The organism is Microbulbifer mixtoriginis (SeqCode) (assembly GCF_052468275.1).
On record NZ_CP174341.1, the window covers coordinates 295,514 to 353,184 of the forward strand.

Consider the following 57,671-nt stretch of genomic DNA (forward strand, 5'->3'; position numbering starts at 1 on the left):
ACCTGCATCGGCAACATTATCCGCGGCAGCAAAGACGGCGAAGAGAAGATCTACTACGTCTACAACACCTGCGATCACCAGGATTGCTACAAAGAGGTACAGTCCCAGGCCATCTCCTACACCACTGGAGTACCGGCAATGATCGGCGCCAAGATGATGCTGGAAGGTAAGTGGATGAAGCCCGGCGTGTGGAACATGGAGCAGATGGACCCGGACCCCTTTATGGACGACCTGAACAAGTACGGCCTGCCCTGGCAGGAAACCTGGCTGGATAAGCCCTTCCAGTAATTCCGCACTTTTCCATACCCCTCGGGATGGGCCCTGGCGCCCATCCCGCGTAGCAGGATAAAGAAGCTCCCTATGGATCTCACTCCCCGCCTAGACTACTTCGGACACTTTGACCCCTACCGCGTACCCTCTCCCTGTTTCGTGGTCGATGAAATCGCCTTGCGCGACAACCTGGCACTACTGGCCGATGTACAGAAACGCAGTGGCGCCAAAGTATTGGCCGCATTGAAAGCGTTCTCCATGTTCAGCACCGGTCCAATTGTTGCTGAATACCTATCGGGCACCTGTGCCAGTGGCCTGTTTGAGGCGAAACTCGGCTTTGAAGAGTACGGCGGGCGCGACCAGGGCAAGGAAGTCCATGTTTTCAGTGCCGGCTATAAAGAAGATGAACTACGCGAAATTCTGCAGTTCGCCCACCACGTGATCTTCAACTCCTTTTCCCAGTGGAAACGCTACCGGGAACTGTGCCTGGATATGCAGAAGCAGCGCCCGGAACTGCGCTTTGGCCTGCGTATTAACCCAGAGCACTCCGAAGGCCACACCGACCTCTACGACCCCTGTGCGCCCTGCTCACGGCTCGGTATCGTGCGTTCACTGTTTGACGAGGAGTCGCTGGAGGGCATTAGCGGCCTGCACTTCCACACCTTGTGCGAACAGGACTTTAAACCGCTGGAGCGCACCATCGCTGCCGTGGAAGAGAAATTTGGCGACCTGATCCCGCAGATGGAGTGGATCAATTTTGGCGGTGGCCACCATATCACCCGCCGCGATTACCAGGTCGACGAGCTGATTGCCGCCGTGTGCAATTTTTCTGAAAAATATGATGTGCAGGTCTACCTGGAGCCCGGTGAGGCCATTTCCCTGTTCGCTGGTATCCTGGTGACAGAAGTGGTGGATACCGCCTGGAATGGTCAGAACCAGGCCATACTCGACGCCTCCGCCACCTGCCATATGCCGGATGTTCTGGAAATGCCCTACCGCCCGGGAATCACCGGTGCCGCGCGCCCCGGCGAGCTGCCCCACACCTACCGCCTGGGCGGGCAGAGCTGTCTGGCCGGGGACAGCATTGGCGAATACAGCTTCCACAACCCCCTCAAGGTAGGTGAGCGCTTGGTATTCGAGGAGATGGCCTACTACACCATGGTGAAAACCAATACCTTCAATGGCATCCCCCTGCCCTCCATCGCCCTGTGGAACTCAGAGACCGACGACCTGAAAATCATCAAGAGCTTCGGTTACGACGACTTTAAAGAGCGCCTCTCCTGATAGCCCCAACAAGATAGTGATGCGGCGGGCAGTACAATCCCCCGCCGCCGGAGGACACATAGATGCAGCCAGAAAACGATTACCCCATCTTCCTGGGCTCTGAAATTGAGCAACCCAAGCCCGAGGACGCCTTCTTTCATATCATCCCCATCCCCTATGAGGAGACTGTTTCCTACGGTGGCGGCACTGGCAAGGGCCCGGCCTCCATCCTCGAGGCCTCCTGGCAGCTGGAAACTTTCGACAACTTCTCCTCACCCTGCGAGCTAGGTATCTACACCCGCCCGCCGGTTGAAATGGGTGGTGCCGCAGAACAGGTAATGGACAATATCGCCGCAGCCACCAAAGAGGTGCTGGCACTGGGTAAGATGCCCGTGGGCATCGGCGGCGAACACTCGGTGACCTGGGGCATTATCAAAGGCCTGCTGGATGCCGGTGAAACCGACTTCGGTGTGGTTCAGATCGACGCCCATGCCGACCTGCGCGACCGCTATGAAGGCCACAAGCACAGTCACGCCAGTGTGATGCGCCTGGTGGTAGAGGCCGGTGTGCCCCTGTTCCAGCTGGGGATTCGCGCCTACTGCGAAGAAGAGATGCAAGCGCGCAAGGATTACAACGTCGGCTATCTGGACGCCCATCAGCTAGTGCCCAACAACGTGCAGGAATTCCAGCTGCCGGAAAACTTCCCCAAGAAAGTCTTCTTTACTCTGGATGTGGATGGCATGGACCCTTCGGTGTTTCCCTCTACCGGCACTCCAGTACCCGGCGGTCTGGGCTGGTACCAGACCCTCAACCTGTTCGAATCCGTGGCGCGTCAACGCAAGATTATCGGTTTTGACGTACTGGAATTCGCGCCGATTGACGGCTTCCACGCCTATGATTTCGCCGCTGCCCAGCTGATGTACAAACTGATGGGGATTATTCAGCGCAACCGCTGAGGCAGCCTCGCTTTCCAGCACTTTGACAATTCTTAACCAATTAACCTGTCATTGCTGTCAGATTAAGGGTTAGTATGTCGATGTGAGTAATCACTTCGCTGGAGAGACCGTGAATAAGCTGAATATCGTTCTTGGCGCCAGTGCCTTCATTGCACTGGCGGCTTTTGCCTTTAGTCCATCTGCTGACGCCCGTGGCTACGATCGCTGGGGGGAGCACCGCCATCATCATCGCCACGGTCACTACCATGGCGGCAGCCGCATTTCCATTGGCTTTGTCGCCCCGATACTACCCACCAATCATGTACGGGTTGCCGTTGGCGGGCGTCCCTATTACTACCACGGCGGACACTTCTACCGTCATGGCCCAAGGGGTTACGTCGTCGTGAATGCGCCGCTGGGCGCTTCGGTGGTAACACTGCCAAGCCGAGCCGTGCCGGTACAAGTGGGCGGCGTCACTTACTACCAGTATGCCGATGCCTATTACCAGTGGGTACCGGCTACCCGCACTTATGTGGTAGTAGCGCCTCCAGCACCGGTCGCGGTCGTTCCAGCTCCGGCACCAGTGGTTACAGTTCCGGCCCCTGTCGCTGCGGCGCCTGCACAAGCTCCAACCGCGGCACCGGCGACAGTCCCCGCAACCCCGGATCCTGGCCCAGAAGGTTTCCAGCCCGGTCAGGTCTTAGAGACGCTGCCTAAAGGCTACGCGGCTGAAGTGATCAATGGCATCCAGTACTATCGCTATGGCGGCAACTACTTTATGCCGACTCAACGCGATGGCCAGGAAGTCTATGTGGTGGTCAAGCTGTAAGCGCCGCCGCTCTTTCCAGCCCGTGAAAGCGGGCGAACTGACCCAAGGCCCGGTGAAAGCTCGCCTCCAGCGAGACACCGGGCTTTTCCAACCAATGCAGAGTCTCGATACGCAGTGCTCCCGCATCCCGATCGGCCTTCAAGTCCACCAACCCCGCAAAACGGTCTCCGTATAAAATCGGCAAACAGAAGTAGCCATAGCGACGCTTGGCTGCAGGGACATAGCACTCCAGCTGGTAGTCAAATTCAAACAGCCGGCTCAGGCGCTTGCGCTGTAGTATCAGTGGATCGAAAGGCGATAACAGCCGCACCTTGCGCGCTGGCCGCGCCGGACTCTGCTCCAGCTGCTCTGTCAGCATCAACTCTTTGCCATGAGAAGTCAGCTCACCAGTGGTGAGCATATTTTCGATGGCCCGTTGAATCAGGGGCTTGTCTTCACGACGTAGATAGGCGACTTCCTCAGGGCGGCCAATGCCCTGGCAGCCGAGAAAAGTGCGTACCAGGTGACTGCCGTATTCCAGTTCGGTAGCAGCGCTGATCGACGTATTTGCCGGCAATACCCGCTCTGGGAGATCAAAGACCTTTTGAAAACCCACTCGGTGGCTGACCATCAGCTCACCCTCGTGAAATAGCTGCTCCAGCGCTTTCTTTTCATCGGACCACTCCCACCAACCGCTTTTGGTGCGTACGAAATCACTGGCCCGCAATGGTCCCTCAGCGCCTACCCGATCCAGCACATAGCGGCACAGTTTGGCATTCTTCTCATACCAGTGGCGCTGCCCAGCGCGGATACGATCCATACGCACCCGAGCATAGGGGTAGTGCTCCATCGACATATAGGCGGCGGCGTGGGACCAGTATTCAAAAATTTCGCGGCGCTGTTCTGCTTCGGCTAAGTCTGGCTCACGGTAACGGGGCAGACGGTTGTACAGCTGGTGGTGGTGCGCACGGGTAATGCGCTGGATGGCATCCAGTTGCAGCGCGCCGAGATGCGCTATTAAGGCGGGGAGCCCCTCCTTCCAGGGGCTGTGGATAAACTGACGCTCCAGCACCAGTGCGCGGACCTGTTGCTCTGACAGCATGGTGTCACCCTCCTTGTATTTGCTGAGCAGCAGTTACCAGTCAGGTTTCAGAGACTGGCACCTAGCGATCTACTCGCCCTGATAATATTCCGGTGCCAGGTTATCGAAGCGCGTATATTTACCGATAAATGCCGCGCGACAGGTGCCTATCTCACCGTTACGCTGTTTGCCGATAATCAGCTCTGCCAGCCCCTTGTCCGGGCTGTCCTCGTTGTAGTACTCATCGCGATAGATAAACAAAATCACGTCGGCATCCTGCTCGATCGCCCCGGATTCCCGCAGGTCCGAGTTCATCGGCCGCTTGTTGGGGCGCTGCTCCACACCGCGGTTGAGCTGCGAGAGGGCGACTACCGGGCAGTCGTACTCTTTCGCCAATGCCTTGAGAGAGCGCGAGATTTCGGAAATTTCCTGGGTGCGGCCCTCAGTAGAGCCCTTCACCTGCATCAGCTGTAAGTAGTCCACCATAATCATTGCCGGCAGGCTCTTGGCCTCGGCATCCTCACGACTCATACGCGGATTTTCGCGCATCAACTTATTGGTGTGATCGCGCACGGTGCGCTTGGTGCGCGCGCGCACCTCACTGGGGCTGAGCGCAGGCGTATCGTCGATATACAGGGCTTTGCCCTTCATTTTTTGTACGGCGCTGGAGAGTTTGGGCCAATCCTCTTCCTGCAGCTTGCCGTTGCGGATACGGCCCTGGTCGATACGACCGATTGAAGACAACATCCGCATTACCAGGCTGTCAGACGGCATTTCCATACTGAAGACCAGGGTCGGGCGCTCCTGGCTGAGCATGGCACTCTCAATAAAATTCAGTGCCAGCGCGGTCTTGCCCATGGAAGGACGCGCGGCGAGGATTACCAGCTCGCCCGGCTGCCAGCCGGAGGTGCGCTGATCCAATTCTGTCAGGCCGGTACTGAGGCCGGTGATATCGCCTTCAGTTTTAAACAGCTCATCGATGCGCTCGACGGTTTTCTTCAGCAGGCTATCCACACCGACGAAACCGCCCTCTTTGGCGCGTCCCTCGGCAATTTCCGCCACACGGCGCTCAGCCATCTGCAGCAGATCGGCGGAGGCCAGGCCACCGGGATTGAAACTGGTACGGCTGATTTCGCCGGCGGCGGCAATCAGCTGGCGCAACATGGAGCGCTCGCGCACTATCTTGGCATAGGCGACAATATTCGCCGCGGAGGGAGTGTTCTCGGCCAGTTCCGCCAGATAGGCCGGACCGCCCACCTCGCCGAGGAGGTCGCGACTGGCGAGGCCTTCGGCGAGAGTAACGATATCCAGCGGCTGCTCACCATTGCTCAGCTCACCCATTACCGCGAAGATCTTGCGGTGACTGGCGGTAAAGAAGTCCTCTTCACTCAGCTGCTCGGCAACCGCATCGATGCGGCCCGGATCCAACATCAGGCCCCCCAGCACCGATTGCTCCGCCTCTACCGAGTGTGGCAGCGGTGAACTCTCTTCACTGTGGATTTCTTCTTCGGGGGTAGCGTATTCGTCGATCATGGGACTTTACTGGATACCAGAAACAAAACAGGCGCTGACCCGGTAGGGTGCAGCGCCCGATTGTAGCGCGGCTGGCGCCTGTGGCACCAACTGCTTGTCGGCAAAACCTTACTCGGCTTCGATAACGACTTTAACTACAGCAGTCACGTCGGAGTGCAGCTGTACGTCTACTTCGTACTCGCCCACTTCGCGCAGAGCGCCTTCCGGCAGCTTCACTTCAGCCTTGGCTACTTCAACACCGCCAGCAGTAATTGCGTCTGCGATATCGCGAGTGCCGATAGAGCCGAACAGTTTGCCTTCGTCGCCAGCGTTGGCAGCGATGGTTACAGCCAGGTCGGCCAGCTTGGTAGCGCGGCTCTCAGCTTCTGCCATTTTGGCAGCTGCAGCGGCTTCCAGTTCAGCGCGCTTGGCTTCGAACTCAGCAACATTGGCTGCGGTAGCCGGAATTGCCTTACCAGTCGGCAGCAGGAAGTTGCGGCCGAAACCGGCTTTAACTTCAACGCGATCACCCACGTTGCCCAGTTTGCCTACTTTATCGAGCAGAATAACTTCCATCTCGGTTTCCTCAATTTCTGTATTGTGCAGAGCGCGCCTACTTTGCGGAGCGCCCGCGAATATCTATCCAGCTATCTACCAGAGCCAAACCACACAGGAATCCAGCCAGGGGCAAGCCACCAATCACCAGCATCACGTACATCGCCACCAGGGGACCAATCCCCCAACCGCGACTGGCGACCAGCCAGTGAATCAGGGCGATACCTGCAACCACCATGGGGAAGGCGATCACCGCGCCCCAGAAGGCGTAACCTGGGGTCACCAGGCTCACCACCCACAGCAGCATACTCAGTGCCGCCAGCCATACCGGCATACGCAACTGGTGAAACTCCTGGCGGAAACCGCCGGGGTTGTACAGCAGCGCCTGCCAGTAGCGCCCCAGAACCAAAGCCAGTGTGGCGCTCATCGCCGATATCAGGCTCAGATATCCAGTAATCTGCAACTCGCCTGAGAACACCTGCTTCAGTTCTTCCATCGGAACCGTATTGGGCTGCTCTGCCGCTCTTTCGAGCGCTTGCATAAAGCCCTGGAGCAAACCGCCGCTGAAGGCAGAAGTGAGCAAAATACCCACCGCCGAGGCCGCTGTTACAGTGAACAGTGCGGCGACCCATGAACGGCTACTGCGCAGTGCCACGGCGCCGCAGAACACTGCGGCAAAGTGGCCGGCGGAAATACCGGTCACCAGTGGTGGTACATGACCGCTCATGCCCATAACAACGATCGGCAACAGTGCCCAGGCCAAAACCATCAGGCCTTCACTGCTGCCGCGGCGCAAACTCACTAGAGCGAGGATTGCCGGGCTTATCAGCGGTATCCCCACCATAGTGAGGATCACCGCCCGCACGCGCCCGCGCATAATAAACTCAGCTACGGCGCGCATAGTTAGATAGCTTCTCTATTAATGAGTCTAAGCAAACTGCGGCTTAGGCTTCGTGGCTGTCCGTGTACGGCAGCAGGGCCAGGTAACGCGCGCGCTTGACCGCAGAGGCCAGCTGACGCTGATACTTGGCTTTGGTACCGGTGATACGGCTTGGAACAATCTTGCCAGTCTCAGAGATGTAGGCTTTCAGGGTATCGAGATCTTTGTAGTCGATACGCTTAACACCTTCGGCGGTGAAACGGCAGAACTTGCGACGACGGAAAAAACGTGCCATCTGATAATCCCCTTACTCTTCGCTTTCAGCGTTATCGGAAGAAGCTTCTGCGGCGTCAGAAGAGGACTGCTCTTCTTCTGCGCGCTCGCGACGCTCGGTGCGCTCTGCACGGGCAGCTTTGCGCTCACGGCTTTCTTTTTCCGCTTTCATGATCGGGCTCTCGTCGGTGATCGCCTCGTCTTCACGGATTACCAGATTACGGATAACCGCATCGTTGTAACGGAAGTTGGTGGTCAGCTCTTCCAGAGCTTCTTCGGTGCACTCAACATTCATCAGAATGTAGTGGGCTTTGTGGATCTTGTTGATCGGGTAAGCCAGACGGCGACGGCCCCAGTCTTCCAGACGGTGTACTTCACCGCCAGTGTCCTTGATGGCAGCGGTATAACGCTCCACCATGCCGGGTACCTGCTCGCTCTGGTCCGGGTGAACCAGGAATACAATTTCGTAATGACGCATTTTAGCTCCTTACGGGTTAATCAGCCTTCCGGACAGTCCGGTAAGGCAAGGAGTACAACGGGCACGGATAGACCGAGCCCATTGCGGGCGGCGTATTCTAGGCAGTTGCGGGATTGCTTGCAAGTTGATCAATTATTTGTGGGCTGTGTCTTCTCCAGCTCGGGGACAAGTGAACTAATTATTCCAACTGCTCACTCAGAGACCACCCGTTCAAACGTGGGCCTTAGCCCAACGAAACCCTGTCTTTGTGTAGATTCAGCCACTGAACTGCGCGTTCTGGTCATGGGTTTGTGACGGCGAGCTGGCATATAGTGCCTCCCTCTGTAGGGAGAAGTACCATGCCCCAAGAAACGCACAACCTTAGTTTTGGCGCCTTCCAGGTGCCCGTCACCACCGTTCGCAACGGCGAAGGCCCACTAGTCCTGGTGGTTCCCGCCATGGGCGTTCCCGCCAATCGCTACCATCTTTTGTTGAAGGAATTACAGCGACTCGGCTACAGCACCGCCATCACCGAACTGCCGGGAACCGGCGAAAGCCTGCCGAGACCCAACCGCAATGCCGACTACGGCTACGATGACCTGGTATTTGCCTTTATCCCGCAACTACTGGCACTGCTGGAAGAGTCCTTCCCCGCAGGCCCGGCCCTGATTCTCGGCCACAGTATCGGCGGCCAAACTAGCACTCTCGCGGCCCGTGCCGGCCTGACCGGCAATGCCAGGGTTGTCACCATCGCCTCCGGCCATGTAGACCACCGCAGCTGGAGCGGACTGCACAGGTACGCCATTTTACTTTTTGCCTCAATAGTGAGTGTCACCTCGAGTCTGCTCGGCTATTTCCCCGGCGCACGTATGGGTTTTGGCTGGCGTGAAGCGCGCAAACTGATGAAAGACTGGGCCCGCTCTATTTTCAGTGGACGCTTTGCTCCAGAAAAACGCCTTGGAAAACACAAGCCCAGCAACCAACCCACTCTTCATATCGCCCTGGCCGGCGATCCCTTTGCACCAGTAAAGGCTGCGCGCAAACTGGCTGCTATCGTAGATGGCGAGACCCGTGAGATGGCCGCCACCTATCCGAAAGGCAACCCCCACCTAAGCTGGATCAAAAATCCACGTCCGATTATCGCCGAGGTGGACAGCTGGTTGACTCAACACCAAGCAGGCTCTTACTGAGGAAATACAGGTCTTGGCGCCATCCAAAGTGTGGCGCCGAGGCAGCTGAACTCTTCAGGTATTCAACCCCCAGTTTTTCTACTCCTGCTTATTTTCCAGCACAGCAATACCCCCTCACAGTAACACCTTCCCTATTCACTTCCGTTTTTGGCCAGAAGTTAGAAAAGGCTCGAAGTAATTTTCTACCCCAGTTACTCGATCAATAAGTCGTCGCAAGGGGAAATTTAATGGCCACTAATTACTTCGAACAATTCAACGCTTTGCATGAAGGCAGCCAACTCTTAGTCCTTCCAAATATCTGGGATGCCGCTAGCGCACAGCTCTGCCAAGCAGCCGGCGCTCCCGCCTTAGCTACCAGTAGCGCCGCTGTGGCCTGGTCACTGGGTTATGCCGATGGCAGCAGCATGCCAATATCGGAACACCTGAGCGCCGTTAAGCGCATTTTGAGGGTTTCCCGCGTCCCGATATCCATTGATATTGAGGATGGCTACAGCTCTGATCCCGGGCAAGTAGCGGAGTTAGTTGCAACCTTGTGTGATCTTGGCGTAGCTGGCATCAATATCGAAGATGGCAGGGAAAGCCCACAACTGCTGCGTGAAAAAATCCTGGCTATTCGCTCCACGTTAAAGGCGCGACCCTTTTTTATTAATGCACGGACCGATATTTACCTGAACAGTACGGAGAACAGCCAGGATTCACTGAAACAGGTGATGCAAAGGTTGTCCGATTACCGGGAGGCCGGTGCCAACGGAGGATTTATTCCTGGTTTAACCTCCCTGGCGGACGCACAAAAGCTAACACAAGAAATCAGTATGCCACTCAATTTAATGCTGCTAGCCGGTATGGAAGAGCCCGCCCATTTCTGGCGAGCGGGTATTCGTAGGCTAAGCTGGGGACCTGCTTTATTTCAATCGAGTTATGCGCTTTATAGCAACATGGCCAATAAGTTATTCCAAGGAAAACATCCAAAACAAATCTTTGAACACAGTCTGGACTATAACTATCTAAATAACCTGGGCTCCAATATCCAATAAAAAAGATCAATAATCTCGAAAAGGAATAACTTAAACGTCTCAATACCCATTATAAATTTACAGATGCGCTTGGGGGAGCCATCCTTGCCCCCAAGCGATTTAATAGTTCAGCTATCAAAAACTATAACCGACCCCTAAACTATATTCACTTTTGTCGTAAGTATAGAATTCCCGATTCTCCTCATTTTCAATATATTGGTACTTCCCATTAACATGGAGATTAGGGGTAATACGAAGCTTTGCTCCTAACCAGGATCTCATTCGATCAGATTCTCTAAAATAGAGATCCACATCACCTTGGCTATCGGTAATACGATTGCTTTCGTTATAGAGGCTACTGCGATACTCCACCCCTGTGGAGATATTCCATCTTGGTGAAGGTATCCAAACCAGGGTGCCTCCAAGAGTATGACGAGCCGGTGAGTAGCTATAATAATCCCCCTCTGCTTTCTCCTGCCCTTCACGATCGTTGTAATCGAATCGATAAAACAACTTCGCCTCGGTCGAAAATAATGAACGCTGCCAACTCAAGTCAAAGTACTGGCGCCAGCCATCCAAATAAGCATAATCATCGCCACCAAAGTAGTAACCTGGACTATAGGAAAAAACAATTCTGGAGCGCCCCCAATTCCCTGAAACTTTACCCAACAGCCGTGCTTGCTGTGTGACAGGCTCCCCCCCCAAGGTCACCATTTCGACGGCAAATCCCATCTCTGCAGTCCAACCAAACAGGCGGCGATCATGGAATAATCCCGCCCTGGCGCTGGCTAGATCGAGATTGTCATACTCCTTGTATTTGCGCCCAAATCCGTAACCTTGCACCCGCCAGCCACTCCCAGCAGTTCCCTTGAGGCGGTATTGCCCCCAGGCAAACAACTCGGCGTAATTGTCATCCCCAATCGAGGCCTCTTCCAGTAGTTCATTTTGCAACGCATAGGCGTTGTCATCATTGCCCACCGTCAGGCTGACAGTGGCCAGCCAGGGTTTCTCACGTTCGCCACGGTGATCCTCTGCCAATAAGCGCAGACGGCGCGCAGCCATGCCTCGCAGCTTTTCTGTAGCCGCCCCTGCTCGCACAATACGGTAATGTTTAAGTGCGACCAATTCTCGATCACTTCGCTCTGCGGCAATGGCCAAGTTATAACGGGCCAAATCCTTCCAGCGGGCATTATTCAGGAGGCCGAGAAAATATATCGTGGCCTCCGAATAACGCTCTAGTTTCATCAAGGTAACGCCAATGTTATACCTGAGCTTTGCAGAGTTATTGCCAGACTCACGCTCAATTTCAAAGTACTTAAGCGCCCTACGGTATTTTCCCTGCTTGAAAGCCTCCGTAGCCTCACTGAAGAACTCTGCAGCTATTGATACTGGTGATATCAACACCAACAGCGTAATTAGCACTATTCCGATTCGCCCATTTCGCACTGTGGATTACCTCTAAACATTCCCTGTCATCAATTTTGCAGTGCCAATTAATTAGGCATCTGGCCCATCGGGTAAATTGTCCTGAGCCTGCTCAAACATTCCATCAAGCTCCATAGAAATCTGGTCGCGAATATCCGCCGGTAGACTAGAAAGAATATCCTGCATCACTTGCTCGATAACGCCTTGTATATCTGCACCGTTCATCGCACTCTTAACGGCCTCTTCGATACTTTCCCTGGCTACTTCAGCGGTGCGCAGAGCTTCCTCCCTGGCCGCTTCTGCTGAGAGACGCGCATTGGCAATCAACTCCTGGTGGCGTGTGAGGGCCTCACGCATCCTTGCTTCAATTTCCTCACTATGTTCAGCGCCCTGCCCAGTAGCCGCGACTGCTTCCATTACCGCCGCAATGGTTTCCTCAGCCACCTCCTGCATATCCGGCGGAAGCTCTATGTTGTTCACCACATCTTGCGCATCCTGCCCCTCCTCAACCACAGTGAGAGTGACATCCAGGTCTTCTGGTGCCTCCTGCGCCAATAAAGGGCCGCTATACATAACTGCTGCTGCGACACCCGCCGCCAATAATCCCTGTTTCCACATCGCTTGGTTACCTCTAGGTTGTGACAAAAATTGCTATCGAACCCTACATTGCGGCGGCTTCACAAGTGCGTTAATCGTTGACGCAGTCGCTTGCTCACCCCACCGTATTCCACTTCGATCAATATCTCCCCCGTGCTATTTTCACCGAGGATTTTCACCGGCAACGACAGGCGATTACTTCCTGCAGCAATATCCGTTTGCCATTGCAACACCTGACTGCTCGCATAACCATCAAGTTGCATATTTTCCGGTAAGACGACCCTGATTAGTGCCCCCGGCATCCGGCGACTGCTGTGCAGTAAAAGGTGCACTGGCCGCCTGATAGTGCCTTCGACATCTTGTTGCGTATCACCAGCCCCAACATCCATCGGGGTATCTTTTAAGAATGTCAGTATCACTCCCAATGTCACGACCACGAAGAAACCCGCAGCTACAGCCAACTGTCCCACTCGCCGGTATTCGTCAAAAAATAATTTTGATAAAGAAGGCGATTGACTGCTTTCCTGCCCAGTGAAGACAGACTTTAAGATACGCTCTTCCAAGTCATCGCCAGGGTTCTCAACCGGCAGGGCGCGGAGCTGGTGACGTAACAACATCTCACTGGAAAAATCTTCAGAGTCATATTTCAGCATTGGCTTTTCCTCTGATTACTAACACGGATGACCCTCGCTAATAGTTCCCTCACTGAGCAATTTTTTTAATTTTTTATGGGCGCGATGTAGGCGTGATTTCACCGTGCCCACACTTATGCCCAAAATATCTGCCACCTCTAGTAGGGAGTACCCCTCTACATCGTGCAGCAATACCGTATCGCGCCAATCGACCTCTAGTTTCGATAGCGCCTGCAGTAAAATGCGCTGCATTTCCACCTGAGAAGAAAGTCCCTTCTCTGGCGTGCCGCTTGCCACCGTCTCCCAATCAACCTCTTCATCAATGGGGGAGCTTCGGCGTCGGCGGTAGAGATCCACATAGCGGTGATAGAGCACCTTGATTAACCAGGGACCTAAGCGCTGAATTTTTTCCAGTGCTACAGATCGCGTCAGCAGGCTTGCCAAAACATCCTGTACCAGGTCCTCAGCCTCCTCGCGATTCCCTGTCCAGCGAAAGGCCATACGATAAAGTTGGCGAATATGTGGATGTATCAACTCAGCAAAACGAGCATTACGCGATCGTCGTCGCAGTAATTTTTGGGGCCAGGCGTACAAACCGCTACTCCCGGATATCAAAGGAAAGTTACCCGCAAATTTTTCACCCGCGGCATGAAATAGAAAGCTGCACAGTAAAATTGCTGTGTGACAGTGGAAAAAATCTAGCAGTGAATAGTGGAAATAGAGGGGAAAAAGAGGTTTGCGTGTGAAGCGTTACGCCGGGATGCTGCAAGTCCCGGCATCAGTAATCACCAGGACTTACAGATCAAAAAAAAAGAATAAATCAGGCGCTGCGCTGGCGCACCGCTTCAAATAGACAAACACCGGTGGCAACAGACACATTCAGGCTGCTGACTTCACCGGCCATCGGAATTTTAATTAAATGATCACAGTGCTCCCGGGTTAATCGGCGCAGGCCACTGCCTTCGGCACCCATCACTAAAGCCATAGGACCCGTCAACTGAGACTGGTAGACATCCTGAGTAGCCTCTCCTGCCGCACCAAAAATCCACACTCCAGCCTGCTGCAACTGCTGTAGGGTACGCGCGAGGTTGGTCACCGTAACAAAGGGTAAAACCTCAGCCGCACCACAGGCCACCTTGCGGGCTGTCGGGGTCAAACCTGCGGATTTATCCTTGGGCGCAATCACCGCATGTACCCCGGCAGCCTCCGCTGAGCGCAAGCAGGCACCCAAATTATGGGGGTCGGTCACGCCATCCAGGACCAAGAGAAATGGCGCCTCACTTTTCTGGTCCAGCTTTTCGAGCATGCCAAACAGAAATTTCTCATCCAGAACCTGAGTTTTACTCGCACAAAGAGCGATTACCCCCTGGTGATTAGCGCCCTCTTCCACCTTGTCATCCAGAGTGCGACGGTCGACAAAACGCAGTGCGATATCATTTTTTTCCGCCTGCTGAATAATTTTTTGCAGGCGCTGGTCTTTGCGCCCACGCAATAGCATCAGCTCCTGCACATTTTGTGGAGAACCCTTTAACAAAGCCTGCACCGCGTGCAGGCCATATACCAATTCTTGGCTCAACTTATGCCTCAATCACTTTTTCTTTTTACTGGTAGAAGAAGCTTTCTTCTTCTTTTTAACTTTGCCGCTACGCGTTTTGGCCTTTTCTGCTTTCTGTGCAGCCTTGCGCGCAGCTACCGCTGGGCGTTTACCGCCTTTGCGTGTGGGAGTGCGCTTGCTTCCGCGACGCTTTGCCGGCGCCTCAGTTTTTTGCTTGTCGGCATCCTCGCTTGATTTTTTCTTGCTCGTACTGGGCTTATCCTCCGTCAGCTCTGCCACAGGGACCGCTTCTTTGGAGCCGACCTTACGTTTGCGAATAGGCGCTACTTCCGCTGAGGTTTCTGCGCGCTTTCCCCAGGGGCTGGCATGTAATTTACGGCTGCTGTCTTTTTTCTGCTTGCTGCGCCGCTCCCGCTCCAATTGATGCTCTACAGCCATTTCCATCGCGCGGGCACTGACCTTAGTCGTTTCTTTCTTAGCACGGGAGGCCTTTTGACGCGGCACCAATTCCTCGAGAATAAAGTCTACTTTGCGCTCTTCAAGATCGACCCGCGCCACCTGAACGCTAACTGAGTCACCTAGATGGTAGCGTTTGCCACTGCGTTCGCCGATTAAACGCTGGTGCGCCTGCTCAAAGCGGTAATAATCTTTTGGCAGCGCGGTCACGTGGATCAACCCCTCAACAAAAAGATCATTAAGCTCGACAAATAAGCCGAACCCCGTTACCGCACTAATTACGCCGGAATAAACTTCACCCACATGATCCTGCAAATATTCGCACTTGAGCCAGCTAACCACATCGCGGGTAGCATCGTCTGCACGGCGTTCAGTCATGGAACACTGTTCGCCGAGCTGTAACATCGCCGGCATATCGTAGGGCAGTATCTGCTGTCGATCGATGGGCCTGGCACCCGGCACGCTGTATACCTTCTGCACCACTGCGGCTTCATTGGCACTACCATTGCGAATTAGCCAGCGCAGGGCACGGTGCAACAGCAAATCGGGATAGCGGCGAATGGGTGAGGTGAAATGGGCATAGGCGCGATAATCCAAGCCAAAGTGGCCGCGATTTTCCGGTTGATAGACCGCCTGATTCATGGAACGCAGTAACATCACTTGAATTATATGGGCATCCGCACGGCCCTCGACCTGCTCCAGTAACGCCTGAAAATCCGCAGGCTGTGGCTCCGAGCCACCGGGCAGTCGCAATCCCAGCTCACCGAGGTACTCGCGCAAGTTGCTGAGTTTTTCTTCTTTCGGGGCATCGTGCACACGATAGAGAGCCGGTAATTCCGACAGCTCCATTAAATCCGCCGCACAGACATTGGCCGCCAACATGCACTCTTCGATCAGTTTATGCGCATCGTTGCGCGTAACCGGCACTATGCGCTCAATCTTGCGTTCGCTGTCAAACAGAATACGGGTTTCGGTGGTTTCAAAATCTATCGCCCCACGCCGATCGCGGGCACTGCGCAACGCCAGGTACAAATCGTGCAAATTATCCAGATGTGGAACCAGTGCGGCAAACTGCTTACGCAGACCACTATCGCGATTGTCCCGTTCTTCTAATACCTGCCCTACCTGGGTATAAGTCAGACGCGCATGACTGCGCATCAAACCTTCAAAGAAACGGTAATCGGTAATTTCACCGCTGCGATCAATGTGCATCTCGCACACCATACACAAGCGGTCTACCTCCGGATTTAATGAGCAGAGCCCATTAGACAATTTCTCCGGCAGCATAGGCACGACAAAGTCGGGAAAATAAACCGAGTTGCCACGGCTATGGGCCTCCTCATCGAGCACCGAGCCGGGGCGCACATAGTGAGACACATCGGCAATGGCTACCAGCAGCTTCCAACTGTTGTCAGGCAAAAGCTCACAGTAAACTGCATCATCAAAATCGCGGGCATCCTCACCATCAATAGTGACCAGGGGTAATTGGCGCAAATCAACCCGCGCTTTTTTATCCTCTTCCAGCACTTCATTGGCAATGGCATCCACTTCCGCCTGTAAGGCCGCGGGCCAGATATGGGGGATGCCATAGTTGCGGATCGCGACATCGATCTCCATGCCCGGTGCCAAATGGTCGCCGAGCACTTCCAGCACTTCCCCCTGGGGTACGCGGTCACGCCCAGGTTGTGTGACAATTTTTACCACGACATATTGGCCGTGTTCGGCACCGGCGGCATCTTCTGCCGCTACCATCACATCGAGGTTCACGCGGGGGTTATCGGGCCGCACAAAACAGATACCATTTTCCCGGTAAAGGCGCCCAGCCAGCTGTTCGGTATTGTGCTTGATTACCCGAACCACGGCACCTTCACGCTTGCCGCGAAAGCCGCCGGGAGTCTCCCGCACCAGCACCTCATCGCCGTCAAAGACTTTGCGCATTTGTCGATGGGACAAAAATAAATCGCCGTCACCATCCGTGGGCACAACGAAACCAAAACCGTCGCGGTGGCCAATAACGCGGCCACGAACCAGGCTCATTTTGTCCAGCACACCAAAATCACCGGAGCGATTGCTGGCAATCTGGCCATCTCGGGACATGGCGATTAGGCGTCGGCGCACCCCTTCACGCCGGTCTTCATCCTCTAATTCAAGAAGGTTGGCAACAAATTCCCAGGGCACCGGTTCCGCCTGCTGCTCCAAAAGTTGCAGCAAATATTCTCGGCTGGGGATAGGCTTTTCATATTTTTCCGCCTCTCGCTGGGCATGAGGGTCAGCGTTGAGGGGGCCTGAAGTATTTTTGTGTGTCAAAACAGCATCCGTTGTTGAGATAACCGCCCATTGAGGCGGCTTCCGGAGGTTATCCGGTCAAAGGCAGGCGGCGGAGGTAGAGAGTTTTTGTTCAATGTTTCGCCGCTGTTGAACGCATTATAAGCGATTTCAGCACATTTCCAGACCTTTGGGTAAAATGTTGAAATAAGCGCTAAGAAACCGTTGACACTCCCCCTGCAGATCTCTATAGTTCGCGTCCTCAACGGAGCACACGTTGATTTGCCCAGGTGGCGGAATTGGTAGACGCGCTAGCTTCAGGTGCTAGTGACCTAACGGTCGTGGAGGTTCAAGTCCTCTCCTGGGCACCAATTCCAAAAAGGCTGACTCGAAAGAGTCGGCCTTTTTTCGTTGCGGCTTATGTAAATCTTACCCACGAAAAGTCCCCAGATATTTCCAATACAAACGCCCATAAAAAAACCGGCCACTGGGGCCGGTTCGGTATTTTAAAGTCTTCTAGGGACCATCAGCCCCCTGAATTAATGGAGGCCAAGGTCTCCTGCTCGCGGTAGTCGACAGTAACATCCTGGCTCTCTTCCAGCCTGGCATCGAATTCCGGATCTTCCTCATCGGTTCCGGAAAGTCCCGCTGCAGGTAACAACTCACCGGATCTCAAACGCATTTCCGGGGAATTCACCGCATCCACTCCACTACTGTAAGGTTTCACCGCACTGAAAATCGCCGGGTCAACCTGGGTGAAGTCCTCAACACCATTTTGGATTGCGGAGCGCAATCCCTGGGATGCCTGGGCACCAGCGATAGACTGCAGCTCGTCACCCTTACTAGTGAAGTTCGGTACCTGCCCAATAAATTCAGGCTCGTAGTAGGAGACAGAAACAATTGCCACATTGGTAAGCGCATCCATACGCAGCGGCACCAACTCGCTACCGATAATACTCCAGAGCTGAGTATCGGTACCCAGAGTGATATTGCCCGCTGTGATATGGGTATCGCCGTAGGTTTCAGCGGTGAGCATGCCAAAGCCCTCACTCGCCAGCTGAACGTTACCGCGACCCGCATTGATTTCATCAATCAGTAGGTTGTCTTTCGCCAGCACCGTAATATCGACATCCGGCCCGGAAGTAGAGATAGCAAGGACATCGACATCGGACTCAATATTGACATCGCCGCTGACCACCAAATCTGCACGCTTAGCTTTGAGGCTACCGCCAATAGTACCCGTGGCACTGCTAAGTACATTAATATCCCCTGATCCATCGTAACCGAGACGCATACCACTGCCAGCAAATCGCAAACCTACGCCGCTTTTGTTGAAGCTGCCGGAATTAACACCGCCATTTTCAAAATCAAAAGCAAAGTCTGTTTCTAACATGAGATTACTGGAAGTGTTATCAAGGAACTCAAAATCAGAGAAGCTAAAGTTGCCTACTTTGTTACCAGAGGATTTCACCTGCCAAGTATCACCAGCAAGGTTGTACTGGAAGGAATCACTTCCGCTGCCACCAGAGAGTGCTACTGTGTCAGAGCTATTCTCATTCACTTCCACGTAGTCATCCCCCTCTCCCAGGGAAATACTATCGATGGTGGTTGCAGAGAGTATGACCGTGTCATTACCTGCACCGGTATCTATTGAAGCAAGCTCACCGCCATTTAAATTAAAAGTATCCTGGCCACTACCCGCATTTATCGTTTCAATACCGCTAAACACAAGCTTTTTGTTATTGCCGCTTACGGTACTCTGCGCATCGTTGATATCCCAAACCGCATCGATATTGGCCCCCTCGATAGTATCGTTTCCACTGCCCGCACTCAGGCTCTCCAGATCCGCAAAAGTGACCCCGGCAACTGTCATGCTGTTGAGGCTATCGAAGACATAGTTACTGCCGATGTCCTGGCCAATATATGTACCCACTCCCTGGACCATCTCAAGATTATCAAACAGAACAGTAAGGCCATTCACCCTGGCTTGAGCCGCTCCGTTTTCTAGGGAGCTGCCATTACTGGAAGATGTCCAGCTAGCGCCACTACCGGCTGCATTAACAGTGTCCTCACCCTCACCAGTATCCACACTTTCAAGCCCGGTAAAGAGAATACCCGCAGCAGTAATATCACCATTGGAAGCCAGAACAAATGTATCCTTGCCAGAGGTACCTACAAGATGGTCAGTACCTCCCTCACTGCTGACTTTAGTAATGCCTGTAAATGCTATTCCCGCAGTGGCGATTCCAGACTCAGTTAGGGCTAAGACATCATCAGCATCAGTACCGTATAACTGTGCATTATTAGTTTCTACATGATCAATACCGCTAAATTGAACACCATTCACCTCAAGGGCATTTGCAGTACCAGCTAACTGCCAACTTCCCGCATCGCTCTGAATCGTATCGCTATCTTCGTTACCACTTCCCGCAGAAACGCTAGCAACAGACGAGAACTCAATACCCCGCGCTTTGAGCGATTTCCCAGTTTTGGCCAGTTCGAAAGTGTCTGCCTGATTATTTGTTGATGCGTCCAGCGACACGTTGTCTGCATCAACCTGCTCAATGCCCTCAAAGCTCACACCTGCAACAGCAAGAGCACCGCGGCCTAATCCCAATACCCAGGTTTCTCCAGCTATATCACTTGTAGCCACAATAGTGTCTGAGCCTTCGCCTGCATCCACAGAATCAAGTTCCATAAATGTCATGTTGTCGACTCGCACTATGGCATCCGCTCCGGACTTACTTAAGGTGAAAGTGTCCGTATGTTCTCCACCCGCCAGCGTGCTGGTGCCGCCGCTGATGAACTCGGCGTTCTGGATGGTGATCGCGCCGTGCTCTACTTCATTCGCATTGTCGGTCAGGGCCCAACCTTGGCCCGCCTGGCCAATCACGGTGTCATCACCACCGGCGGCGGCGACCGTGCTGAGGCCGGCGAACTGCATATTGTCCACCTTCACCAACTGACCCTGGCTGCCGCCGTCGAGGAAGGTGTAGGTGTCAGCGAAGTCTCCCCCCATCAGGGTGCTGATGCCGCCGCTGATAAACTCGGCGTTCTGGATGGTGATCGCGCCGTGCTCTACTTCATTCTCATTGTCGGTCAGGGCCCAACCTTGGCCCGCCTGGCCAATCACGGTGTCATCACCACCGGCGGCGGCGACCGTGCTGAGGCCGGCGAACTGCATATTGTCCACCTTCACCAACTGACCCTGGCTGCCGCCGTCGAGGAAGGTGTAGGTGTCAGCGAAGTCTCCCCCCATCAGGGTGCTGATGCCGCCGCTGATAAACTCGGCGTTCTGGATGGTGATCGCGCCGTGCTCTACTTCATTCTCATTGTCGGTCAGGGCCCAACCTTGGCCCGCCTGGCCAATCACGGTGTCATCACCACCGGCGGCGGCGACCGTGCTGAGGCCGGCGAACTGCATATTGTCCACCTTCACCAACTGACCCTGGCTGCCGCCGTCGAGGAAGGTGTAGGTGTCAGCGAAGTCTCCCCCCATCAGGGTGCTGATGCCGCCGCTGATAAACTCGGCGTTCTGGATGGTGATCGCGCCGTGCTCTACTTCATTCTCATTGTCGGTCAGGGCCCAACCTTGGCCCGCCTGACCGATCACGGTGTCATCACCACCGGCGGCGGCGACCGTGCTGAGGCCGGCGAACTGCATATCGTCCACCTTCACCAACTGACCCTGGCTGCCGCCGTCGAGGAAGGTGTAGGTGTCAGCGAAGTCTCCCCCCATCAGGGTGCTGATGCCGCCGCTGATAAACTCGGCGTTCTGGATGGTGATCGCGCCGTGCTCTACTTCATTCTCATTGTCGGTCAGGGCCCAACCTTGGCCCGCCTGGCCAATCACGGTGTCATCACCACCGGCGGCGGCGACCGTGCTGAGGCCGGCGAACTGCATATTGTCCACCTTCACCAACTGACCCTGGCTGCCGCCGTCGAGGAAGGTGTAGGTGTCAGCGAAGTCTCCCCCCATCAGGGTGCTGATGCCGCCGCTGATAAACTCGGCGTTCTGGATGGTGATCGCGCCGTGCTCTACTTCATTCTCATTGTCGGTCAGGGCCCAACCTTGGCCCGCCTGACCGATCACGGTGTCATCACCACCGGCGGCGGCGACCGTGCTGAGGCCGGCGAACTGCATATTGTCCACCTTCACCAACTGACCCTGGCTGCCGCCGTCGAGGAAGGTGTAGGTGTCAGCGAAGTCTCCCCCCATCAGGGTGCTGATGCCGCCGCTGATAAACTCGGCGTTCTGGATGGTGATCGCGCCGTGCTCTACTTCATTCTCATTGTCGGTCAGGGCCCAACCTTGGCCCGCCTGACCGATCACGGTGTCATCACCACCGGCGGCGGCGACCGTGCTGAGGCCGGCGAACTGCATATTGTCCACCTTCACCAACTGACCCTGGCTGCCGCCGTCGAGGAAGGTGTAGGTGTCAGCGAAGTCTCCCCCCATCAGGGTGCTGATGCCGCCGCTGATAAACTCGGCGTTCTGGATGGTGATCGCGCCGTGCTCTACTTCATTCTCATTGTCGGTCAGGGCCCAACCTTGCCCCGCCTGGCCAATCACGGTGTCATCACCACCGGCGGCGGCGACCGTGCTGAGGCCGGCGAACTGCATATTGTCCACCTTCACCAACTGACCCTGGCTGCCGCCGTCGAGGAAGGTGTAGGTGTCAGCGAAGTCTCCCCCCATCAGGGTGCTGATGCCGCCGCTGATAAACTCGGCGTTCTGGATGGTGATCGCGCCGTGCTCTACTTCATTCTCATTGTCGGTCAGGGCCCAACCTTGGCCCGCCTGGCCAATCACGGTGTCATCACCACCGGCGGCGGCGACCGTGCTGAGGCCGGCGAACTGCATATTGTCCACCTTCACCAACTGACCCTGGCTGCCGCCGTCGAGGAAGGTGTAGGTGTCAGCGAAGTCTCCCCCCATCAGGGTGCTGATGCCGCCGCTGATAAACTCGGCGTTCTGGATGGTGATCGCGCCGTGCTCTACTTCATTCTCATTGTCGGTCAGGGCCCAACCTTGGCCCGCCTGACCGATCACGGTGTCATCACCACCGGCGGCGGCGACCGTGCTGAGGCCGGCGAACTGCATATCGTCCACCTTCACCAACTGACCCTGGCTGCCGCCGTCGAGGAAGGTGTAGGTGTCTGCGAAGTCTCCCCCCGCCAGCGTGCTGGTGCCGCCGCTGATAAACTCGGCGTTCTGGATGGTGATCGCGCCGTGCTCTACTTCATTCTCATTGTCGGTCAGGGCCCAACCTTGGCCCGCCTGGCCAATCACGGTGTCATCACCACCGGCGGCGGCGACCGTGCTGAGGCCGGCGAACTGCATATTGTCCACCTTCACCAACTGACCCTGGCTGCCGCCGTCGAGGAAGGTGTAGGTGTCAGCGAAGTCTCCCCCCATCAGGGTGCTGATGCCGCCGCTGATAAACTCGGCGTTCTGGATGGTGATCGCGCCGTGCTCTACTTCATTCTCATTGTCGGTCAGGGCCCAACCTTGGCCCGCCTGGCCAATCACGGTGTCATCACCACCGGCGGCGGCGACCGTGCTGAGGCCGGCGAACTGCATATTGTCCACCTTCACCAACTGACCCTGGCTGCCGCCGTCGAGGAAGGTGTAGGTGTCAGCGAAGTCTCCCCCCATCAGGGTGCTGATGCCGCCGCTGATAAACTCGGCGTTCTGGATGGTGATCGCGCCGTGCTCTACTTCATTCTCATTGTCGGTCAGGGCCCAACCTTGGCCCGCCTGGCCAATCACGGTGTCATCACCACCGGCGGCGGCGACCGTGCTGAGGCCGGCGAACTGCATATTGTCCACCTTCACCAACTGACCCTGGCTGCCGCCGTCGAGGAAGGTGTAGGTGTCAGCGAAGTCTCCCCCCATCAGGGTGCTGATGCCGCCGCTGATAAACTCGGCGTTCTGGATGGTGATCGCGCCGTGCTCTACTTCATTCTCATTGTCGGTCAGGGCCCAACCTTGGCCCGCCTGACCGATCACGGTGTCATCACCACCGGCGGCGGCGACCGTGCTGAGGCCGGCGAACTGCATATCGTCCACCTTCACCAACTGACCCTGGCTGCCGCCGTCGAGGAAGGTGTAGGTGTCTGCGAAGTCTCCCCCCGCCAGCGTGCTGGTGCCGCCGCTGATAAACTCGGCGTTCTGGATGGTGATCGCGCCGTGCTCTACTTCATTCTCATTGTCGGTCAGGGCCCAACCTTGGCCCGCCTGGCCAATCACGGTGTCATCACCACCGGCGGCGGCGACCGTGCTGAGGCCGGCGAACTGCATATTGTCCACCTTCACCAACTGACCCTGGCTGCCGCCGTCGAGGAAGGTGTAGGTGTCAGCGAAGTCTCCCCCCATCAGGGTGCTGATGCCGCCGCTGATAAACTCGGCGTTCTGGATGGTGATCGCGCCGTGCTCTACTTCATTCTCATTGTCGGTCAGGGCCCAACCTTGGCCCGCCTGGCCAATCACGGTGTCATCACCACCGGCGGCGGCGACCGTGCTGAGGCCGGCGAACTGCATATTGTCCACCTTCACCAACTGACCCTGGCTGCCGCCGTCGAGGAAGGTGTAGGTGTCAGCGAAGTCTCCCCCCATCAGGGTGCTGATGCCGCCGCTGATAAACTCGGCGTTCTGGATGGTGATCGCGCCGTGCTCTACTTCATTCTCATTGTCGGTCAGGGCCCAACCTTGGCCCGCCTGGCCAATCACGGTGTCATCACCACCGGCGGCGGCGACCGTGCTGAGGCCGGCGAACTGCATATTGTCCACCTTCACCAACTGACCCTGGCTGCCGCCGTCGAGGAAGGTGTAGGTGTCAGCGAAGTCTCCCCCCATCAGGGTGCTGATGCCGCCGCTGATAAACTCGGCGTTCTGGATGGTGATCGCGCCGTGCTCTACTTCATTCTCATTGTCGGTCAGGGCCCAACCTTGGCCCGCCTGACCGATCACGGTGTCATCACCACCGGCGGCGGCGACCGTGCTGAGGCCGGCGAACTGCATATCGTCCACCTTCACCAACTGACCCTGGCTGCCGCCGTCGAGGAAGGTGTAGGTGTCAGCGAAGTCTCCCCCCATCAGGGTGCTGATGCCGCCGCTGATAAACTCGGCGTTCTGGATGGTGATCGCGCCGTGCTCTACTTCATTCTCATTGTCGGTCAGGGCCCAACCTTGGCCCGCCTGGCCAATCACGGTGTCATCACCACCGGCGGCGGCGACCGTGCTGAGGCCGGCGAACTGCATATTGTCCACCTTCACCAACTGACCCTGGCTGCCGCCGTCGAGGAAGGTGTAGGTGTCAGCGAAGTCTCCCCCCATCAGGGTGCTGATGCCGCCGCTGATAAACTCGGCGTTCTGGATGGTGATCGCGCCGTGCTCTACTTCATTCTCATTGTCGGTCAGGGCCCAACCTTGGCCCGCCTGACCGATCACGGTGTCATCACCACCGGCGGCGGCGACCGTGCTGAGGCCGGCGAACTGCATATCGTCCACCTTCACCAACTGACCCTGGCTGCCGCCGTCGAGGAAGGTGTAGGTGTCAGCGAAGTCTCCCCCCATCAGGGTGCTGATGCCGCCGCTGATAAACTCGGCGTTCTGGATGGTGATCGCGCCGTGCTCTACTTCATTCTCATTGTCGGTCAGGGCCCAACCTTGGCCCGCCTGGCCAATCACGGTGTCATCACCACCGGCGGCGGCGACCGTGCTGAGGCCGGCGAACTGCATATTGTCCACCTTCACCAACTGACCCTGGCTGCCGCCGTCGAGGAAGGTGTAGGTGTCAGCGAAGTCTCCCCCCATCAGGGTGCTGATGCCGCCGCTGATAAACTCGGCGTTCTGGATGGTGATCGCGCCGTGCTCTACTTCATTCTCATTGTCGGTCAGGGCCCAACCTTGGCCCGCCTGGCCAATCACGGTGTCATCACCACCGGCGGCGGCGACCGTGCTGAGGCCGGCGAACTGCATATTGTCCACCTTCACCAACTGACCCTGGCTGCCGCCGTCGAGGAAGGTGTAGGTGTCAGCGAAGTCTCCCCCCATCAGGGTGCTGATGCCGCCGCTGATAAACTCGGCGTTCTGGATGGTGATCGCGCCGTGCTCTACTTCATTCTCATTGTCGGTCAGGGCCCAACCTTGGCCCGCCTGGCCAATCACGGTGTCACCTCCATCACCGGCGGCGACTGTGCTGAGACCGGCGAACTGCATATCGTCCACCTTCACTAACTGCCCTTGGCTGCCGCCATCTAGGAAGGTGTAGGTGTCAGCGAAGCCTTCTTTGCCCGCCAGCGTGCTACCGCCTCCACTAATTAAATTCGCATTTTTTATAATAATTCCTGCATGACTTACTTCATTATCATTAGCAGTCAAAGCCCAGCCTAAATTTGAGTACCCTTCTAAACCTGCATTCTTTGCAATTAAGTAAGAGACATCAAAAAATGTAATGCCATTATTCGTCGCAGTATTAGCGTTATTAATTATCCAGTTGTGGCCAAGTAAACCAGTTACAGTTCTTGCATAGCCATTTGTTTTAACACTTGTTACACCAGTGAAATTAAATTCATATCCAGGATTTTGCGAATCAGTATCAGATGAAACCAACCCATCCCCTAATACATAAAAATCTCCTTCTTGGGACGCCCCAATAACAATGCTACTGGAGATAATGTCACTGAGATTAACGAATTGGATCCCGTTGATTTTTCCATTTTCTAGATTTGCCTCATCGACGGATAAGGTGTCCTGGCCTCCCAATGCATCGACAATTGTCACCCCAGTAAAATCGATCGATGAGGCAACAACAAGGTTGTCATTTCCGTTTTCAATTATGCTGAAAGCATCAACATTATCGGTGCCATAGAGAGTTGTCGTGTAAGCGTCTTCAATATCCTGGAAAAGTAACCCCTGAGAGTAAAGACGTAACTCTCCAGCAATACCTGTTAGCTCCAGACCATTAGAGTAATTTTCGGCATCTACATAATCATCGCCGCCCAAAGCATTGACAGACTCAAGACCAGTAAACGTTAAGCCATTAACCTGTAGCTCAGCACTGTCATTAAAAGTAAATATTTCTTTATCATTGGTGCCTAGTAAAATATCCGATGTATTAACACCAACATGTGCTCCGGCTTCCACTCGGGTAAGCCCATTAAAGTGCATCCCATCAACTTGGATCGCCGTTGTGCTATCAGCATTTTTTACAATTTGGTAGCTATCATTGCTATTAGACGCACCCTGCAGTATTCCATTGCCGCCACTGAATATATCAGCATCGTTGATGATGACATCGGCATGCTCTACCTGATTATCACTCGCTGTGAGCGCCCAGTTTCTATTGTTAACACTACTGTTAATCGTGTCTGTAAAAGAGCTTGAGTCCCCAGCGCTTAAAATATCAATACCGGTAAAGGCCATGCCTTTAGTATCAATCTGGGTCTTTTGCTGTCCATTATCTGTGTAAGCAGAAAGCGTAAAGATTTCATCTTGGTCATTTCTGCCAACCAACTCGCCAACATTTGCCTGGATAGTTTCTACATCACTGAAGGCAATATTGTAGCCTGTGATCTCTTTATTTCCGGATCCCAAAATCCACTGGCTGCCGGTTTGCCCAGTACCGTCAATAATACTGTCTGTACCCGCACCGGTATTGAGGCTTGCAATACCGGTAAAGGCTATCTCATTGGCCTTGAAGGCCTTGTCCCCAGTAATCTCGATCGTATCGGCTAAGTCTGAGCCGACAAGGTTTTCACCACCAGTACCCGCTACCTCAATCTGTTTAAATAAGATATTGCTGGTAATCAGTTCTTTTGCGATTCCGGTGAGTGCAACCGTTTCTCCAGCCTTTGCATTCACGGTGTCGGCAATATTAGTATCGTTGCCGGCTAATACAGAGCTCACATCCGAGAACTGGATGCCTTTGCTGCGCAGCTTATTATCACCCTCTACGGTGAAGGTGTCTGCACCCGTGGTGCCGGTTAAAATTCCTGTATTAGTAACCGCATCAATGCCACTAAAGTTGATGTCATAGCTGCTACCATTAGGATCGATGGTTACACCAAAGGCATTATTACCTTGAAGAGTAACTGCACCGGTTGCATCTACCGTGTCCGTATAATTAGTATCATCCGTATTCGCATTCACATTGCGAATACCTTTAAAGATCATGGAGTCAACGGTGATATCGCCTGTCAGGGAAAGCTGATAGCTATCTCCGTTATCAGCGGCACCAACGAGGGTGTTATTACCACCCGTCAGACTACGCATTCCTGCAAAAGTAATGCCTGAGTGCTTAACTTCATTATCCGCAGAAACGAGTTCCCACTGGTCGCTGGTCTCAGAGGTAACAGCTCCACTAGAGCCAGTATCAACAATACGATCAACACCGGAGAAGGTGATCGCTTTAGCGAAAACTTTGTTGGTATCTTTTACTGTATAAGCGATATCCGCACCCAGCAGATTACTCGCTACCGCTTCATTAATACCGGATATCGTAATATCGATGATATTGCCATCGGTAAAATCTGCTTTTACATTGTTGTCATCTAGCAAAAGAAGATTGCCACTAATAGCACTGGCATCTAGTGATGCAGTACCGTTCCCCTCAATTGTGGTAAATCCAGTAAAGCGAATAGCATCAGCATTAATACGTCCATCGCTGGTCAGGGCAAATTCGTTATCAGTATTCTTACTTTCCAGTGTGCCCTGATTATCTGAAGCGGTGACTTTTTCTATATTGGTAAAGGTAATTCCGCTGCTTGTGGCTTCTTTATCTGTATTCGAGAGACTCCATGTACTGTTGGCTACAAGCGTACTAACGGTGTCAGTGCCCTCGCCGGTATCAATCGTTTTATTGAAGCCAGTAAAGTCGATATTATTAGCCGTGAGCTTGTCACCGGTACTGGCTATGATAAAGCTGTCATCTATAGCCGATCCGACAATCTTGCCGTTCGAGTTGTTAATAAAGGCGACCTGTTCAATATCTTTGAACAGGATATTGGCATTGCGCAGCTCTTCTTGATTTCCGGTGAGATTTACATCAGTTTCTGTATTCAGTTGATCAGAAATGCCATCATTACTTGTGCCTCCAGCATTAACTTCTTCAATACCGGTGAAGCTGATACCGTAAGTATGTAATTCGCCGCTAAGGAAACCAAACGTATCGGCCCCGTCGGTACCGATCAAAATATCTGTTGTGTTAACACCAGCATGTGCTCCGGCTTCCACTCGGGTAAGCCCATTAAAGTGCATCCCATCAACTTGGATCGCCGTTGTGCTATCAGCATTTTTTACAATTTGGTAGCTATCATTGCTATTGGACGCACCCTGCAGTATTCCATTGCCGCCACTGAATATATCAGCATCGTTGATGATGACATCGGCATGCTCTACCTGATTATCACTCGCTGTGAGCGCCCAGTTTCTATTGTTAACACTACTGTTAATCGTGTCTGTAAAAGAGCTTGAGTCCCCAGCGCTTAAAATATCAATACCGGTAAAGGCCATGCCTTTAGTATCAATCTGGGTCTTTTGCTGTCCATTATCTGTGTAAGCAGAAAGCGTAAATATTTCATCTTGGTCATTTCTGCCAACCAACTCGCCAACATTTGCCTGGATAGTTTCTACATCACTGAAGGCAATATTGTAGCCTGTGATCTCTTTATTTCCGGATCCCAAAATCCACTGGCTGCCGGTTTGCCCAGTACCGTCAATAATACTGTCTGTACCCGCACCGGTATTGAGGCTTGCAATACCGGTAAAGGCTATCTCATTGGCCTTGAAGGCCTTGTCCCCAGTAATCTCGATCGTATCGGCTAAGTCTGAGCCGACAAGGTTTTCACCACCAGTACCCGCTACCTCAATCTGTTTAAATAAGATATTGCTGGTAATCAGTTCTTTTGCGATTCCGGTGAGTGCAACCGTTTCTCCAGCCTTTGCATTCACGGTGTCGGCAATATTAGTATCGTTGCCGGCTAATACAGAGCTCACATCCGAGAACTGGATGCCTTTGCTGCGCAGCTTATTATCACCCTCTACGGTGAAGGTGTCTGCACCCGTGGTGCCGGTTAAAATTCCTGTATTAGTAACCGCATCAATGCCACTAAAGTTGATGTCATAGCTGCTACCATTAGGATCGATGGTTACACCAAAGGCATTATTACCTTGAAGAGTAACTGCACCGGTTGCATCTACCGTGTCCGTATAATTAGTATCATCCGTATTCGCATTCACATTGCGAATACCTTTAAAGATCATGGAGTCAACGGTGATATCGCCTGTCAGGGAAAGCTGATAGCTATCTCCGTTATCAGCGGCACCAACGAGGGTGTTATTACCACCCGTCAGACTACGCATTCCTGCAAAAGTAATGCCTGAGTGCTTAACTTCATTATCCGCAGAAACGAGTTCCCACTGGTCGCTGGTCTCAGAGGTAACAGCTCCACTAGAGCCAGTATCAACAATACGATCAACACCGGAGAAGGTGATCGCTTTAGCGAAAACTTTGTTGGTATCTTTTACTGTATAAGCGATATCCGCACCCAGCAGATTACTCGCTACCGCTTCATTAATACCGGATATCGTAATATCGATGATATTGCCATCGGTAAAATCTGCTTTTACATTGTTGTCATCTAGCAAAAGAAGATTGCCACTAATAGCACTGGCATCTAGTGATGCAGTACCGTTACCCTCAATTGTGGTAAATCCAGTAAAGCGAATAGCATCAACATCAATACGTCCATCACTAGTCAGGGCAAATTCATTATCATCGTTCTTACTTTCCAGTGTGCCCTGATTATCTGAAGCGGTGACTTTTTCTATATTGGTAAAAGTAATTCCGCTGCTTGTGGCTTCTTTATCTGTATTCGAGAGACTCCATGTACTGTTGGCTACAAGCGTACTAACGGTGTCAGTGCCCTCGCCGGTATCAATCGTTTTATTGAAGCCAGTAAAGTCGATATTATTAGCCGTGAGCTTGTCACCGGTACTGGCTATGATAAAGCTGTCATCTATAGCCGATCCGACAATCTTGCCGTTCGAGTTGTTAATAAAGGCGACCTGTTCAATATCTTTGAACAGGATATTGGCATTGCGCAGCTCTTCTTGATTTCCGGTGAGATTTACATCAGTTTCTGTATTCAGTTGATCAGAAATGCCATCATTACTTGTGCCTCCAGCATTAACTTCTTCAATACCGGTGAAGCTGATACCGTAAGTATGTAATTCGCCGCTAAGGAAACCAAACGTATCGGCCCCGTCGGTACCGATCAAAATATCTGTTGTGTTAACACCAGCATGTGCTCCGGCTTCCACTCGGGTAAGCCCATTAAAGTGCATCCCATCAACTTGGATCGCCGTTGTGCTATCAGCATTTTTTACAATTTGGTAGCTATCATTGCTATTGGACGCACCCTGCAGTATTCCATTGCCGCCACTGAATATATCAGCATCGTTGATGATGACATCGGCATGCTCTACCTGATTATCACTCGCTGTGAGCGCCCAGTTTCTATTGTTAACACTACTGTTAATCGTGTCTGTAAAAGAGCTTGAGTCCCCAGCGCTTAAAATATCAATACCGGTAAAGGCCATGCCTTTAGTATCAATCTGGGTCTTTTGCTGTCCATTATCTGTGTAAGCAGAAAGCGTAAATATTTCATCTTGGTCATTTCTGCCAACCAACTCGCCAACATTTGCCTGGATAGTTTCTACATCACTGAAGGCAATATTGTAGCCTGTGATCTCTTTATTTCCGGATCCCAAAATCCACTGGCTGCCGGTTTGCCCAGTACCGTCAATAATACTGTCTGTACCCGCACCGGTATTGAGGCTTGCAATACCGGTAAAGGCTATCTCATTGGCCTTGAAGGCCTTGTCCCCAGTAATCTCGATCGTATCGGCTAAGTCTGAGCCGACAAGGTTTTCACCACCAGTACCCGCTACCTCAATCTGTTTAAATAAGATATTGCTGGTAATCAGTTCTTTTGCGATTCCGGTGAGTGCAACCGTTTCTCCAGCCTTTGCATTCACGGTGTCGGCAATATTAGTATCGTTGCCGGCTAATACAGAGCTCACATCCGAGAACTGGATGCCTTTGCTGCGCAGCTTATTATCACCCTCTACGGTGAAGGTGTCTGCACCCGTGGTGCCGGTTAAAATTCCTGTATTAGTAACCGCATCAATGCCACTAAAGTTGATGTCATAGCTGCTACCATTAGGATCGATGGTTACACCAAAGGCATTATTACCTTGAAGAGTAACTGCACCGGTTGCATCTACCGTGTCCGTATAATTAGTATCATCCGTATTCGCATTCACATTGCGAATACCTTTAAAGATCATGGAGTCAACGGTGATATCGCCTGTCAGGGAAAGCTGATAGCTATCTCCGTTATCAGCGGCACCAACGAGGGTGTTATTACCACCCGTCAGACTACGCATTCCTGCAAAAGTAATGCCTGAGTGCTTAACTTCATTATCCGCAGAAACGAGTTCCCACTGGTCGCTGGTCTCAGAGGTAACAGCTCCACTAGAGCCAGTATCAACAATACGATCAACACCGGAGAAGGTGATCGCTTTAGCGAAAACTTTGTTGGTATCTTTTACTGTATAAGCGATATCCGCACCCAGCAGATTACTCGCTACCGCTTCATTAATACCGGATATCGTAATATCGATGATATTGCCATCGGTAAAATCTGCTTTTACATTGTTGTCATCTAGCAAAAGAAGATTGCCACTAATAGCACTGGCATCTAGTGATGCAGTACCGTTACCCTCAATTGTGGTAAATCCAGTAAAGCGAATAGCATCAGCATTAATACGTCCATCGCTGGTCAGGGCAAATTCGTTATCAGTATTCTTACTTTCCAGTGTGCCCTGATTATCTGAAGCGGTGACTTTTTCTATATTGGTAAAGGTAATTCCGCTGCTTGTGGCTTCTTTATCTGTATTCGAGAGACTCCATGTACTGTTGGCTACAAGCGTACTAACGGTGTCAGTGCCCTCGCCGGTATCAATCGTTTTATTGAAGCCAGTAAAGTCGATATTATTAGCCGTGAGCTTGTCACCGGTACTGGCTATGATAAAGCTGTCATCTATAGCCGATCCGACAATCTTGCCGTTCGAGTTGTTAATAAAGGCGACCTGTTCAATATCTTTGAACAGGATATTGGCATTGCGCAGCTCTTCTTGATTTCCGGTGAGATTTACATCAGTTTCTGTATTCAGTTGATCAGAAATGCCATCATTACTTGTGCCTCCAGCATTAACTTCTTCAATACCGGTGAAGCTGATACCGTAAGTATGTAATTCGCCGCTAAGGAAACCAAACGTATCGGCCCCGTCGGTACCGATCAAAATATCTGTTGTGTTAACACCAGCATGTGCTCCGGCTTCCACTCGGGTAAGCCCATTAAAGTGCATCCCATCAACTTGGATCGCCGTTGTGCTATCAGCATTTTTTACAATTTGGTAGCTATCATTGCTATTGGACGCACCCTGCAGTATTCCATTGCCGCCACTGAATATATCAGCATCGTTGATGATGACATCGGCATGCTCTACCTGATTATCACTCGCTGTGAGCGCCCAGTTTCTATTGTTAACACTACTGTTAATCGTGTCTGTAAAAGAGCTTGAGTCCCCAGCGCTTAAAATATCAATACCGGTAAAGGCCATGCCTTTAGTATCAATCTGGGTCTTTTGCTGTCCATTATCTGTGTAAGCAGAAAGCGTAAATATTTCATCTTGGTCATTTCTGCCAACCAACTCGCCAACATTTGCCTGGATAGTTTCTACATCACTGAAGGCAATATTGTAGCCTGTGATCTCTTTATTTCCGGATCCCAAAATCCACTGGCTGCCGGTTTGCCCAGTACCGTCAATAATACTGTCTGTACCCGCACCGGTATTGAGGCTTGCAATACCGGTAAAGGCTATCTCATTGGCCTTGAAGGCCTTGTCCCCAGTAATCTCGATCGTATCGGCTAAGTCTGAGCCGACAAGGTTTTCACCACCAGTACCCGCTACCTCAATCTGTTTAAATAAGATATTGCTGGTAATCAGTTCTTTTGCGATTCCGGTGAGTGCAACCGTTTCTCCAGCCTTTGCATTCACGGTGTCGGCAATATTAGTATCGTTGCCGGCTAATACAGAGCTCACATCCGAGAACTGGATGCCTTTGCTGCGCAGCTTATTATCACCCTCTACGGTGAAGGTGTCTGCACCCGTGGTGCCGGTTAAAATTCCTGTATTAGTAACCGCATCAATGCCACTAAAGTTGATGTCATAGCTGCTACCATTAGGATCGATGGTTACGCCAAAGGCATTATTACCTTGAAGAGTAACTGCACCGGTTGCATCTACCGTGTCCGTATAATTAGTATCATCCGTATTCGCATTCACATTGCGAATACCTTTAAAGATCATGGAGTCAACGGTGATATCGCCTGTCAGGGAAAGCTGATAGCTATCTCCGTTATCAGCGGCACCAACGAGGGTGTTATTACCACCCGTCAGACTACGCATTCCTGCAAAAGTAATGCCTGAGTGCTTAACTTCATTATCCGCAGAAACGAGTTCCCACTGGTCGCTGGTCTCAGAGGTAACAGCTCCACTAGAGCCAGTATCAACAATACGATCAACACCGGAGAAGGTGATCGCTTTAGCGAAAACTTTGTTGGTATCTTTTACTGTATAAGCGATATCCGCACCCAGCAGATTACTCGCTACCGCTTCATTAATACCGGATATCGTAATATCGATGATATTGCCATCGGTAAAATCTGCTTTTACATTGTTGTCATCTAGCAAAAGAAGATTGCCACTAATAGCACTGGCATCTAGTGATGCAGTACCGTTACCCTCAATTGTGGTAAATCCAGTAAAGCGAATAGCATCAACATCAATACGTCCATCACTAGTCAGGGCAAATTCATTATCATCGTTCTTACTTTCCAGTGTGCCCTGATTATCTGAAGCGGTGACTTTTTCTATATTGGTAAAAGTAATTCCGCTGCTTGTGGCTTCTTTATCTGTATTCGAGAGACTCCATGTACTGTTGGCTACAAGCGTACTAACGGTGTCAGTGCCCTCGCCGGTATCAATCGTTTTATTGAAGCCAGTAAAGTCGATATTATTAGCCGTGAGCTTGTCACCGGTACTGGCTATGATAAAGCTGTCATCTATAGCCGATCCGACAATCTTGCCGTTCGAGTTGTTAATAAAGGCGACCTGTTCAATATCTTTGAACAGGATATTGGCATTGCGCAGCTCTTCTTGATTTCCGGTGAGATTTACATCAGTTTCTGTATTCAGTTGATCAGAAATGCCATCATTACTTGTGCCTCCAGCATTAACTTCTTCAATACCGGTGAAGCTGATACCGTAAGTATGTAATTCGCCGCTAAGGAAACCAAACGTATCGGCCCCGTCGGTACCGATCAAAATATCTGTTGTGTTAACACCAGCATGTGCTCCGGCTTCCACTCGGGTAAGCCCATTAAAGTGCATCCCATCAACTTGGATCGCCGTTGTGCTATCAGCATTTTTTACAATTTGGTAGCTATCATTGCTATTGGACGCACCCTGCAGTATTCCATTGCCGCCACTGAATATATCAGCATCGTTGATGATGACATCGGCATGCTCTACCTGATTATCACTCGCTGTGAGCGCCCAGTTTCTATTGTTAACACTACTGTTAATCGTGTCTGTAAAAGAGCTTGAGTCCCCAGCGCTTAAAATATCAATACCGGTAAAGGCCATGCCTTTAGTATCAATCTGGGTCTTTTGCTGTCCATTATCTGTGTAAGCAGAAAGCGTAAATATTTCATCTTGGTCATTTCTGCCAACCAACTCGCCAACATTTGCCTGGATAGTTTCTACATCACTGAAGGCAATATTGTAGCCTGTGATCTCTTTATTTCCGGATCCCAAAATCCACTGGCTGCCGGTTTGCCCAGTACCGTCAATAATACTGTCTGTACCCGCACCGGTATTGAGGCTTGCAATACCGGTAAAGGCTATCTCATTGGCCTTGAAGGCCTTGTCCCCAGTAATCTCGATCGTATCGGCTAAGTCTGAGCCGACAAGGTTTTCACCACCAGTACCCGCTACCTCAATCTGTTTAAATAAGATATTGCTGGTAATCAGTTCTTTTGCGATTCCGGTGAGTGCAACCGTTTCTCCAGCCTTTGCATTCACGGTGTCGGCAATATTAGTATCGTTGCCGGCTAATACAGAGCTCACATCCGAGAACTGGATGCCTTTGCTGCGCAGCTTATTATCACCCTCTACGGTGAAGGTGTCTGCACCCGTGGTGCCGGTTAAAATTCCTGTATTAGTAACCGCATCAATGCCACTAAAGTTGATGTCATAGCTGCTACCATTAGGATCGATGGTTACACCAAAGGCATTATTACCTTGAAGAGTAACTGCACCGGTTGCATCTACCGTGTCCGTATAATTAGTATCATCCGTATTCGCATTCACATTGCGAATACCTTTAAAGATCATGGAGTCAACGGTGATATCGCCTGTCAGGGAAAGCTGATAGCTATCTCCGTTATCAGCGGCACCAACGAGGGTGTTATTACCACCCGTCAGACTACGCATTCCTGCAAAAGTAATGCCTGAGTGCTTAACTTCATTATCCGCAGAAACGAGTTCCCACTGGTCGCTGGTCTCAGAGGTAACAGCTCCACTAGAGCCAGTATCAACAATACGATCAACACCGGAGAAGGTGATCGCTTTAGCGAAAACTTTGTTGGTATCTTTTACTGTATAAGCGATATCCGCACCCAGCAGATTACTCGCTACCGCTTCATTAATACCGGATATCGTAATATCGATGATATTGCCATCGGTAAAATCTGCTTTTACATTGTTGTCATCTAGCAAAAGAAGATTGCCACTAATAGCACTGGCATCTAGTGACGCAGTACCGTTACCCTCAATTGTGGTAAATCCAGTAAAGCGAATAGCATCAACATCAATACGTCCATCACTAGTCAGGGCAAATTCATTATCATCGTTCTTACTTTCCAGTGTGCCCTGATTATCTGAAGCGGTGACTTTTTCTATATTGGTAAAGGTAATTCCGCTGCTTGTGGCTTTTTTATCTGTATTCGATAGACTCCATGTGCTATTCGCCACACTCGTACTAACTATATCGGTACCCTCACCGGTATTTAGACTTGAGATACCGGTAAAGGCTATCTCATTGGCCTTGAAGGCCTTATCTCCGGTAATCTCGATCGTATCGGCTAAGTCTGAACCGACAAGGTTTTCACCACCAGTACCCGCTACCTCAATCTCTTTAAATACGATATTGCTGGTAATGAGTTCTTTTGCGATTCCGGTGAGCGCAACCGTTTCTCCAGATTTAGCATGTATGGTATCTTCACCAGTACCGGCATTAAGAGTTTCGATGCTAGAAAAGGACAATTTTAGATGATTTACATTGGTCTCATCAGGGTTTGTTGAGGTTGATACCAGATCAAATGCATTATTCCCAGTGATGAATACTTCATCTTGCCAATCACTAAGAACAAATATATCAGAACCACTGCCACCTAAAACGTTGAAAGTAGCTTGCGATGCACCATCAAAATAAATCTTACCAAGATAATTAGTTGAGCCCTCACCTTTTTGACCAACCTTTAATTCGAAACTATCTCCTTCAAAAGCACCCTGACCATCTGAGACACCTGAAAAATTTATCTTACCGTAATTATTAAAAGAACCACCAGCAGATAAATTAATCTTATTAGCAACTATTTCTGCTACCTTATCTCCATCCAGATTATTTTCGATATCCCCTTGAGCTATAATCTGAATATTCTCAGCAGTTATGGAACCAAAATAACTATCATTCGATACGGCCGATGCGGCATTAATGAAACTACCATCTGTTGCCACAGAAAAGTTTACTAGGCCTTGAATAGTTCCGTTATTAATCACATCTGTTTTGGCAAGGATAGAGAGGCTACCAGCTCCACCAGCATCTACAGTTGCATCTTGGTGTATCATTACTCCAGCATGGGAATCTAGAGTTAATGTAGTATTACTGCTCCAACTCAAGTTATTTCGAATACGTATTCCATAAGTAAAATCACCAGAATAACTTTCATTACCACTATTCCAAGCAGCATTTGCAGTATTATCGGAAGTTGTTTTTACAGTTACACTATTATTAGTTAAAGCGTCCTGTAATGTACCCACACTCATGCAGTTACTTATGCACTCAGGAACATCCTCTGAACTATCATCTAGGATATCGAACCAACCTGGATCTAATAGCCATTCTCCTGTAATTCCTTTGCCATGGCTTAATGTAGAAACATACATGCCATCTTCACCAAGGTTAAGATAAACCTTACCTGAAGTTTCGACAAAACCACCATCACCACCTTGCTTACCTGACTCGGCTAAAATAGTTCCGGCAAAATTCGTAGTATGGTCGGCCCAAACAATAACCTCACCACCATCGCTTTCGCCTAAACCACTCGCATCAATATGAGCATCTTCAGTGACTGTTGTTTTTTTGGCATTACGAATCCGGGAATTTTTTCCTTGATAATCTCCACCGATTAATGCTTCACCACCTGCCGTCGTGCCACGGGCATCTATGGTGCCGCTGACCAGCACTTCATCGCCGAGAACCATGGCCTGACCGCCCCGGCCAGCGCTACCACGAACATCAATCGCACCACTGTGTTCTGCAGTATCACCCTCGAGCACCACCTGACCGCCCGTGGAACCAGCGGCTTGTAACTCGCCACTATTGATGACACTGGAACCCGAACCAAATAAACGGATTTTACCTCCGCTGGTGTCGATTCCCTGTGCTTTAATCGTGCCTTCGTTATTTACTGCAGCAGTAAATAAGTCACCAGATACGCTCGCTTCCAGGAGTACCTGGGCACCATCGATATTACCTTCATTTAAAACGGCGCTATCAACACCGAGGTCGTTTTCCATCACCTCTTTAGTAACTTGTACACCGATCATGCCGTCGGCATCGAAGGTAAGGATCGCTTCATCTGCAGCGGCCATACTGACCAGCTCTGCGCTAATCAGACCTGACGAGGCGTTGGTGACTTGTTTACCTACCAATACAGCACTGGCTGCATTGATAACACCTTTATTGACAACAAAGCCCGCGGAGCCGTCCTCTCCCTTAAAGGTAAAGTCGCCATTCATAAAATCCTCTGGGCTCATATCGAGCCCAGAGGCGGTAATGGCACCAACATTAATAGTGGCACTTTCGGTAAAGAGTACCCCGCGCGGGTTTACTAGAATAACGTGGCCATTGGCTTCAATGGAGCCATGAATCTTACTAGCACTTTGATCCAAAATTCGGTTGAGTACGACTGAGGAGGTATTTGGCTGAAGAAACTTAACCAACTCTTCAGCACTTAGATTAAAAGAATCCCAATCTATCGAGAGCAGATCAGTATTTTGATCGATTGTGGTGATCGTACCATTCACATCGATTGTGCCACTACCACCAGTTACCACACCGCCTTCCGGGCCCGCATGTGCCAGAGGGCTTAGTAAGCCTGCAAACATGCCAGCATACGCTAAGCGAGATACCTTGATTGCAGAAGTCAGTTTTTTCAGTTCAAGAGTATTTTTTTTGGCTTTCATACCGGTACCTTGCATAGAGCGGTCAGGTCAGCTTCAGCTATCGATGATATTCTGAATTATTAGTTATAAAAAATGGAAAAATCGGCATAGACCATAGGCTGATCTATATCTTCACCAGTACCTTCGATGGAAGAGGCTTTTTCAATAGGCCAACCGACTGATACTTTGCTGGAGAAGAATTCGTTCCAGGTAAACTTGAACAGTAGGCCACCTCCGGCAAGCCTGGCCCAGTCATCCTCTTTCCCTGATTTATAGTTATTCACAATGCCGTAACCCACATCGGCAAATAACGCAATTTGCATCATATCGTTTAGGCGCTGACCAAATAAGATAGGGTTCACCACTTCGGGGAAACTGGGATACCATTCGGCAGATAAAAGTCCGGCCCTATCAGCAGAAAAGTCTCGTACATCAAAGGCTCTAACTCCATTAGCGCCCCCCAAGGACATCTGCTCAAACGCAGGCAGAGGATTATCGCTTTGCTGTATACGGCTTTTAATTATTAGGCGAGACTGATCATTAGTGAACGGCATTGGCAAAAATAGTAGTGAATTACTATTTAAAGACACCTTGCTAAAACTATCACCGCGGGGCACTTGCAAATTCTCTTTCAGCTCCCTCTGATGCTCACCATATTGTACTCTGGCACTCAAAATATTTAGCATTGAAATCGAACCACTGGATAGGTGGTCCATATAAAAACCTAGTTCGCCGCCGTATACATGATCACCGGGTTCATCGAATGCTTTAATTGCCCGTAAGTTTGACTTTTTCTCAGTGAGCCCAAATGAGCCCGTCAAATTGAAACTTCTAGAGCGACGAAATTTATGATCCACCGTTAATGCGTAACTGCTATTATCGCCATGAATATCCAGTAAATTCAGGGTGTCATCTGGGTCCTTGACGTTACGTAATACAAAGTCGTTGTAATCTGCAGAGAACTGAAGCCTAGTGCGCGGTCCAAATAGTGGAAGGCTGTACCTTAACTGGCCAAGATCGGAACCAAAATCAGAATCAAAATCGGAAACATTAGTCGATTTCAAATAGCCAATGGTAAGTGCATCTCCAATACCCAGAGGATTCAACCAGTCTATGGTCGTATAAAATCTCTGGTCACCTGTATACTCCGATCCATGGTTGTCTACCCTAAATGAGGTTTTCCAGCTAGTGGCATCCCGTACTTTCAAGTTCAGCTTAGTTTCACCAGGATTTTCACCTGCACTAAAATAGCCGGTAACATTTAAGCCTGGCAAATCATTTAGAAGGTAAAGACCCTCTTCTATATTATCGTGATTAACTAGCTTACCTTTTTGTTTCTCAAAGGGCTTAGCCAGCTGTTCCAGAGCGTATTCTTTATTATCCTCAGCAGCGACCTGCCCCAACAATCCCTCTTGAACCGTCAGAGTTACAACGCCATCCTCAACATCTTGGGCAGGAATTTGTACCTGAGCGAGAAAAAGTCCTTGGCGACGATAAAAATTAGTCAGTTCCGCAGCAATTTCTTCCAGATCAGCGTAACTCAAACCACGCTCTTTATTCTGCTTCTCAATGACACTGACGAGTTTTTTGAGTTCAGCAGGTCCCAAACCACCTGGATTAAATTGGGCTTGCATATTACCCAATAAAACTGCTAACTCCTCTAGGTTATCAACCGTATAACCACTAGCGAGGATTTTATCCTCTTTCATAAATTTGACGCGAAGCTTTTCTGCCATCTCTTCGACAATTTCGCGTTCAATACCAAACTCTGGGTATTCTTCTAACCTGTGAAATTTAAACTCTTTTACAGTAATTCTTGGGCCTTGATTACGTTGAGAGATATCTGGAATCTCAGTATTCAAATTTGGATCTTCCGCTTCATAGGTGCGCTGCAGGAAGTCCTTGGTTACGTCCGCCTCATTAACTGTTGGCGTATCCTGGTCAAAGGCCTGCTTTACACGACTGCGAAAACTGGAACCCTCGTCTTGAGCATAAACAGGCAAATTTGATAGCAGGAAGCCTGCGCCCACAAATAGCGCCAGCTTACTTTTTCCAAGCCCAAGCATAACTCCCCCAAATTACTCATATTTATATGGCCGAATCCAGCCTTCACATGGCTAGAAACGGCGAATTTTTTATTAATTCACATCTCTAACGATGCGAAAGCCTGTTAATTCATCTGCGAGTCCTGCATGCAACCTTTTGGATGTAGCGAGACAACGGCTCATGGGGTCTTGTCGATTACCGCCAAGCGCAAGTAACTCCCCATCAGTACCTTTCGCCCACTCTTGAACATTGCCCACAGCATTCACTAGGCCAAATCTGTTTGTCGATCCGTCCTGGGCTGGTATCAACTCGACCCCTTTCTCAATACCGCCATACTTTAAATGGCAGTTGCGATCTGCAACTTCTTCCTCGCCATTAGCACTGGCAGCCGCAAACCACTCTTGCTCTGATGGGAGGCGATAACGGTACCCCGTCTCATCGGATAACCAGCTGATATACGCTTCTGCGTCTTGAAGAGTTAAGTTGTTGGCTGGCAGATCGCCCGCAGCGATATCAATGGCTGCACATTGTTTGGTTGCACTACAATAGTGCTCGAGGTCTCGGTTACTTACTTCATACTTTCCAACTGCCAAGGGCCGACCACTCACACCTCGAACCACTACCATTGCAGGCCCCTTGGTACCATCCGCAAGACGGTCGCGACAGCTGTAGCGGTCTCCTCTGCCACCGCTACCTGGGATTAGGTGACCACAAAAATCCAGCTTGAATTCTTTGAGGGGCTGATAACCGGGCAGGAGCGCCCTGAACTCATCGACTAGAGCCTCTGTCCTTAGTGGGTCTTCAGCACCCAATTTGGTGGCACAGTTATTAAGCTCTTCACCAACAACCGGACGAATCTGTCTGGCTTTAACACTATCTAGCCCTGCCAGCTGAGATAACTGCGCTCCCACAGCGGCGACATTCATATCAAAGCCACAGGTTAGTGTGGATTCCATATTGGCCAGAACAGTGTCGATTTGCCTGTTTTTAATAGAGGCTAAGCGTCGGCGCTCAGCGCGTTCTTCCGCAAGACGAATGCGCTCAGCCTCACGCTCTGCCTCTAGGCGCTCAGCCTCCAAGCGAGTTCGCAGGTTCTCTCTATCCGTAGCCAGCTGGGATTTGATCGCAACAGCTTGGCTGGATACGCCATACCAGCTGGCAGCGCTTTCCAGCATGGAATCCGCTTGATCCAAATTACCCAGGTTTAACTGACCGGTAGCCGCGGCGAGAAACAGCTCCGAAATTTCACGGCGTTTATTATCGAGAAATTCTTCATCGCTGGGGTTAAGCTCAGAATACTCATGAAGCTCCAAGCGAAGGTCCTTTTCCCAGGCTGGAGTAAGGATACTCAGTGACACCAAACGATTAATTGCTTCTTTTTTATCACTGATTCGCCGCTGTAGTAGCTCTTCCTGGAGCTTCTTTTCAAGCTCAATCTTTACTCTTTCTTGCTCAGCCGTATTCTGCTGTTCCAAGTGGCTATAACCGACCCCAGCACCTACAAGCACCATGGTGAAAGCCCCACCCAATACCCACTTCCAGGTATTGCTGACAAAAAACGCCTGAACAAATTTTTCTACGGTATCAGTACGATCTTCTCGTTTTAGCTGCAGAGCGGCTTCAAGGGCACGCCACTCCCGTCGATTTAACCCCCTAATACGTTTCGGGCGTAGCTTCTTTTCTAAGGCCTTATCAGCGGGAACCTTGTCATAAGGATGTCGGCCACAAAATAGCTCGTAGGCCACACAGCCGAGGGCATAGACATCATCAGATGGAGCGGGCTCACCCCCTTTCAGCATCTCGTAACTGGCATAGGCGGGCGTCAAAGCTCCCAGACTACCAGCATCAAAAACCGTAGTCTCGCCAGTTTTATTGGCGATCCCCCCTTCAGATACGGCTCGAGCAATACCGAAGTCAAAAACCTTCGCACCTTTCTTACTGGTAACAAAGATATTGCCAGGCTTAAAGTCGGAATGGACGATCTTATGGGAATGGGCGTAAATGAGGGCCTGGGAAATATCAGAAAAAACAGCGCGCGCCTTTTCGGGTTCCAGCCCAACATCCGCATGCTCTCGCAGGAGTTTGTCAAGCGGTGCACCCTCGAGAAACTCCATGGTCATAAAGACCCGATCACCATCGCGGTCAAAATCGTAAACCGTTACGATGTTGGGGTGAGCCAGCGTTTGTGACTTACGCGCTTCCCGTTGTAAGGAAATAAAGGCATCAGGATGTTTCTGGAAATCATCATTTAACAGCTTGATTGCTACATAAGGCTCGCTGTCATTCGCTTCCAGCTTACGGCGATCAAGTGCCTTATAAACAGCTCCCATACCGCCAACCCCAAGGAGCTTATCTAGCTCAAATCGCCCCTTGATCACTGTTTTGGTTACAGCGCCAGATGGCAACGGCTCAAAAGAGTCAGAAGTATCAATAGGGTTTGCAGAAATTCCACCAGAAAGTTGGCCCGGCTCTTTCTTTTGGCCGGTATTCTTTCGAGGTGCAGGGCTAAAAACTGTTGCATCTGGATTAAACCCAGATGCAGCAGAGGGCAGTATTGCCTGCGCACCCCGCACCGGAGGGTGATCATTTTTCCCAGTGGAGTCCTGATTAACAACGACGGTTACGTCGCCATCATCTGTCAGTCCCTTTTTAGATTGATCCGGTCCGGGCAGATTGCCGTTCGGCCGAACAACACGTGTCTTATCGTTCAATTCCGCCTCCATGGGAAAGCTTTTCGACACATCCAAAGACCGTAACAAAATATTGCTACGGGCAGGTTGTCAAGCTAAATAAGGGGCAAAGTATATCGAACAGCCTTTTAGGCAACAATGAACAGGTAAGCAAATATATTTGACTATATACCGTTTTGAAAAAACTACTCGACAATTACAGACTCAGAAGAGAAACTGATACTGAAGACAAATAATTACACCTTCTTACAAGCTCACCTGACAAAAGAAAATCCCTAACTTAAAATATTTTATTAACGTGATTCCGTTAACAATTCTTAATATTTTTTCCTCAAATACTCATTTTTTTTGACATCAAGCTTTTCTGTTCAATAGAAAATTAATTAGTGTCAGAGTCGAATAAGCGCAGACGGCATACCTCCAGCAATCAATATACTCCCCTGGATAATTAGTGCCAGAGTCGATTTTATAAGCTGAAATTTCGGTTTTTTTTTGTATTTCACTCTGTTTAAATCACCTCAGTTGTCATTGCGACACCATCTGAGTTACCGCACTAATTCGGTAGCAAGGAACTAACCACCAATATCTCAAGCCAACAAAGAGGGATTTCCCATGGCTATTTACATGAACTTCAACAGCCTCGCCACTAAGGGTAACGTTACTGCCAAGGGCTACGAAGACTGGATCGAAGTTGACAGCTTCAACTTTGGTGTTGGTCGCGGTATCACTATGGAAGCCGGCGCTACCTCCAACCGTGAAGCTTCTCGTCCGAGCCTGAGCGAAGTTACCTTCACCAAGCGTATTGACGCTGCATCTGGTGGCCTGTTTAAGGCTTCCGTAACTGGTGACGAAGGCGTACCTGTTGAGATCCACGTTGTACAAACTGGCGCTAACTCTGTAGAAAAGTACGCTGTGTATAAGCTAGAAAACGTACTGATCTCCTCTTACAGCATCGGTGCTTCTGCTGGCGGCGCACCTCAGGAATCCATCTCCCTTAGCTTTGCCAAGATTGAGGCTGACCTCAATCACGCTGACAAATCCAACAAGAACCCCAAAAACATGCGTGTTGGATACGACCTCACTACCGCTACTCCGCTGTAATAGGTCTATACCCTTTTGGGATAAGATGGCCTGCAGAATCTCTGCGGGCTGTCTACAGGTCTTTAGCTGAATGCTCATTGAGTATTCAGCTAAAGATCTGCAAATCTGCTAGTTTCTCATTTCTTTCAGGCACCGTAGGGATAGTTGGGGCTGCCCATGGCTACACTCAATCAAGATAAAAGAATGATTACGGTCGATAGCCCGGTTGGCACAGATGCGCTAATTGCTACGACCCTGCAAGGCGAAGAGCATATATCTAAGCTTTTCCGCTATGAAGTGCAATTGCTTTCTGATGACCATGCTATTGAACAAAAGGATATTGTTGGCAAACCGGTAACAGTTTCCATTCACCACTCTGAAACACCTCGCCATATCAATGGTTACGTTACCCAGTTCTCTCTACATGATGTTAATGCTGAGGGTGTACGTAGTTATAGCGCCATTTTGCAACCGGGTCTGTGGTTTACCAGTTTGGCCGGCAGCAACCGAGTCTTTGAAAACAAATCTGCCAAGCAGATTCTAGAAGAGGTTCTGGGAGAATATAGCCGGGTAATAAAACTCACGTTAAAGTTAAATGCTGAGTACATTACCCGTGAATATTGTGTTCAGTTTGACGAGAGCGACTTTGATTTTATCAATCGCCTGATGGCTGAAGAAGGCATATCCTACTATTTCAAGCATTCCACAGGACAGCACGAACTCGTTCTTTGCGATGATTCTCAAGACTTTTATGATTGTGAAAGCGCTGACATTGAGTATGACGGTGGAGGCAGCCATCCAACCAAAAATACCGTAAGTAGCTGGAGAAGAAACTTCAACTATCACGGTGGTGGGTTTGAGCTTAAAGATTATAGCGAGTACACAGCAACTAAAGACAACAAGCAGCAGGTAAAAACGACCAGCCAGCTTAATGATGTTGCGAATTATATGCGCGGCCTCTATGGCTTAAACCATTTCCAGGTTGATGGTGAGCACAAGCACAAATTTACAGACAGCTATCACAAAGCACTTGCCGAACGAGCAATGGAAGCGCAAGAAGCACTTTTTGATGTAAGCCACGGTCGCAGTGATTGCCCTTCCTTTACTGCAGGCGGTCGTTTCAATTTCGATCACTCATTATCTTCTGAAAAGGGCAAATATCTTATTACCTCAGTGCATACTTCTGCAGCAGATGGAAATGGTATTGATACCCACTTCCACAACACCTTTAGCTGTATACCTTCTACGGTAATGCCACGCCCACAGCCCAATGTATGTGCGAAAAAAATCCATTCACCACAGGTAGCACGAGTTTTAGAGGTCAAGGCCACAGCTTCAGACAGCTCACAGGATCCCTATACACAGCTCAAAGTTAAATTCCCCTGGAATTCTCAACAGAACAGCTGTTGGGTAAGGGTAATGCAGTCCTTTGCCGGTAAGAACTGGGGCGCGAATTTTGTTCCAAGAGTTAACCAAGAAGTCGTTGTTACCTATATCAATGGCGATCCGGATCGGCCATTGATTACCGGGGCGGTTTATAACGGTGACAACCCTGGGCCCAACTACACAGCGACCCAAAGTGGCTGGAAAACCGAGTATGAAGGTAGCACTTTCAATGAGCTTAGGTTTGATGACAAGGGTGGCAATGAAGAAATTTATATGGAAGCTGGCAAGGATCATAACTTTGTGATCCATAACGATCAAACCGGCAAAATTGAAAACCAGCAAACACTAGAAATCAAACAGGATCGTAGTGTTACCGTCACGGATGGTAGCGAAGTTATCACCATTGCCAAAGGGGACCAAAAACTCAATGTCAATAAGGGCAACCAGGTTGTCACTATCGGTTCAGGCAACCATACCCTTAAGGTGAGTAAAGGCACCCAAACAACCGATGCTATGGGGGCAATCAAGATATCCTCCAAGGCTTCAATTGAGTTAAAGGTTGGTGGCAGCAGTATCAAGCTAACGCCGGCAGGTATTACCATCAAAGGAACAATGCTCTCCTGCAAAGGAGACGCGACGGCTGAAGTTAAGGGCGGTGGTATGCTTACCTTAAAAGGTGGCGTTACCATGATCAATTGATGGGATTAAACAGCAGATGACCGACCTGATCAAAGTACAAGCGTTAACTGCAGCTGAGCTCCTTAAGAATTTTGAGGTTAGCGAGGAGGCGGAAGAGCATCTGGTGCCAGATACCGCACCTGAAGTTAGCATTAATCAACTGATAGAAGCTGGCCTCTATCCGGATGCAATAAAACTACTAGCCCACGGACTGCCAAAACGAGAAGCGGTATGGTGGGCCTGCCTTGCGGCACGCGATATACAAAGTCCTGAGACTGACGAAGACAACGTTAGTGCATTGATCGCAGCAGAAACCTGGGCTAAAAAACCCAATGAGGAGTCGCGATTAAATTGTAAAACACTGGGTGATAAAACCAAACACAAGACGCCCGCAAGCTGGGCAGCAACCGCTGCCAGCTGGTGTCACGGCAGCCTCGCAGCCGAAGGCGAGCCTGTGGTTGAACCGCCAGAACACCTCTATGCGCACGCAGTGGCTGGCAGTATTACATTAGCAGCAGTCTTATCTGACCCAGTAGACCCCGCCAAACGCTTTGACCGCTATATGAAACAGGGTCTGGATCTGGCCCGCGGCGGCAATGGAAGAGTGAAGGATTAAATTATGGGCAAGCCAGCTTCACGTATCACCGATATGCATGTATGCCCCATGGTTACTGGTACGGTACCTCATGTAGGCGGCCCTATTCTCAGCCCAGGTGCTCCAACAGTAATCATCGGCGGCATGCCATCCGCAACTGTTGGCAGCACTTGTACTTGTGTGGGACCACCAGATACTGTTGCTATGGGTAGCACTACCGTAATGCTACAAAAAAAACCAGCTGCCCGTATGGGGGATACAACTGGACATGGAGGGAAGATTGTTATTGGGTGTCCAACAGTATTAATTGGTGGTTAACCACTCACAGTGGCCTTTGCTTAACTTAAATAAGAGCAAAAAAAGAATTTAAGGGACAATAAATTTACTTAATAACCCTTATAAGACAAACTCTGTTTGTCATGACGCACCAATTAGCAGTATAAATTAAAAAAATTAGAAAAGACCATAAAAGCCAAAAATATAATACAACTCAACTAAGAATAAGGTCTTTTATGTCTAACTTGCTCCAAAAATATCTCGATTAGTTTTTCGCATTTTATTATCTTTTACTTCGAGAAGAACTGCTTAGTCAACTACAAATACATACCTTCATGCCCAAAAATGAAAATCTACTGGCTGCCAACAAACTTTCCTATTGAAGTAAATAAGAGCCATAGCTTTATGACAATCAACAACCATAAAAGGAGGATTTTATGGGACTTTGTATTGATTCAACCAATGTTGCATTTATTAATCAAGTTAGAAACGCTTTAACTGTTCTTCTTGGGCAAGCCAATGCCCTAGCATATTCTGCAGAAAAATATCACTTCGGTGCTCGTACGGTTACCCGAATTACACGGGGTGTTGGTATGACCAATGCACTCTTACAGCTACCTCAAAGTGCAACCCTTGTTTCTCGGATTATTGCCAGCCCACATGATACAAGAATAACTGAAAGTGCGGGATTAGCGGCAGTTCCAGATAAGTGGTTAAAAGATAGGGTATGGAGTAACTTTAAGTATTACGTCCCACTGGTTAAACACGATCAAGGTTTCATGGGAAAAGTAATGAGCGCAGGAGCCAGTGCATGTGTCCACTGGAATAACACAGTTCAGACTACCACAAACCTCAATCAAAATGGCACTGTGACTGATGGCGGTGCTTGCCCTATTTTTATCACGTTGGCACATGAGCTCGGCCACGCTGATCGAATAAATCGTGGAGTTTATTTAAGTGGCGCAACTGAAATTACTTGCTTAGTAGATGAGCGTCAAAACATGCTACATAATGTTCAAGTAACTCAACCATCACGATTCTTTAGGGCTCGCGTAAATACTGGCGGGGCAAGCATTAGAATTCCAGATCTCAATAGAACCGTCAACAACCCAAATAATGTTATTACTACGAGAACCCAAGGCTGGATTTGGGTAACAACTGAAAGAATTTTACTTGAAGAGCTAGCTAATGTAGGGGGCCTAAGCGATGACAACAATGTTCTCCCTAATGACCCACTGACAATTTCAGAAAATACTATTCGTGTTGAACATGGTATAGCTAGACGAAGAAAATATGGCAGCATTGGACAGGTGAATTAATCTATCGCACAAAGTAAAAAACCTTAGGCACCCCTTCAAACATAGAAAAATGCACTAAATTCCCCAGCAAGAAAATTATTTGAATAACCCATATAGCTTATGAAGCTTCACTTGTATATTTTTCAGGAATTATATCCAAACACAACGCCAAAATAGATAAAAACCAATATAAATTAAATTAATTCACTTAGTGTTTTTTAATTAAGGTATTGGATACATCATGAATAGCCCAGGAGTTTAGCACTACTGGGCTAATTTCCAGATTATTCTACTTTATAGGCGAAATCACCCTCTTCAGTCGCAGACACTTTAATTGCCTTAACCTCTTCACCTTTCGCCATTTTATCCAAACATTCACTGGCCAATTCTGGTAATAAAGTTTTATTTAGAATTACCTCAATGTTGCGGGCTCCAGTATCTGCTTCATGGCAACGCGCCACAATATTGATAAGTACATCCTCATCATATGAGAAAGAAGCGCCATAGTGTTCACGAACACGCTTCTCAATCTTACGCATATTGATTTTACAAATTTCAACCAGATTCTCGTCATCCAGTGGATAGTAGGCAACAACATTAGCACGGCCAAGAAACGCTGGTTTGAACTTCTGTAGTAATTGGGGACGTATATTATCTAGCAGTACATCTGGTTCTGGCTTTTTCTCTACCTGGCTGAATATAGCCCTAATAGCATCCTCACCAGCGTTAGAGGTCATAATGATAACGGTATTTTTAAAGTCGATATCACGACCTTCACCATCTTTGATGGTACCTTTATCGAACAGGTTGTAGAAAATATCCTGTACGCCGGGATGGGCCTTCTCCATCTCATCCAGTAGGATTACGGAGTAAGGTTTACGCCTAGCAGCTTCGGTTAGAACTCCTCCTTCCCCATACCCTACATATCCGGGAGGAGACCCTAGCAGCATAGATACTTTGTGTTCCTCTTTAAATTCGGCCATGTTTATCGTAGTGATGTTTTGCTCACCACCAAACAACTCATCGGCTAAAGCCAATGCAGTCTCAGTTTTACCTACGCCACTAGTGCCGCAAAACATAAATACACCAACTGGCTTGCGTGGATCAGTCAATCCTGCCCGTGAAGTACGAATTGCCTGAGCAACAGCCTCAATCGCATGGGGTTGACCAATCACACGCTTGTTCAGGCGCCCAGCCAGAGTTTTCACAGCTACGATTTCATCACTGACCATTTTCCCAACAGGAATACCTGTCCAGTTGGCAACCACCGCAGCGATAGCCTGCTCATCAACAGATGGCTGCATCAAAGGTGTATCACCTTGTATTACCTCAAGCTCTGCAGACAGGCTTTTCAATTGTTGCTGATAGTCAGCTAAAAGCGCTGAATCGGGCTCCAGATTTTCACTCTTTCCTTTCATAAATTCGGAGTCAATTTGATCTCGAATTTTTTGTATCTGTTCAATCAGCTCATTTTCTTGAACAAGCTGTTGTTTTAATGAGGATAATCTCTGCTCTTCAGTCAGCTTGAATTCTTTCAGTTCTGTCAGCTGTTCTTCGTGCTCACCCATCGCTGCATTTTCACGTTCCAACTTAGCAAGCGTTGTGTTAGTCCGCTCAATATTAATTTGAGCATCTTCAATAGCGCCAGGAGTAGCTGATTGGCTCAGGGCCACGCGGGCACAGGCGGTGTCCAGCAAGCTTACAGATTTATCAGGTAGTTGACGCCCAGGAATATAGCGGTGGGATAACTTAACCGAAGCAATAACTGCCTCGTCAAGTATGCGTACTTTATGGTGTGCTTCAAGAGTAGTGGCAATTCCACGCATCATATCAATGGCATTTGCTTCACTGGGCTCTTCAACTTTTACAACCTGAAAACGCCGAGTCAGAGCAGGGTCCCGCTCAAAGTATTTCTTATATTCAGCCCAGGTCGTGGCTGCCAATGTTCTCAGCTCACCTCGTGCTAAAGCGGGTTTAAGTAAGTTGGCCGCATCTCCCTGCCCCTCCTTGCCTCCTGCACCAATCATGGTGTGAGCTTCATCAATAAACAAAATAATAGGCGTTGGGGAGGATTTGACCTCTTGAATCACAGATTTAAGACGATTCTCAAACTCGCCCTTTACGCTAGCACCGGCCTGAAGTAAGCCCAGGTCCAGCGTCCGAACTGCTACACCACGTAGAGGCTCAGGTACATCTCCACTGGCAATTCGTAAAGCAAAGCCTTCAACTACGGCTGTTTTACCAACACCTGCCTCACCAGTGAGAATCGGGTTGTTTTGTCGACGACGAGTGAGGATATCAATACACTGCCGAATCTCTTCATCTCTGCCTAGAACTGGGTCAATCTCCCCCTTCTTCGCTCTTTCAGTCAGGTTGACGGTATACTTATCGAGAGCTGGCGCTTTACTAGCGGCGGCCGCTACGGCAGCAGCGCCATCATCAGTTGCGCAGGCAGCACCAATATGACTCGACTCACCACTTTGCCCAAACATCGCCCGGGCAGTTTCACGAATAGACTCAGGCGCTATATTTTTAAGCTCTGGACAAGATTCTTGAATTTGTCGACGTGAAGTCTCTTCCAACAGCAGAGCTGCGAGGAAGTGTCCAGAACTGATTGCACGGTGCCCATAGTCGATAGACGCCAGCATCCAGGCATTCTTTGCCGCTTCGACAATTGTCGGAGATAGTGCAGGAGGTCGGCTACTTCCCGAGCGGAATCCAGCTATAGAGGAAGCAAGCTGTTTAGCAAAATTTGCCGGATTACAGTCATGTTTTTCCAGTAGGTGATAAAGGTCTGTATCTGATTGATCTAATAATTTAAGCAGCCAGTGCTCAAGTTCAACATTGTATTGATTTTGAGATAAACAAAGGCCGGCTGCGCCTTCAAGAGAATCACGCATATGCGGTGTCATGGTATCAACAAGCCGCTTCAAATCGATATTTATCACAGTAAAAAGATCCTTTTAAAAATTATTGTTAATGAACAATTATGCTGCTGGCAAGGCTTCATCAGGCGACATATTTTCAGCACTTAAGGTAATCTGTATGAGTTCTGCTGATTCCTGTTCACTGGCCATATGTGTATTCCACCCTAAAAGAGGTTCATGATCAGATTTTTTGTTTAACTGAACAGGCGAAACTTGTTGCGCAGGTAAAGATACTGATAGCTCGAAGTCCAACTCAATCCCAGCACTTAGTTTGATAAAGGCTTTAAGGGATTCCAGTTTCTGAGTTCCCGGGGCAATAGTCATAAATTGTTCATAAGCCATTGGTTCGATGACTATTCGAAATTTATTTTGAGCTTGGAAACAGTGCGTACCCAGAATTGTGTTTACCCCTAGACAGTTATTTACTCCACTGGGAGCTTCATCACAAGGCAGGCGACAGAGAATGTCTTTCGGTAATTCATCCCACTGCCCCTGAAATTGCTCTATAGCGACATCCAAACCAAAGAAATGCTTAATCATGCTGGTCAGCGCAGCTGCAGAGCAACGTCCCTGCCCCAAATGGCCTGCCATGCCCAAAAGAGCTTCATCGGGAATTGGCAATCGATAGCGCATCTCGCTAGTACCCAGGCCCGCCAAAGAGGCAATCGCCTGTGTAAAAATATCTGGAACCCTTTCATTGCGTAAACGCTGGCGTTCATAGTTCACAGGCAATTGGTATTTATGCCATGCTTTATAAAGTAGCGAAGTATGACGGTGATTAAACATATCGAGAAAATCCCGAAGAGCGGTATTATTTTCTCTGAGCTCTTTTTGAACTATTTCCGTCAGGTAGTAGGGCATTACACCCTGACTCCCTATAAGACCAGTAAAGCCAACCTCCATATGCCATTGACTAACTTCTTTATCTTGTATTTCTACATTATTACTGGTCTTTTTTTCCAGACGTAAAACGTCTGAGCCAATAAAAGATAAACCGGTCTGGGCGCTGAAGCGAACCATTTCCTTCGCTGGTGGAGCCGCACTGGCAATAGGTTCATCACAAAATCCGCCATCCGCCAAAGACACAGCACGCTCCAGGATACGCACCGCCTGATAGAATTCGAAATGATAGGGCTCTCGACGCAGCCGCTCTATTACAGTAAAGCTTTTTCGCCGGCGCGAGGTGGCCATCTTTTAAGTTCTCCATCTCTGCCACTCATGGTAGCAATCAATTTAGTAAATGAATTAATAGAACAATATAAGCCAAGAAAACGTTCAATGATGCTGGCAAATAATAAAGGGCTAGTGCCAGTAAGCATCATCGAGTCGAGTTCAATTTCTACCTCAGTTCCCCGACAAAGAACGACGCTTTGATCAATCTGGATAGGAGCAGTAATGGGTTTTGTATTCAGCTTTAATAAAGATTCAATCAAATTACGAGTACTGGCTGAATCCCTAAAATCATACAGTCTGAAAATTTCTTTGAGGGCATCACATCCCTGACTTCCAGATAAGGAGAGATGATTCAAGTTCAGATGTGATATCAGCTTCCAGTAGCCTCGCTCTCTTCTCGGAGGCCTCAATGTCGCTGTTGGTGCCACAACACAGCTAATTCGTTTCGCTGGGACATCACCATCAACTACTTCAAGATAAGGTTGAGAATTGCCACTGGGTAACTTCTTAGGCAGATTCCGATTACAGCAAGTTAATTTAATATCGAGTGTTTGATCATTAATCCTGTGCGGATTGAAATCTAAATCAACGAGACTCAAATCAACTTCGGAAGCCTGCTCATTGCGATGCTCCCCTTCTATAACTTCACGACGCCGACTGAACCAAAATGCTGACTGTTCCGCGTGGTGTTGGCTATGCTTAATCCCGTAGAAAGGCCTATATTTAGTGGTTTCGCCATCACCGTCTGTGGCAGCCACCTCATCAATAGAATATATTTCCAGTCCATCGCTACGACGAGCATCTGCTATAACATGATATTCATACTGAGTATGGGTGAGCGGTATAGGATCTGCACTCTGCTTGAATAAATTAATAACAGGCGTACAGCCGAGTGCAAACATACTTGGAACCAATTGTTTTTCCAGTTCCTCATGCGTCTCTGAAAGATAAAAATACAGGTTCAATGTATCTGCATAACTATCATTCAAAGCCCCCTGTAAATTTTCAATATCCAAGAAGAGAAATTTTTCGGGGAAAGCAAAATATTCAGTAAGCAACCTGTAACCGATGAATGCTGTATCTGGATAGGGTAATAAACCTTCTTCTGCATTCATCCCGACCTGGCAAATATCCTCTGGGGATAGAAAAGTCGGTTTTGGATCACTCTCTCCATTTGCCACAACCAGCTTTACACATTTGGTTAAAAGCAGATCATAGAGGCTATACACATGTGTCGCTTGACCACGCAAGAAGAATCTTATTTTTTCGGGATTCATCTCCGCAAAGCTCAGATCAGGACTCAAAGCTTTAAGGGAGAGCTTAAGAACGGCGTTTGCTCCCTGAATCTCATTACAACCAGGAGCAATAAACGGGCGTGGCATTAAGCTTGCGCTGACCGGTTGAAACGGATTAATTTCCACCGGATAACAAGTTGTAAACCTGCAGGTTTGTCCCTGAAAGCTGTCACTTTCTAACAACGTTTTTGCATCAACCTGCGTTATTGCATCAAGGTCTGAATCCGGCTCAAATTGAACGATCGCACATGATGGAATGGGTCGTAAATAATGTGGATACAATGTTTCCAGCATTGCATCTGTAAGTTCAGGGAAATCATCACTTAGTTTTTGTTGAACCCTGGCATTCATATATGCAAAACCAGACAACAAACGCCCCACAAGCGGATCATCTACGGTATCTGCATCTAACTGCAGACGTGATGCAGCCGCAGGGTGCATACGGGCAAACTCAGCGGATGTTTGCTGAATAAATGCGAGCTCACGCTCATAGAGATCTATTAATTTTTCACTCATTACATAATCTCAGACACGTCTACCATTTGTGTTACCGGGTTTAAGGCAGAGTCAAATACGATAACCTCAGATGCAGGATTAACATGCAATACTGCTTCTACACGAAAACGTATGCTGGGATCTTCCACATCTACCTTATCTTGAGTGGTAACTTTTACAGAGCGAATTCTTGGTTCAAAATGTAAAATTGTCTTCTCAATATCCCGGCAGAATTGTTTTCGACTGTCTAATGAGGATAAATTGACAGTAGACAGATCTGGCAGACCATAATTTATATTTGACTCGTCCAAGTGCCGCAGTTCAGATGGTGGTGAAATACAGCGATAACGTGTATTAAATAAATATTCGAGGTCGCGCCTAACCCCCTCACGTAGCTGGCGTAAAATCTGATGGGATTGGTGAACATTTACTTTACTAGATGATTCAAGTAGTCGATCTAGCACTGGAGCTAACAGTCTTTTTTCTCTTGCCATAATTCTATGAACCCCCAACACCTATCGTTGCCAGAGCCGTAGTGAGCTTGAGCTCAGAGACCAAATGATCGACCGTATAGTGGCTTTTAAGATGAATTACGCTTTGATAACTACCTACTTTGCCAGGCTCATCCGCCACACGAACTCGAGCTTCACGCAGGGGGTAACGTGCCAACATTTCCCAAGATAAATCATCTCGCCCAGTAGTATACTGGTCCAACCAATGCTGAAGCTGGCGCTCACAATCAGCAGCATTCATATAGGCACCCACCTTATCCCTAATCATCACCTTGATATAGTGAGCAAAGCGTGAGGCGCAAAGAATTTGTTGCAGCATAGAACTAATACGCGCATTCGCCGTAGCTGCTTTCGATGTATATTGTTTAGCTTTCTGAAGAGAGGGCACACTATTAAAAGCACTATATGGCGTGTCATAACAGTGGCTCAAGCATGCAAAACCCAATTCTGATAGATCCCTTTCTACAAAATCTGTAACCAGAATCGAAGTGGTCATCTTAACCATACCGGGGCGGCTGTCCGGCTTATAGGCCAGGGTGGGCAGCTGAGTCACCAATCCACCGCCAAGATGATCCCGTGCAACACCGCGAATATGGGAAAACCAACCAACTTCACTGAATTCGCGTAACAGTACTGCCCCCATAGCAAAGCAGGAATTCCCCCAAAGATATCGCCGGTTGTGAGATCCGCTAACCTGTTCCTCAAATCTCAACCCACGATATTCTGAAAACTCTAGGCTATAGGGCTCGCGCATAAGCACTTGAGGTAAAGTAATGGCTATAAAGCGACTATCCTCTAAATCTCTCAGGCTATTCCAGCGTATATATTCTTTTTGACGAAAAACCTCAGAGAAGCGAATTGGCTTGGCCAAATCATCAAAATGATCGACGCCAAAAAGTTGAGGTGTTGCAGCACAGATAAATGGCGCGAAAGCGGCGGCGGCCGTATGGGCTATGCCCTGCAGAGTAAAAATATCATCGTAAGGGTGATCTGCCATCGGCCGATGCGAGATATAATAATCTCCCATTAACAAACCAAAGGGCTCTCCACCTGGAGTACCAAATTCTTCGTTATAAACTAAATGAAAAAGTCCAGACTGATCGAAATCTGGAGCCCTCTCCATATCTTTGCTCAAGTCTTTCCAGCTGGCATCTAGCAGTTTTATCTTAATATTGTCTGAATGTGGTGTATCAAATACCAGCATTGATAGACCACGCCAACTTGCCTCTAGACGCTGAAAACGAGAGTTATGAAGAATCCGATTAACTTGATCGCATATAAGCTCATCAAGCTCAACAATAATACGACTCAAATATTGGCGAACAGAAAAATTCTCCTTTTTTGGACAAGGACATATTTCTGTTAACCAGTATTCAAAAGAGAATAGCTCGTCTGGTTCGCGTAAAAAACGCTGTAATTGACCCTGATCTCCACTCGCTAAATTTTCCGGCAAAATATCTAAATAATCTTCCGTAAATTCTTTTTTTGTTGCGCAGGGCACCGGAAAACTCCCATTAGCATTTCTGACAGCTTCAAGTAATTTAAAGCTTTGATGAAGACTTTTCAAAAAATTGCCCGCCCCTTATTCCGAGGCGGGCACAGGTTTTTATCCGGCAGATGGGATATTGGCAACCATACGCATGGAGGTGGTCAACTCCTCCATTTGTAACCAGGGCTTCAAGTAGGCAACAGCACTGTAGCACCCAGGTTGACCTGGAATTTCCTTCACTTCAACTCGAGCTTCTGAAAGCGGATACTTTGCCTTCATCTCTGGGCTTGCGTCCGGATTTGAGTTGGTGTATTGAGTAATCCACTTATTCAACCAACGTTCACAATCACTAGCCTCCATAAAGGAGCCTACTTTGTCACGCGCCATTACTTTCAGGTAATGGGCAATTCTAGAAGTAGCCATCAGATAGGGAAGACGTGCAGAAATCGCTGCATTCGCGGTAGCATCCGGGTCGTCATAGGCTTTTGGTTTTTGCGCACTTTGAGCACCAAAAAATACAGAGTAATCGGTATTCTTGTAGTGACATAACGGCAAGAATCCTTGAGCGCTCAATTCGGCTTCACGGCGATCAGTAATACCGATCTCTGTTGGACATTTCTGGTCCATATCGCCGTCATCACTCTTGAATATATGTGAGGGCAGACCTTCCACTTTACCACCACCCTCGGCACCACGAATGGCTGTACACCAGGAATTCTCAGCAAAGGCCTTGGTCATGGTGGTGCCCATTACATAAGAGGCATTCATCCAGCAGTACTGGTCGTGGTCCGCAGGGCGTGAAACTCCAGATTCATCAACTTCAAACTCTTCAAAGTCAAAAGCTTCGATTGGCTTGGTATTTGCGCCATAGGGAGTTCTGGCCAGAGTCCGTGGCATAACCAGAGTAACGAAACGAGA

General features: G+C 49.7%; 32 protein-coding genes and 1 tRNA gene (2 of these 33 running past the window's edge). 12 read left to right on the forward strand and 21 right to left on the reverse strand.

The features are described from left to right. The 4 genes from ACJJIC_RS01380 to ACJJIC_RS01395 all read left to right on the forward strand — a co-directional run. Positions 1-288: the final stretch of a saccharopine dehydrogenase family protein gene (locus ACJJIC_RS01380; protein WP_444908548.1), read on the forward strand. The gene continues 906 nt to the left of window position 1, outside the view; the window shows 288 of its 1,194 coding nt (coding positions 907-1,194); its start codon lies off the left edge, out of view; its stop codon occupies positions 286-288. Positions 289-360: 72 nt separating this feature from the next. Next, on the forward strand, positions 361-1,554 hold the full coding sequence (gene nspC, locus ACJJIC_RS01385; RefSeq protein WP_444908547.1) for a carboxynorspermidine decarboxylase: 1,194 nt from the start codon (positions 361-363) through the stop codon (positions 1,552-1,554). A gap of 62 nt (positions 1,555-1,616) precedes the next feature. Further along, a complete protein-coding gene (gene speB, locus ACJJIC_RS01390; protein WP_444908546.1) occupies positions 1,617-2,489 on the forward strand; it encodes an agmatinase in 873 nt (290 codons plus the stop codon). 109 nt (positions 2,490-2,598) lie between these two features. After that, positions 2,599-3,297, forward strand: a complete 699-nt coding sequence (locus ACJJIC_RS01395; protein WP_444908545.1) for a DUF6515 family protein — start codon at positions 2,599-2,601, stop codon at positions 3,295-3,297. On the opposite strand, the gene ACJJIC_RS01400 is transcribed toward ACJJIC_RS01395, so the two are convergent. The 6 genes from ACJJIC_RS01400 to rpsF form a co-directional block, all read right to left on the reverse strand. Continuing rightward, positions 3,287-4,378, reverse strand: coding sequence for a winged helix-turn-helix domain-containing protein (locus tag ACJJIC_RS01400; RefSeq protein WP_444908544.1), 1,092 nt, complete (start codon positions 4,376-4,378; stop codon positions 3,287-3,289). The two genes, ACJJIC_RS01395 and ACJJIC_RS01400, sit on opposite strands and share 11 nt — an antisense overlap. 69 nt (positions 4,379-4,447) lie before the next feature. Then, positions 4,448-5,890, reverse strand: a complete 1,443-nt coding sequence (dnaB, locus tag ACJJIC_RS01405) for a replicative DNA helicase (RefSeq protein WP_252084252.1) — start codon at positions 5,888-5,890, stop codon at positions 4,448-4,450. A gap of 108 nt (positions 5,891-5,998) precedes the next feature. Next, positions 5,999-6,445, reverse strand: a complete 447-nt coding sequence (rplI, locus tag ACJJIC_RS01410) for a 50S ribosomal protein L9 (protein WP_444883547.1) — start codon at positions 6,443-6,445, stop codon at positions 5,999-6,001. A 37-nt stretch (positions 6,446-6,482) separates the two neighbouring features. Continuing rightward, positions 6,483-7,325, reverse strand: a complete 843-nt coding sequence (locus tag ACJJIC_RS01415; protein WP_252084251.1) for a hypothetical protein — start codon at positions 7,323-7,325, stop codon at positions 6,483-6,485. Between the two features lie 43 nt (positions 7,326-7,368). Next, positions 7,369-7,599 (reverse strand): 30S ribosomal protein S18, encoded by a 231-nt coding sequence (gene rpsR, locus ACJJIC_RS01420; RefSeq protein WP_108731487.1) that lies wholly within the window; start codon positions 7,597-7,599, stop codon positions 7,369-7,371. A gap of 12 nt (positions 7,600-7,611) precedes the next feature. Continuing rightward, positions 7,612-8,055 carry a 30S ribosomal protein S6 gene (gene rpsF, locus ACJJIC_RS01425; RefSeq protein ID WP_252084250.1) on the reverse strand — a complete coding sequence of 148 codons (444 nt, stop codon included), beginning with the start codon at positions 8,053-8,055 and terminating at the stop codon, positions 7,612-7,614. A gap of 338 nt (positions 8,056-8,393) precedes the next feature. Between rpsF and ACJJIC_RS01430 the strand changes: the two genes are divergently transcribed. Together ACJJIC_RS01430 and ACJJIC_RS01435 are read left to right on the forward strand one after the other, a co-directional pair. Beyond that, positions 8,394-9,224 carry an alpha/beta fold hydrolase gene (locus ACJJIC_RS01430; protein ID WP_444908543.1) on the forward strand — a complete coding sequence of 277 codons (831 nt, stop codon included), beginning with the start codon at positions 8,394-8,396 and terminating at the stop codon, positions 9,222-9,224. A 227-nt stretch (positions 9,225-9,451) separates the two neighbouring features. Further along, positions 9,452-10,258, forward strand: coding sequence for an isocitrate lyase/PEP mutase family protein (locus ACJJIC_RS01435; RefSeq protein WP_444908542.1), 807 nt, complete (start codon positions 9,452-9,454; stop codon positions 10,256-10,258). 114 nt (positions 10,259-10,372) lie between these two features. Here ACJJIC_RS01435 and ACJJIC_RS01440 read toward each other — a convergent pair whose 3' ends face one another. The 6 genes from ACJJIC_RS01440 to rnr form a co-directional block, all read right to left on the reverse strand. Then, a complete protein-coding gene (locus ACJJIC_RS01440) occupies positions 10,373-11,683 on the reverse strand; it encodes a tetratricopeptide repeat protein (RefSeq protein ID WP_444908541.1) in 1,311 nt (436 codons plus the stop codon). 51 nt (positions 11,684-11,734) lie between these two features. Next, positions 11,735-12,280, reverse strand: coding sequence for a hypothetical protein (locus ACJJIC_RS01445; protein WP_444891528.1), 546 nt, complete (start codon positions 12,278-12,280; stop codon positions 11,735-11,737). Positions 12,281-12,339: 59 nt separating this feature from the next. After that, positions 12,340-12,912 carry a hypothetical protein gene (locus ACJJIC_RS01450; RefSeq protein WP_444908540.1) on the reverse strand — a complete coding sequence of 191 codons (573 nt, stop codon included), beginning with the start codon at positions 12,910-12,912 and terminating at the stop codon, positions 12,340-12,342. 18 nt (positions 12,913-12,930) lie between these two features. Next, positions 12,931-13,485 carry an RNA polymerase sigma factor gene (locus tag ACJJIC_RS01455; protein WP_444899250.1) on the reverse strand — a complete coding sequence of 185 codons (555 nt, stop codon included), beginning with the start codon at positions 13,483-13,485 and terminating at the stop codon, positions 12,931-12,933. 226 nt (positions 13,486-13,711) lie between these two features. Next, positions 13,712-14,467 (reverse strand): 23S rRNA (guanosine(2251)-2'-O)-methyltransferase RlmB, encoded by a 756-nt coding sequence (rlmB, locus tag ACJJIC_RS01460; protein WP_444908539.1) that lies wholly within the window; start codon positions 14,465-14,467, stop codon positions 13,712-13,714. A gap of 12 nt (positions 14,468-14,479) precedes the next feature. Continuing rightward, entirely contained in the window at positions 14,480-17,209 is a 2,730-nt protein-coding gene (gene rnr, locus ACJJIC_RS01465; RefSeq protein WP_444908538.1) for a ribonuclease R, read from the reverse strand. 242 nt (positions 17,210-17,451) lie between these two features. Here rnr and ACJJIC_RS01470 point away from each other — a divergent pair. Further along, positions 17,452-17,538: transfer RNA gene (locus ACJJIC_RS01470), tRNA-Leu, on the forward strand. Between the two features lie 155 nt (positions 17,539-17,693). Here the strand turns inward: ACJJIC_RS01470 and ACJJIC_RS01475 are convergent. The 3 genes from ACJJIC_RS01475 to ACJJIC_RS01485 form a co-directional block, all read right to left on the reverse strand. Continuing rightward, the gene (locus ACJJIC_RS01475) at positions 17,694-38,834 is read right to left on the reverse strand and encodes a filamentous hemagglutinin N-terminal domain-containing protein (protein WP_445357833.1); all 21,141 of its coding nucleotides are present in this window, start codon (positions 38,832-38,834) and stop codon (positions 17,694-17,696) included. A gap of 59 nt (positions 38,835-38,893) precedes the next feature. Continuing rightward, complete coding sequence (locus tag ACJJIC_RS01480) at positions 38,894-40,675, reverse strand: ShlB/FhaC/HecB family hemolysin secretion/activation protein (protein WP_444908536.1); 1,782 nt, start codon at positions 40,673-40,675, stop codon at positions 38,894-38,896. 276 nt (positions 40,676-40,951) lie between these two features. Next, a complete protein-coding gene (locus tag ACJJIC_RS01485) occupies positions 40,952-43,570 on the reverse strand; it encodes a bifunctional serine/threonine-protein kinase/formylglycine-generating enzyme family protein (protein WP_444908535.1) in 2,619 nt (872 codons plus the stop codon). A gap of 591 nt (positions 43,571-44,161) precedes the next feature. On the opposite strand from ACJJIC_RS01485, the gene ACJJIC_RS01490 reads away from it, so the two are divergent. The 5 genes from ACJJIC_RS01490 to ACJJIC_RS01510 all read left to right on the forward strand — a co-directional run bounded on the left by ACJJIC_RS01490 (position 44,162) and on the right by ACJJIC_RS01510 (position 48,883). Further along, positions 44,162-44,650, forward strand: a complete 489-nt coding sequence (locus tag ACJJIC_RS01490) for an Hcp family type VI secretion system effector (RefSeq protein ID WP_252084237.1) — start codon at positions 44,162-44,164, stop codon at positions 44,648-44,650. Positions 44,651-44,806: 156 nt separating this feature from the next. Then, positions 44,807-46,714 (forward strand): type VI secretion system Vgr family protein, encoded by a 1,908-nt coding sequence (locus ACJJIC_RS01495; RefSeq protein ID WP_444908534.1) that lies wholly within the window; start codon positions 44,807-44,809, stop codon positions 46,712-46,714. 16 nt (positions 46,715-46,730) lie between these two features. Next, positions 46,731-47,309 (forward strand): DUF6931 family protein, encoded by a 579-nt coding sequence (locus ACJJIC_RS01500; protein ID WP_444883486.1) that lies wholly within the window; start codon positions 46,731-46,733, stop codon positions 47,307-47,309. Between the two features lie 3 nt (positions 47,310-47,312). Further along, positions 47,313-47,606: a PAAR domain-containing contractile injection system baseplate protein gene (locus tag ACJJIC_RS01505; RefSeq protein ID WP_152450772.1), complete on the forward strand. Its 294-nt coding sequence runs from the start codon at positions 47,313-47,315 to the stop codon at positions 47,604-47,606. Between the two features lie 395 nt (positions 47,607-48,001). Then, entirely contained in the window at positions 48,002-48,883 is an 882-nt protein-coding gene (locus ACJJIC_RS01510; protein ID WP_444883485.1) for a hypothetical protein, read from the forward strand. Between the two features lie 263 nt (positions 48,884-49,146). Here ACJJIC_RS01510 and tssH read toward each other — a convergent pair whose 3' ends face one another. The 6 genes in view from tssH to tssC (ACJJIC_RS01540) are tightly spaced (at most 39 nt apart) and all read right to left on the reverse strand, a layout consistent with a single transcriptional unit that may run on beyond the window. Next, entirely contained in the window at positions 49,147-51,810 is a 2,664-nt protein-coding gene (tssH, locus tag ACJJIC_RS01515; RefSeq protein WP_444903669.1) for a type VI secretion system ATPase TssH, read from the reverse strand. 39 nt (positions 51,811-51,849) lie between these two features. Continuing rightward, the gene (gene tssG / locus ACJJIC_RS01520; protein ID WP_252084232.1) at positions 51,850-52,980 is read right to left on the reverse strand and encodes a type VI secretion system baseplate subunit TssG; all 1,131 of its coding nucleotides are present in this window, start codon (positions 52,978-52,980) and stop codon (positions 51,850-51,852) included. Then, positions 52,944-54,773 (reverse strand): type VI secretion system baseplate subunit TssF, encoded by a 1,830-nt coding sequence (gene tssF, locus ACJJIC_RS01525; RefSeq protein ID WP_444887812.1) that lies wholly within the window; start codon positions 54,771-54,773, stop codon positions 52,944-52,946. The genes tssG and tssF overlap by 37 nt, the downstream gene beginning before the upstream one ends. Next, a complete protein-coding gene (tssE, locus tag ACJJIC_RS01530) occupies positions 54,773-55,246 on the reverse strand; it encodes a type VI secretion system baseplate subunit TssE (protein WP_252084230.1) in 474 nt (157 codons plus the stop codon). Before tssE ends, tssF begins: the two co-directional genes overlap by 1 nt. 4 nt (positions 55,247-55,250) lie before the next feature. After that, entirely contained in the window at positions 55,251-56,831 is a 1,581-nt protein-coding gene (tssC, locus tag ACJJIC_RS01535; RefSeq protein ID WP_444908533.1) for a type VI secretion system contractile sheath large subunit, read from the reverse strand. A 39-nt stretch (positions 56,832-56,870) separates the two neighbouring features. Further along, a protein-coding gene (gene tssC / locus ACJJIC_RS01540; protein WP_252084228.1) for a type VI secretion system contractile sheath large subunit crosses the window boundary here: on the reverse strand, positions 56,871-57,671 show its 3' portion. The gene runs 687 nt beyond the window's last position; 801 of the gene's 1,488 nt are visible here — the last part of the coding sequence; its start codon lies beyond the right edge, outside the window; the stop codon is at positions 56,871-56,873.

Bases quoted from the DNA above. Each gene is read 5' to 3' on its own strand.
- ACJJIC_RS01400 (WP_444908544.1), bottom strand. From the start codon at position 4,378: ATGCTGTCAGAGCAACAGGTCCGCGCACTGGTGCTGGAGCGTCAGTTT.
- rpsR (WP_108731487.1), bottom strand. From the start codon at position 7,599: ATGGCACGTTTTTTCCGTCGTCGCAAGTTCTGCCGTTTCACCGCCGAA.
- ACJJIC_RS01445 (WP_444891528.1), bottom strand. From the start codon at position 12,280: ATGTGGAAACAGGGATTATTGGCGGCGGGTGTCGCAGCAGCAGTTATG.
- dnaB (WP_252084252.1), bottom strand. From the start codon at position 5,890: ATGATCGACGAATACGCTACCCCCGAAGAAGAAATCCACAGTGAAGAG.
- nspC (WP_444908547.1), top strand. From the start codon at position 361: ATGGATCTCACTCCCCGCCTAGACTACTTCGGACACTTTGACCCCTAC.
- ACJJIC_RS01505 (WP_152450772.1), top strand. From the start codon at position 47,313: ATGGGCAAGCCAGCTTCACGTATCACCGATATGCATGTATGCCCCATG.
- ACJJIC_RS01435 (WP_444908542.1), top strand. From the start codon at position 9,452: ATGGCCACTAATTACTTCGAACAATTCAACGCTTTGCATGAAGGCAGC.
- ACJJIC_RS01475 (WP_445357833.1), bottom strand. From the start codon at position 38,834: ATGAAAGCCAAAAAAAATACTCTTGAACTGAAAAAACTGACTTCTGCA.
- ACJJIC_RS01490 (WP_252084237.1), top strand. From the start codon at position 44,162: ATGGCTATTTACATGAACTTCAACAGCCTCGCCACTAAGGGTAACGTT.
- ACJJIC_RS01500 (WP_444883486.1), top strand. From the start codon at position 46,731: ATGACCGACCTGATCAAAGTACAAGCGTTAACTGCAGCTGAGCTCCTT.
- tssE (WP_252084230.1), bottom strand. From the start codon at position 55,246: ATGGCAAGAGAAAAAAGACTGTTAGCTCCAGTGCTAGATCGACTACTT.
- ACJJIC_RS01415 (WP_252084251.1), bottom strand. From the start codon at position 7,325: ATGCGCGCCGTAGCTGAGTTTATTATGCGCGGGCGCGTGCGGGCGGTG.
- rplI (WP_444883547.1), bottom strand. From the start codon at position 6,445: ATGGAAGTTATTCTGCTCGATAAAGTAGGCAAACTGGGCAACGTGGGT.
- rpsF (WP_252084250.1), bottom strand. From the start codon at position 8,055: ATGCGTCATTACGAAATTGTATTCCTGGTTCACCCGGACCAGAGCGAG.
- ACJJIC_RS01430 (WP_444908543.1), top strand. From the start codon at position 8,394: ATGCCCCAAGAAACGCACAACCTTAGTTTTGGCGCCTTCCAGGTGCCC.
- speB (WP_444908546.1), top strand. From the start codon at position 1,617: ATGCAGCCAGAAAACGATTACCCCATCTTCCTGGGCTCTGAAATTGAG.
- ACJJIC_RS01510 (WP_444883485.1), top strand. From the start codon at position 48,002: ATGGGACTTTGTATTGATTCAACCAATGTTGCATTTATTAATCAAGTT.
- tssF (WP_444887812.1), bottom strand. From the start codon at position 54,773: ATGAGTGAAAAATTAATAGATCTCTATGAGCGTGAGCTCGCATTTATT.
- tssG (WP_252084232.1), bottom strand. From the start codon at position 52,980: ATGGCCACCTCGCGCCGGCGAAAAAGCTTTACTGTAATAGAGCGGCTG.
- ACJJIC_RS01495 (WP_444908534.1), top strand. From the start codon at position 44,807: ATGGCTACACTCAATCAAGATAAAAGAATGATTACGGTCGATAGCCCG.
- ACJJIC_RS01450 (WP_444908540.1), bottom strand. From the start codon at position 12,912: ATGCTGAAATATGACTCTGAAGATTTTTCCAGTGAGATGTTGTTACGT.